Source organism: Serratia sp. TMDUHS_CL (assembly GCF_037137105.1).
In the GTDB taxonomy this organism is placed as follows: domain Bacteria; phylum Pseudomonadota; class Gammaproteobacteria; order Enterobacterales; family Enterobacteriaceae; genus Serratia; species Serratia nevei.
Genome location: NZ_JBBBDV010000014.1, coordinates 1 through 57,408 on the forward strand (window position 1 = coordinate 1; position 57,408 = coordinate 57,408).

General features: G+C 61.4%; 52 protein-coding genes and 1 tRNA gene (1 of these 53 only partly in view). 19 read left to right on the top strand and 34 right to left on the bottom strand.

Annotated features, from left to right (window positions below; translation table 11 throughout):
• The 7 genes from WCL58_RS21220 to WCL58_RS21250 all read right to left on the bottom strand — a co-directional run.
• Positions 1–1,270, bottom strand: a 1,270-nt coding sequence (locus WCL58_RS21220; protein ID WP_336851569.1) for a two-partner secretion domain-containing protein, incomplete at its 3' end; no start/stop codon positions are given.
• Positions 1,271–1,338: 68 nt separating this feature from the next.
• Complete coding sequence (locus tag WCL58_RS21225; protein ID WP_336851570.1) at positions 1,339–3,069, bottom strand: ShlB/FhaC/HecB family hemolysin secretion/activation protein; 1,731 nt, start codon at positions 3,067–3,069, stop codon at positions 1,339–1,341.
• 628 nt (positions 3,070–3,697) lie between these two features.
• Positions 3,698–6,379, bottom strand: a complete 2,682-nt coding sequence (locus WCL58_RS21230; protein WP_336851571.1) for a DUF927 domain-containing protein — start codon at positions 6,377–6,379, stop codon at positions 3,698–3,700.
• 9 nt (positions 6,380–6,388) lie between these two features.
• The gene (locus WCL58_RS21235; protein WP_336851572.1) at positions 6,389–6,739 is read right to left on the bottom strand and encodes a DUF5375 family protein; all 351 of its coding nucleotides are present in this window, start codon (positions 6,737–6,739) and stop codon (positions 6,389–6,391) included.
• Entirely contained in the window at positions 6,736–7,017 is a 282-nt protein-coding gene (locus WCL58_RS21240) for a hypothetical protein (protein ID WP_164053483.1), read from the bottom strand. The genes WCL58_RS21235 and WCL58_RS21240 overlap by 4 nt, the downstream gene beginning before the upstream one ends.
• 44 nt (positions 7,018–7,061) lie before the next feature.
• Positions 7,062–7,415 carry a hypothetical protein gene (locus WCL58_RS21245; RefSeq protein WP_336851573.1) on the bottom strand — a complete coding sequence of 118 codons (354 nt, stop codon included), beginning with the start codon at positions 7,413–7,415 and terminating at the stop codon, positions 7,062–7,064.
• Positions 7,408–7,584 (bottom strand): host cell division inhibitor Icd-like protein, encoded by a 177-nt coding sequence (locus tag WCL58_RS21250; protein WP_336851574.1) that lies wholly within the window; start codon positions 7,582–7,584, stop codon positions 7,408–7,410. Before WCL58_RS21250 ends, WCL58_RS21245 begins: the two co-directional genes overlap by 8 nt.
• A gap of 135 nt (positions 7,585–7,719) precedes the next feature.
• On the opposite strand from WCL58_RS21250, the gene WCL58_RS21255 reads away from it, so the two are divergent.
• Positions 7,720–7,911, top strand: a complete 192-nt coding sequence (locus tag WCL58_RS21255) for a toxin-antitoxin system HicB family antitoxin (protein WP_336851575.1) — start codon at positions 7,720–7,722, stop codon at positions 7,909–7,911.
• Positions 7,912–7,953: 42 nt separating this feature from the next.
• On the opposite strand, the gene WCL58_RS21260 is transcribed toward WCL58_RS21255, so the two are convergent.
• The 6 genes from WCL58_RS21260 to WCL58_RS21285 form a co-directional block, all read right to left on the bottom strand.
• Positions 7,954–8,229, bottom strand: a complete 276-nt coding sequence (locus tag WCL58_RS21260) for a helix-turn-helix transcriptional regulator (protein WP_089181507.1) — start codon at positions 8,227–8,229, stop codon at positions 7,954–7,956.
• A gap of 120 nt (positions 8,230–8,349) precedes the next feature.
• A complete protein-coding gene (locus tag WCL58_RS21265) occupies positions 8,350–9,180 on the bottom strand; it encodes a hypothetical protein (protein ID WP_336851576.1) in 831 nt (276 codons plus the stop codon).
• Positions 9,181–10,362, bottom strand: coding sequence for a tyrosine-type recombinase/integrase (locus WCL58_RS21270; protein WP_336851577.1), 1,182 nt, complete (start codon positions 10,360–10,362; stop codon positions 9,181–9,183).
• Between the two features lie 175 nt (positions 10,363–10,537).
• Positions 10,538–10,632, bottom strand: a tRNA-Sec gene (locus WCL58_RS21275).
• Positions 10,633–10,732: 100 nt separating this feature from the next.
• The gene (locus tag WCL58_RS21280; RefSeq protein WP_336851578.1) at positions 10,733–12,076 is read right to left on the bottom strand and encodes an esterase-like activity of phytase family protein; all 1,344 of its coding nucleotides are present in this window, start codon (positions 12,074–12,076) and stop codon (positions 10,733–10,735) included.
• A 75-nt stretch (positions 12,077–12,151) separates the two neighbouring features.
• Positions 12,152–13,267: a cyanate transporter gene (locus tag WCL58_RS21285; RefSeq protein WP_336851595.1), complete on the bottom strand. Its 1,116-nt coding sequence runs from the start codon at positions 13,265–13,267 to the stop codon at positions 12,152–12,154.
• Between the two features lie 210 nt (positions 13,268–13,477).
• On the opposite strand from WCL58_RS21285, the gene WCL58_RS21290 reads away from it, so the two are divergent.
• From WCL58_RS21290 to WCL58_RS21305, 4 genes are all read left to right on the top strand, one after another.
• Positions 13,478–14,332 (top strand): LysR family transcriptional regulator, encoded by an 855-nt coding sequence (locus WCL58_RS21290; RefSeq protein WP_041037265.1) that lies wholly within the window; start codon positions 13,478–13,480, stop codon positions 14,330–14,332.
• Between the two features lie 127 nt (positions 14,333–14,459).
• Positions 14,460–15,848 carry an amidohydrolase family protein gene (locus WCL58_RS21295; RefSeq protein ID WP_336851579.1) on the top strand — a complete coding sequence of 463 codons (1,389 nt, stop codon included), beginning with the start codon at positions 14,460–14,462 and terminating at the stop codon, positions 15,846–15,848.
• Positions 15,849–15,948: 100 nt separating this feature from the next.
• Positions 15,949–16,500, top strand: a complete 552-nt coding sequence (locus WCL58_RS21300) for an isochorismatase family protein (protein WP_197769445.1) — start codon at positions 15,949–15,951, stop codon at positions 16,498–16,500.
• Between the two features lie 2 nt (positions 16,501–16,502).
• Entirely contained in the window at positions 16,503–17,426 is a 924-nt protein-coding gene (locus tag WCL58_RS21305) for a GlxA family transcriptional regulator (protein ID WP_336851580.1), read from the top strand.
• On the opposite strand, the gene WCL58_RS21310 is transcribed toward WCL58_RS21305, so the two are convergent.
• Positions 17,421–18,413: an acyltransferase gene (locus WCL58_RS21310; protein ID WP_336851581.1), complete on the bottom strand. Its 993-nt coding sequence runs from the start codon at positions 18,411–18,413 to the stop codon at positions 17,421–17,423. The genes WCL58_RS21305 and WCL58_RS21310 overlap by 6 nt on opposite strands.
• Before the next feature lie 217 nt (positions 18,414–18,630).
• Here WCL58_RS21310 and WCL58_RS21315 point away from each other — a divergent pair, with 217 nt between their 5' ends.
• Positions 18,631–19,878, top strand: a complete 1,248-nt coding sequence (locus tag WCL58_RS21315) for an MFS transporter (RefSeq protein WP_038875940.1) — start codon at positions 18,631–18,633, stop codon at positions 19,876–19,878.
• Between the two features lie 53 nt (positions 19,879–19,931).
• On the opposite strand, the gene WCL58_RS21320 is transcribed toward WCL58_RS21315, so the two are convergent.
• Positions 19,932–20,558 carry a LysE family translocator gene (locus WCL58_RS21320; RefSeq protein WP_336851582.1) on the bottom strand — a complete coding sequence of 209 codons (627 nt, stop codon included), beginning with the start codon at positions 20,556–20,558 and terminating at the stop codon, positions 19,932–19,934.
• 121 nt (positions 20,559–20,679) lie between these two features.
• On the opposite strand from WCL58_RS21320, the gene WCL58_RS21325 reads away from it, so the two are divergent.
• Positions 20,680–21,591: a LysR family transcriptional regulator gene (locus tag WCL58_RS21325; RefSeq protein ID WP_180547965.1), complete on the top strand. Its 912-nt coding sequence runs from the start codon at positions 20,680–20,682 to the stop codon at positions 21,589–21,591.
• Positions 21,592–21,602: 11 nt separating this feature from the next.
• Here WCL58_RS21325 and WCL58_RS21330 read toward each other — a convergent pair whose 3' ends face one another.
• From WCL58_RS21330 to fdnG, 10 genes are all read right to left on the bottom strand, one after another.
• Positions 21,603–21,878, bottom strand: coding sequence for a type II toxin-antitoxin system RelE/ParE family toxin (locus WCL58_RS21330; protein WP_336851583.1), 276 nt, complete (start codon positions 21,876–21,878; stop codon positions 21,603–21,605).
• Complete coding sequence (locus tag WCL58_RS21335; protein ID WP_041037283.1) at positions 21,878–22,138, bottom strand: CopG family ribbon-helix-helix protein; 261 nt, start codon at positions 22,136–22,138, stop codon at positions 21,878–21,880. The genes WCL58_RS21330 and WCL58_RS21335 overlap by 1 nt, the downstream gene beginning before the upstream one ends.
• Before the next feature lie 82 nt (positions 22,139–22,220).
• Positions 22,221–24,062, bottom strand: coding sequence for a selenocysteine-specific translation elongation factor (gene selB / locus WCL58_RS21340; RefSeq protein ID WP_336851584.1), 1,842 nt, complete (start codon positions 24,060–24,062; stop codon positions 22,221–22,223).
• Positions 24,059–25,453 carry an L-seryl-tRNA(Sec) selenium transferase gene (gene selA, locus WCL58_RS21345; protein ID WP_336851585.1) on the bottom strand — a complete coding sequence of 465 codons (1,395 nt, stop codon included), beginning with the start codon at positions 25,451–25,453 and terminating at the stop codon, positions 24,059–24,061. Before selA ends, selB begins: the two co-directional genes overlap by 4 nt.
• Before the next feature lie 69 nt (positions 25,454–25,522).
• A complete protein-coding gene (locus WCL58_RS21350) occupies positions 25,523–26,128 on the bottom strand; it encodes a glutathione S-transferase (protein WP_336851586.1) in 606 nt (201 codons plus the stop codon).
• A 40-nt stretch (positions 26,129–26,168) separates the two neighbouring features.
• Positions 26,169–26,819, bottom strand: a complete 651-nt coding sequence (locus WCL58_RS21355; RefSeq protein WP_213873442.1) for a DcrB-related protein — start codon at positions 26,817–26,819, stop codon at positions 26,169–26,171.
• A gap of 114 nt (positions 26,820–26,933) precedes the next feature.
• Positions 26,934–27,863 carry a formate dehydrogenase accessory protein FdhE gene (gene fdhE, locus WCL58_RS21360; RefSeq protein WP_038875958.1) on the bottom strand — a complete coding sequence of 310 codons (930 nt, stop codon included), beginning with the start codon at positions 27,861–27,863 and terminating at the stop codon, positions 26,934–26,936.
• Positions 27,863–28,498 (bottom strand): formate dehydrogenase cytochrome b556 subunit, encoded by a 636-nt coding sequence (gene fdoI / locus WCL58_RS21365; RefSeq protein ID WP_004934017.1) that lies wholly within the window; start codon positions 28,496–28,498, stop codon positions 27,863–27,865. The genes fdhE and fdoI overlap by 1 nt, the downstream gene beginning before the upstream one ends.
• The gene (gene fdxH, locus WCL58_RS21370; RefSeq protein WP_033649532.1) at positions 28,495–29,397 is read right to left on the bottom strand and encodes a formate dehydrogenase subunit beta; all 903 of its coding nucleotides are present in this window, start codon (positions 29,395–29,397) and stop codon (positions 28,495–28,497) included. Before fdxH ends, fdoI begins: the two co-directional genes overlap by 4 nt.
• A gap of 12 nt (positions 29,398–29,409) precedes the next feature.
• Positions 29,410–32,457, bottom strand: a complete 3,048-nt coding sequence (gene fdnG / locus WCL58_RS21375) for a formate dehydrogenase-N subunit alpha (protein WP_336851587.1) — start codon at positions 32,455–32,457, stop codon at positions 29,410–29,412.
• Between the two features lie 418 nt (positions 32,458–32,875).
• Between fdnG and sodA the strand changes: the two genes are divergently transcribed.
• From sodA to WCL58_RS21395, 4 genes are all read left to right on the top strand, one after another.
• On the top strand, positions 32,876–33,496 hold the full coding sequence (sodA, locus tag WCL58_RS21380; RefSeq protein WP_004934003.1) for a superoxide dismutase [Mn]: 621 nt from the start codon (positions 32,876–32,878) through the stop codon (positions 33,494–33,496).
• Between the two features lie 125 nt (positions 33,497–33,621).
• Positions 33,622–35,550 carry a methyl-accepting chemotaxis protein gene (locus WCL58_RS21385; RefSeq protein ID WP_060424318.1) on the top strand — a complete coding sequence of 643 codons (1,929 nt, stop codon included), beginning with the start codon at positions 33,622–33,624 and terminating at the stop codon, positions 35,548–35,550.
• Positions 35,551–35,649: 99 nt separating this feature from the next.
• Positions 35,650–36,321: a 6-hydroxyaminopurine reductase gene (gene yiiM, locus WCL58_RS21390; RefSeq protein WP_060424321.1), complete on the top strand. Its 672-nt coding sequence runs from the start codon at positions 35,650–35,652 to the stop codon at positions 36,319–36,321.
• Positions 36,322–36,423: 102 nt separating this feature from the next.
• Positions 36,424–37,203 (top strand): class I SAM-dependent methyltransferase, encoded by a 780-nt coding sequence (locus WCL58_RS21395; protein ID WP_060424323.1) that lies wholly within the window; start codon positions 36,424–36,426, stop codon positions 37,201–37,203.
• An 11-nt stretch (positions 37,204–37,214) separates the two neighbouring features.
• Here WCL58_RS21395 and WCL58_RS21400 read toward each other — a convergent pair whose 3' ends face one another.
• Entirely contained in the window at positions 37,215–37,577 is a 363-nt protein-coding gene (locus WCL58_RS21400; RefSeq protein ID WP_004933989.1) for a YibL family ribosome-associated protein, read from the bottom strand.
• Positions 37,578–37,650: 73 nt separating this feature from the next.
• Positions 37,651–39,117 carry an aminotransferase-like domain-containing protein gene (locus WCL58_RS21405; protein ID WP_038875970.1) on the bottom strand — a complete coding sequence of 489 codons (1,467 nt, stop codon included), beginning with the start codon at positions 39,115–39,117 and terminating at the stop codon, positions 37,651–37,653.
• Positions 39,118–39,259: 142 nt separating this feature from the next.
• On the opposite strand from WCL58_RS21405, the gene WCL58_RS21410 reads away from it, so the two are divergent.
• The gene (locus WCL58_RS21410; RefSeq protein ID WP_025304783.1) at positions 39,260–39,868 is read left to right on the top strand and encodes a LysE family translocator; all 609 of its coding nucleotides are present in this window, start codon (positions 39,260–39,262) and stop codon (positions 39,866–39,868) included.
• On the opposite strand, the gene WCL58_RS21415 is transcribed toward WCL58_RS21410, so the two are convergent.
• The 7 genes from WCL58_RS21415 to WCL58_RS21445 form a co-directional block, all read right to left on the bottom strand.
• Complete coding sequence (locus tag WCL58_RS21415; protein ID WP_016929575.1) at positions 39,865–40,416, bottom strand: MltR family transcriptional regulator; 552 nt, start codon at positions 40,414–40,416, stop codon at positions 39,865–39,867. The genes WCL58_RS21410 and WCL58_RS21415 overlap by 4 nt on opposite strands.
• A gap of 94 nt (positions 40,417–40,510) precedes the next feature.
• A complete protein-coding gene (locus WCL58_RS21420) occupies positions 40,511–41,656 on the bottom strand; it encodes a mannitol-1-phosphate 5-dehydrogenase (RefSeq protein WP_060424325.1) in 1,146 nt (381 codons plus the stop codon).
• A 58-nt stretch (positions 41,657–41,714) separates the two neighbouring features.
• The gene (locus tag WCL58_RS21425; protein WP_049200647.1) at positions 41,715–43,634 is read right to left on the bottom strand and encodes a PTS mannitol transporter subunit IICBA; all 1,920 of its coding nucleotides are present in this window, start codon (positions 43,632–43,634) and stop codon (positions 41,715–41,717) included.
• 540 nt (positions 43,635–44,174) lie between these two features.
• Positions 44,175–44,894, bottom strand: a complete 720-nt coding sequence (locus WCL58_RS21430) for a DUF3053 domain-containing protein (protein ID WP_016929578.1) — start codon at positions 44,892–44,894, stop codon at positions 44,175–44,177.
• 368 nt (positions 44,895–45,262) lie between these two features.
• On the bottom strand, positions 45,263–47,332 hold the full coding sequence (gene glyS / locus WCL58_RS21435; RefSeq protein ID WP_038875981.1) for a glycine--tRNA ligase subunit beta: 2,070 nt from the start codon (positions 47,330–47,332) through the stop codon (positions 45,263–45,265).
• 9 nt (positions 47,333–47,341) lie between these two features.
• Positions 47,342–48,259, bottom strand: a complete 918-nt coding sequence (glyQ, locus tag WCL58_RS21440; RefSeq protein ID WP_004933966.1) for a glycine--tRNA ligase subunit alpha — start codon at positions 48,257–48,259, stop codon at positions 47,342–47,344.
• A 745-nt stretch (positions 48,260–49,004) separates the two neighbouring features.
• Positions 49,005–50,993, bottom strand: a complete 1,989-nt coding sequence (locus WCL58_RS21445; protein ID WP_089186628.1) for an autotransporter outer membrane beta-barrel domain-containing protein — start codon at positions 50,991–50,993, stop codon at positions 49,005–49,007.
• A gap of 196 nt (positions 50,994–51,189) precedes the next feature.
• Between WCL58_RS21445 and WCL58_RS21450 the strand changes: the two genes are divergently transcribed.
• From WCL58_RS21450 to WCL58_RS21480, 7 genes are all read left to right on the top strand, one after another.
• Entirely contained in the window at positions 51,190–51,756 is a 567-nt protein-coding gene (locus WCL58_RS21450; protein WP_038875986.1) for a DNA-3-methyladenine glycosylase I, read from the top strand.
• On the top strand, positions 51,753–52,199 hold the full coding sequence (locus WCL58_RS21455; RefSeq protein WP_049200599.1) for an N-acetyltransferase: 447 nt from the start codon (positions 51,753–51,755) through the stop codon (positions 52,197–52,199). Before WCL58_RS21450 ends, WCL58_RS21455 begins: the two co-directional genes overlap by 4 nt.
• Positions 52,200–52,453: 254 nt before the next feature.
• Positions 52,454–53,116: an OmpA family lipoprotein gene (locus WCL58_RS21460; protein ID WP_016929583.1), complete on the top strand. Its 663-nt coding sequence runs from the start codon at positions 52,454–52,456 to the stop codon at positions 53,114–53,116.
• A gap of 126 nt (positions 53,117–53,242) precedes the next feature.
• The gene (locus WCL58_RS21465; RefSeq protein WP_038875990.1) at positions 53,243–54,277 is read left to right on the top strand and encodes a LacI family DNA-binding transcriptional regulator; all 1,035 of its coding nucleotides are present in this window, start codon (positions 53,243–53,245) and stop codon (positions 54,275–54,277) included.
• A gap of 166 nt (positions 54,278–54,443) precedes the next feature.
• Complete coding sequence (locus WCL58_RS21470) at positions 54,444–55,196, top strand: sugar phosphate isomerase/epimerase family protein (protein WP_060424332.1); 753 nt, start codon at positions 54,444–54,446, stop codon at positions 55,194–55,196.
• 7 nt (positions 55,197–55,203) lie between these two features.
• Complete coding sequence (locus WCL58_RS21475; RefSeq protein ID WP_060424404.1) at positions 55,204–56,169, top strand: sugar kinase; 966 nt, start codon at positions 55,204–55,206, stop codon at positions 56,167–56,169.
• A 140-nt stretch (positions 56,170–56,309) separates the two neighbouring features.
• Positions 56,310–57,408: the 5' portion of an MFS transporter gene (locus tag WCL58_RS21480; RefSeq protein ID WP_060424334.1), read on the top strand. Its footprint extends 170 nt past the window's final position; only the first 1,099 of its 1,269 coding nucleotides appear in the window; it begins with the start codon at positions 56,310–56,312; its stop codon lies beyond the right edge, outside the window.

Genomic DNA, 57,408 nt, shown 5'->3' on the forward strand with positions numbered 1-57,408 from the left:
GGTTGGCATCCTGGACCAGCGTGCTGTCGGCATTACTGCCCGCCAGCAGGTGGCCGCTGCTCTGGATGCCACGCGCGGCGTTCAGGTGCACATCCCCGGCCGCCGCCAGCGTTCCGGACTGCGTTAACATCCCCTCGCGACTCTGCACGGCCAGTTGGCCACCGCTATACACTTTCCCGTGCGTCTCAATGTCACCTTTTGCCGCCAGTTGGATATCGCCGCCGGCCTGCGTGGCCGCATCCGGCGTATCAGACCGCCAGCTGAGCTTGCCTTCGCTGCTCACGGTGAGCGTTTTGCCCGCCCGGACCTGTCCGCCCTGATTACGTACGCCGACGCCGGCCTCGGTGCCAATCATGCGGATACTGCCGCTGTACATGCCGCCCATCTGTCCCATGTCGATGGCAAGCTTTGGTCTGGTACTGCCGTCGTCCGAAAGCGGTGTCGCGGTTTTACCGTCCGCACTCACGCGGTTACGACCGGCCACCACCGACACGCCTTCTTTAGCCCAGACGCCGGCGTTGACTTCCACCGCGCGCGCCAGAATGTCGACGTACTCGGTATCATGACGGGCATCGCCGTTGAGTCCACCACCCTCGATGCGCACCACGCCGCGCTCAACCTGGTAGCCCGCCAGGCTGCCGTCGGCGTTCAGTTGCGGCTTGCCAGTGGTCAGGGTCATGCGCCCGGCGTTGATGGTGCCGCAGCCGTTGCAGACAATGCCGGCGGGGTTGGCCACAATCACCTGCGCCTTGCCGCCGGCCACTTCCATAAAACCGCGCAGCTGGCTGGGATTGTTGCTGTTGACTTCGTTGAGGATGACGCGCGCCGGCGCGGAATTGGGATTGAGGTTAGGGTTACCCTGGATCATCCCGGCCATCTGGGTCGAGGTCATCACCGCCGAGTTGTTGAGGATGGCGCCTTTGGCGTCGACATCGAACTGCTGATACTGGTTATGTGAGACCCCAGCCTGGTTGGGGGCGGTGATGTTGACCTGCGGCAAGCCGTTCTGGGTATTGATGACCTCCGGCCGCTGGGAAGGATTGGCACCGCCGTCCGCGACAATGCCGTCTGCCATGACGGGGCCGGCGAACATGAGCAGCCCCAGCAGCCACACTGACCGACGCACGGTGACCCACAGACGACTCCCAGCCGTTATTCCTGAACCGATGCGCTGCCCCGGTTCGCTGCTGCAGCTGCGAGCCAGTTCGGACACCACCCGCAGCTCCCCGTGGGTGCGGCTGAAGATAAGGCGATAGCAATGTTTGTTCATGGGTCACATCCGTGAGAAAAGTCAGTCCGTTTAGATCGGTGTCAGCAATGCTGCCGGTATCGCGATGTTCAGATTTCCAGATTTACGCTAAAACCCGCGGTCGCGCCGGAGGTATGGAACCCCGCGGGCTTGTACAGCGGCACGCCGGCAAACAGGTCGTAGCTGAATCGCCCCCACAGCGCACCGCGCACACCGAGCGCACTGCCCGCCAACTGATGACCCACCAGGTAGCGGGTGCCCGGGCCGTCCACCCGGCCGTAGTCGGCAGCCAGGTACAGTTCGTGCCCGCGAGAAAACATATTCCAGGCGATTTCGTTGCGCCACAGCAGCCCTTTTTCGCCGGACAGCATCTGCTCGCCGTCAAAGCCGCGCACCGTGTAACGCCCGCCAATGGCCATCCGCTCCTGCGGCGTCAACGCATTCGGGCTCCACTGGCCCCGCACGCTGGTGTATACCCGCCAGGGCTGCTCGCCCCAGGTGAAAGGCAGGTTGATACCCAGGTCGCCGAGCAACATGCCGGTACGCGCACTGCCTTCGTGACGCGATTCTTCCGGCGCAGGCAGGGCATTGAATGCGCCGGTGCCGCGGCGCCAGCTGATATTGGCGTCCAGCGTAGTGGTGCCGAAATAGCTGCGCTGATTCAGCCCCAGCTCCCAGCCGGCGGTCCGACGTTTTTGCGACGCAATATCAACGTCGTCCACGGCGTTAGTGGAATGTTTGCGGTAGCCGCGCAGGTTGAGCGTGGTCTTGTGCGACTGGTCGCGGTAGAGCAATCGGGAGACGGTCAACTGAATGTTGTCGCTCTTGCCGCTATAGCGCAGCACCTCGTTGGCGTTGGGGATGTTCTGATGGTAGGTGTAGTCGTTGTAGTTGGCCGAGAAGGCCCAATACCCCACCGGGAAGAGGTAATTCAGCGTATGTGAACGATTGCCGAACGGCCCGTGCTGAAACACATCCTTGCCGATGTTGGCGTAGAAAAGATCGTTTTGCGCAAACGGCGCATCGAGTGCCAGGGTGGCCGAACCGAGATAGCGCCCGGTACTTTTGGAGCCGCTGTCGTCCAGCCCCAGACTGAGCCGCACCGGCCGCCCCTCGTGCCAGTTGACCTGCAGGTCACTGGTGGCCTCCTGGGCACCGGGCACGATTTTAATGTCGGCATTGGCGCTGGGCACTCGTCTGAAGTTCTCCAGCCCCTGTTCGATATCACGCAGGTTGAGGATATCGCCGCGCGAGGCCGGAATAGCGTTCCACAGCCGCCCACGCCAGGAGACCGGCTCCTCAAAGCGGATGTCACCAATACGCCCCGGCTGCAACGTCAGCGTCAACACGCCGCTGGTCAGGTCCTGCTCCTGCGCCATCACCCGCGTGGTGACATAGCCTTTGGCCAGTATGGCATTCTGTACTTTATTGATGGCAAGCATAATGCCCTGGCTACCCAGACAGCGGCCTTTGGCATCTGCTGCGGCGTCCAGCGCCCACTGAAAGCGGTCGGCCGCTTCCCCGACCAGGGTGAGCCGGTTGATGGTGAAGCAGGGGGACTCATTAACCGGGTAATCCGGCAGCACAGCCTCGGGACGGGAAAGGCGCGCATCGGCCTGCGGGGCATTTTGCTGTTGCAGAGCGCGCTCACGCTCCTGCTGGCGCTGTTGCTCACGGACATCAATAGCGGAAGCGGCCTGCTCCGGGGCGTCGGAGGGCGTGGCGGCCATGCCCGGGAAAGTGCCGGTGAAAAGAACACCCGCGAGAACGTGGCTCAACGCCTTCGCTCTTGATTTGTGCGAAAGAAAAATCCTTTTCATGAAAATCCATTTCATAAAGTGTAAAGGTATGTAATTTGGCGCATTATCCGCCAGAAAGCTCGAAAAGCAAGCAAATTATGTTCGGGGGAGATGAAGTTCTCTATGTTGTCTGCTGGATCACATCAAACTTGCCCTACGGCCAGAAGAGAGAGCTTAATAATGTGTCTTTAGTGCGACGAGAATACGCCAAGTAAAATGGGTTGGGTTTCCAACAACGAGTTCAGAAAGAAGAGGGGAAGTGAAGGCGGTTATGTTTTCTTACGGTAACAGTTCAGTACCAGCCCCCTCCCATTCCAGTAAAAAATAATTTTCAATGCATTAGGTGAAATGTTACGGGAAAGAATAGCCCGCCAGAGAGGGGGCGTTTCGGTGAATCGGCCTATGCCTTTATCGATTCTCGGGGGTAACAGGGGTTACATAGGTTACAGATATGATTTAAAAGGGAAAAATGTGTTACCCCGGCGAGAATGGTTGGGGTAACAACGGGTAACAGGATAAAACGACGCCGATATTGTTACCCCTGTTACCCCAAACCAAATAAAAAGGGTAACAGATTTTCTCCAGTGATTACAACGTTGTAACCCCTGTTACCTCTGTTACCCCTTAATAATAAGACTCGCGTAAACCCCTACCCTAAGACGTCACTGGTGAAGACATACAGCTTCTTGACGCCCATCTCTGGCGGGCGGGTGGCCGTTTGCATTTTGCCGTCCTTGGCCGGAACCAGAAAACCGGCTTCCGCACACAGCCTTGCCACCTTCCGCGCATCGTAGCCCTTGCAGATTTCCTTCCAGCCGGACGGCATCACATAGAACGTCGTCACCGCCTCCACCTGCCGGGCATGGTTGCCTTTCTCCACCTTGCGCCAGCCCACCATGTTGCCGGGGCGGTTCATCTCGTTATGCCAGTCGGCAAAGCGGCTGAACTGCCCGGCCGTGAAGAAGGTGCGCACCTGCTCCAGCGCGGCAATGTCTTCCTGATTGGCGCTGTGACCCCGGTCAGCCAGCCATGCGCGCATACAGGTCTGGGTTGCCCGCAGTGCTTCCCCCTCCGGCCAGCCGGTGATGCCGAGTCGCGTCGCCAGCTCCCCGGCCATGGCAACCAGCGCAAAGCGGTTGATGGCCCGTCCGACCTGATTACCGGCGTTATCCGGCATCAGTAGTTGGGTGTACTCCTTCATCAGCGCCTTGGCGCTGGCCGTCATGCCGTTCAGGTCGGCGGTGAGGGCTTTCAGCCAGGCGCGGAACGGCGTGCCGTACACCGTCGCGGTGGCAACTTCAAAATGTTCCGCCAGCGCCTTACCGCTGTCGAACCCATGCAGGCTTTCAAATACGCCGTATTTACCGGAGTCACTCGGTATCTGGAGCATCCGCACTTCCATCCCGGCAAACGTCCGTTCGCCGGCGCGGGCGGCGTGCTCGGTAAGCGACAGTTCCCCGGTAGAGAAGAACAACAGCCGCCACTGCTTGCGGGCGCGTAACTCGCCGTCGGTGCCTGCCCGCCCCTTGCCTTGGCCGTTCGCCAGCATATAGGCGATGTTTCCGGCCTCGCGGCCGTCCACCTCCCGGATTTCATCGAGCATCATCGCCGCGTCGTTACGGCGGCTGGCGGTGCCTTCCAGCGCATTACCGGTGGAGCGCCACGTGTGCCAGTAATCCGGGCCGCCGCACACTGAGGTGGCCGCCTTCATGGTGGTGGTCTTGCCATCGGTGGATTCGCCCTTGAGGTGATAACCGCCGCCGTCCATTCCCACCAGTCGCAGCAGCGGCGCGGCAAACGCCAGACTGACCGCAAAGGCCACGCGGGAGTTGCCGACACAGTACCGGCCAATCTGCTCCTGCCAGTCGTTCAGCGTCCCGGCCACGCGAAAATCTTTGCCCTGCACGCTGGCGGTTTGCAGAATCACCGCTTCCGCACCGTCGCCGATCACCTCGTCCTGCAACACATACACATCGCCGTGCCAGCCGGTTTTGTTCACGCAGGTGACTTTGCGCTCCGGCTTGCACAGGGAGATGTACTCCATCAGCCGGGCGCGGGCCTCGCCAGTGGTGCTGATGTACGACAGGCCGTTGACCAGCAGGATACGGCGCAGCTCTTCGCCGCTGCCGCTCAGCATCTCCATTGGCATCGCCCATTTACGCGGCTGACCGTAGGTGTCCTCCCATTCCAGCAAACGGCCAAAGTTGCCGCCGTCGGCATCGCAGGTGATGGCCGTCACCCGCAACGGGTTGCTGATTTTGATGTTGCGGATTTCGGTGTCGCCGTCCGACTTCTGCACCTGCTTGTCGAACCACAGGTATTCCTGCGTCAGCCGAAAGCCCTGCGGCAGTTTCACCGCCGACTTACCCAGTTGCACCAGTTCTTCGTTAAATGCCTCCTTGGCGCGTGCCGGGCCGTTCTCCTGCATAAAGTCGTTCCAGTCCGCCTTATGGCGGGTTGGTGGCAGCGTGACGCAGCCGTTGACGGCCTTGGCGGCTTTCTCCGCCCAGACCTTGCCGGTGTTCTCTTTGCCGTCGTAGAAGTCATTGTCTGCGGCGATGACTATACGGGCCTGCGGCCAGCGGGCGTGCACCGCCTGCGCCACGTTCGGCAGATTGCTGGCCGAGATGGCGGCCACCACCCAGCCTGTGGCGAGCTGGGCGGCCGTCAGCGCGGTGGCGTAACCTTCGGTGATAATCACCTGCGTCGGCGGCGCGTCGCTCTGTGGGGGCGCACTGAGGGCGATAAACGCCCCCTTTTGCACCGTCCCCGGCAACAGTCGCTTATCACCCAGCGGAGAAATCAACTGCGCACCCGTCACGGCGCCGTCGATGTCCGTCAGCGACAGCAGCAACGACCCCGGCGGAAAGTCCACGCCGCCGCTCTTGCGGGCCGTGGTGGTCAGCGGCTGCGGCAGGCTGGCAAACCCCTTGCCGGTAAGATACTCGCTTTGCCCCGTCGTGCAGGCGGCCAGCCACTGCGCTACCGTGTCGGCCACCGCCGGTGCCGGTTTGGCGGCTTCTCTTCTGGCGGGCTTGGGTGGCTGTTGCTGCACCTGACTCAGTTGCAGCACGTCGGCCACTTCGTTGACGGCCTGACCGAGGCTGAGGCCGTTGACCTTCGCCACCAGGTCCAGTCCGTCGCCGTGTGTGCAGTGCGTGCAAATCCAGCGGCCGTCGCCGTTCTTGTCGTCCATGCGAAACGGCTTGGTGCCGCCGCACGACGGGCAGGGGCCGTGCTGACCGTGAGGGGGTACCGTGACCCCCAGCAGCGGAAAAATAACGTCCCAGCGGCCGCGGGCGGCCTGTTTGGTCTGTTCTAACTTGGTCATTGCGCCCCCTTAATGCAGCGTCGGTGCCGGATGGCCGGATGTGACCGCCACGCCGCACAGCTCCCCCATGATGTTGCAGCCTTGCGCCGTGAGCTGCGGTGCCGCCAGCAGAATGTCCGGGGCCACCATATCGCCCAGCAACGAGCAGGCAATCGCCATGCCTTCGTCAACGCCGTGCAGCTTCACAAACAGCGCTTCGATGTCGCTGGCAATCAGCATCTGCAGGCTGTCCAGCGTGTGGGGAAGCGTCATGCCCTGCGCCGCACAGGCGGCGAGATAGGCCTCGGCCACCGCGCGACGAAACAGCGCGGTGCGCACTTCCAGTGGAATGCAGGAGGCAGAACCGTTATCCAGCGTCATGCGACCACCTCCCCGTTAATTGCGGCGCACTGTGCCTGAACGAAGGCCAAATCCTCCGACAGATAAGCCACCATAGCGGCCATTTCCTGCGTGGTGATACCGGTCGGGAACGGCGCTGATGCGGCCTGCCCGGCGAACAACATATCCAGCAGCGAACACGCCTGCTTGGCGCGATTAAGTTTTTCAAAGGCGTCTTCGGTCATGCCGTAAGACAGGTAGCGGCAGGATGGCGGCAACAGCGTGCCCTGAGCTGATGATTGCCCATGTGATGAAGTCATGATTTTTGTCCGTCAGAATCGAAAATGAAGCGTGATAAACCGCGTTACAAGAAGCGGGAATAATGGGTGTCGTCGTGCTCCGATGTCGGCCGTCGCGTCTCCCACTGGCGGCTGTAGACCACCTTTACAGACGGGTGCAGCCGGAGCGGCGACTGACCGGCGGCAGACCGGGGAGCAAGGTTGCGCGGCGCATCAGCGATTTTGCTGTACACCTCGGTGAACCACGGTAGCGGCATGGAGGTCATGTTGCCGGACAGGTCATACTCAAATACCACTTCATAGGCGAACTCCGGGTTGTTACGGGCCGTTGTCTCATCGGCGCGATACAGGCTCAGGATACGCACCGTTCTGCCTTCCTGATGGCGATAGCGCTCGCCGCGCTGGGGAAACTCACGCATGGCAGTCTCCCTGTGGCAGGCGACCGGCGAACAGGAGTACGTAGTCACCGGCCAACTGGCGGCGGGCGCTGCGTTCGTCACCGGCGGTAATGCGCAACATCACCGGGCGGATTTTGCGCTGGGTGCGGTTGATTGCGGCAAAGATGTAGGTACACTTTGATGTAGCCATAGCGTTGCTCTCAATTTACGTGAATGGTGAGGCTCTGGCAGTGTTGCCGCACTGTTCAGAGCCGTTGTGTTTAATACGCACGCCGTGATAGTGTACGTACATAACAGTGATGATACTAAGAGGTTATGTACGTACATGTCAACTGCAAAACGAGACAAAAGTCCTAAAGGCGAAGGTTTTTCTCCGACTTTTCAAATTAGAATCCCGGCAGACCTAAGAGAACAGCTAAACACTGAAGCAGCCAAAGACGAGATGAGCCTCGGAAACTGGTTCAAAGAATTAGCCAGAAACGAATTAAAACGCCGTGGTATTGAGCCGAAAGGTTAAATAGTTAAATAGGCGGCGAGCTTGTCGCTTATTTTATTTCATTCAATGCAGTCCTTTTCTTATCTCTTTTGCTCTTACTCTTCCTTTTTCATATTCCTGTCGTGAATTTTTTTCCTGCTCGTCACGCCAATCGTAATAGTCAGCAGCCCGCCAGCGTGACATTCTCCCTAACTTAATAGGACGAGGAAAACGTTCTTGAGAAATAAGACGGTAGATCCATTTATCGCTTAGAAGACAATCGGCTGTTATGAACTTCATATCAATCAATGCATCCAAAGGCGGGCGCTGTACATTCACATATTCTGATGCAAAAGCCATCTGTAATTCTCCGTATATTCAAGTCAACTAACCTCAACACGGAGAATTTAATCATATTATTTAAGCACGAAAAACATGACTAAAGGATCTATCGAAAATCGCCTTTAGTCACCACATTTGTTACTGAAATGTTAACCCATCTTTTCTCATGCTTTTCCGTAAAAGATTAACGATCGTGTCATAACTCAATGGCGGCATCCCCTTCTCTGGCCAGAAATCCCTCGCGTGAAGAAAAAGATAGTCCGCTATTGCGGTAGGGCTTTCTCTTCTTAAATTCATATCTCGGTGATACAAAGCAACGATGGCCATGAGGACTTCAACTCGAGGTACTGCATGTTTCTGTTTCTGAGCCTCCGATTGAGCTTGATAATTCTTCTCAGACTTCTGAGGTTTCTGTTGCTTTGCAACTTCTCTTAAGAAAAAACCTATTTGTTTTTTTGTAATCCATAATGTATCCAACAAATAGTAATTTTCTCTCTCATCATAGTTAACAAATAATCTTACAGGAAAATCAAGATTGGAATTGCCAGATGGGAAAAAATACTCCGGCCATTCATCTGGCTGACCTTCATGCTTAACTAGATGTTCTTTATACTCATCATTGATGGCAAAAAATCCTTTTATATAACAAGTCAAAAAACCATTTTCATCATACTTGTCCTGTTCAGGATGAAGCCTTAATGTACAACTCTCAGATAAAACATAATAACCACCCTCATCTTTATTTAATGATTTAATCTCAGTAAGCAATTGCTCATTTTCAATGTCTGAATCAAGTCCATTAGATACCTCAAGTTCATCATCATAGAACTCCATACAAAGTTCTATCCCTTTTTTAAACGAAAACCAAAGTATATCTTTTACATCACAACCGATAATCTCAGCAGCTTCCGTTAATTGATAAGAATCACGCAAAAGATAATCTGTATTCTTTATTTTAAAAGGAGTCATTTAAAAATCTACATCCATCCCAGATAAATAATCAGCATACCACTGCATCATTTTCCTACGTCCATCTAGATATTGCGCGTGGTTATAAGCTCCCCGAATTGCATTCTTATCTACATGTGCCAGTTGCATTTCAATCCAAGTGGAGTCGTAACCTTGCTCATGCAGGATAGTGCTCATAGTATGTCTAAAACCATGACCGGTAAGCCTACCTTTATACCCCAGAAGTTCAATAACCTGATTAATACTTTCCTTGCTAATCGGTTTACGTGGATCGTTCCTACCAACAAATACAAGTGGATAATGGCCGGTGATTGGCTTGAGTTGCTTTAGCAAGGATATGGCCTGCCTAGATAAGGGCACTTTATGAGGGCGACGCATTTTCATATGTTCGGCCGGAACTTCCCACATTGCTTTATCAAGATCAATATCTTCCCAACGAGCAAAACGCAACTCCTGAGTCCTGACTCCAGTATACATTATTAAATAGGTGGCGCTCTTAGTGATGATGCTACCTGTATACCCTGCTAAATCTTTCATAAACTCAGGCAGCTCTTGCGCTGTCAAGAATGGGAGATGTTGTTTCTTATGCACGGCTAAAGCACCAGCTAAATCAGGGGCAGGATTATACTCTGCACGACCAGTAATAATCGCATAGCGAAATACTTCACCACAACGTTGACGCACTTTGCGCATTTTCTCCAGTGCACCACGCTTTTCCATTCGTTTGAGAGTTTCCAACAACTCTAGTGGTTTAATTTCTGCAATAGGTCGTAACCCGATATAGGGGAAAATGTCCTTTTCGAAGGTATCAATGATTTCATCGCGGTAACGCAGTGACCAACGATCAGCTTTAGCTTTGTGCCACTCACGAGCGATCGATTCAAAGGTGTTTTCCGCCGCTATTTTTTTCGCCTGCTTTTCCGCCTTTTTTACCGCACTGGGATCATTCCCCTCAGCAAGAACTTTCCTTGCTTCATCTCTTTTCTGGCGCGCCACTGCTAGGGATATATCAGGGTAGACTCCTATCGATAACAGCTTTTCTCGCCCCATAACGCGGTACTTCAAGCGCCAGTAACGAGAGCCATTAGTATTAACCAATAGGTATAGACCGCCACCATCAGCGAGCTTGTAGGGTTTATCTTGGGGTTTGGCTGTACGCACCTTTACGTCAGTCAAAGGCATTACGTCTCCTTCTGGGGGTATCAATTTTCAGGGGTACTTTTCAACCCCCAAAAACACCCCTAAACGGGGGTAGATTTGAGTAGACATAGGTTGACACCAGAAGAGATAAACTTCAAGTTAACCATTGGTTTTAAATGAAAAATATAGACTTTAATTGACCTAAAGAGATGTGTTTTGGCGGAAGATCACAGGAGTCGAACCTGCCCAGGACCGCTGGCGGCCCCAACCGGATTTGAAGTCCGGCCGCCCCACCGGGGACGAGGATCTTCCTTGGGGAAGAGAGGAAGCAAGGCGCTGATTATAGCGCAGTTTGTGCGCTGCGCTAAGCGGGAAATCGTGCGGCCGCCGGCGATTCGGCGGCCGGGGAGCGCTACTTCAGGAAATCCTTCACGTCCAGCAGGATGAACTCGTTGTCATCCGCCATATTGGGCTGGCGGCTGGAGGAGAACGGGAAGTTGTTGTCGTTGCCGATGATGATGTGGTTGGCGTCCACCACGTCCACGTTCTCGATGGTGAAGAACGGGAAAGTCAGCACGCCGTCGTTCAGCGGCTTGCGCGCCAGCTTGTTCGGATCCTGAATGTTCATCAGGTCGATATAGCCCAGTTTCTCGACCGGTTTGCCGACGTTGGCGTCCGAGAAAGCGATTTTATACACCCGCTTGAACTTGGCCACCTGGCTGAAGCAGTTGTCGGTCGGCGCACCGGCGGCGCAGGCTTTATCCGGCGTGCCTTCGCCGTTGTCGCGCTCGATCACCAACCCGTGGGTGGCGTCGATCATGTTGAAGTCGCCGATGGCATTCTGGTTGTCTTCCAGCACGTACTGCCAGCTGCGACCGGTCCAGGCCTGCTGTTTCACGTCGAACTCCAGCACCCGCAGATAGCGTTTGCCGCCGACGTTCTCGAACTGCTCGCCGTCCCACAGCGCCCCTTCCAGCAGCGGGTACAGCTTGCTGCCGTCCGGCGAGGCGGCCATGCCTTCAAAGCCTTTGGAGCGTGCCACCTGGAAGTTCTGCTTGCCGTCCGGCGCGCCCGGCAGGGTCAGCGTCGGGTTGTCCGGCGATTTCACTACCTTGCCGTCCACCAGGGTGTCGAACACCGCCAGCACTTTGCCGTTCAGGTCGGCCTTGATCAGGTAAGGGCCGAATTCTTCGCCGATCCATAAGGCATCGTCGGCAAACTGGAAGCTTTCCGGGTCGAAATCGCTGCCGGTCAGATAGCGCTGCTCGGTGCTTTCGTTGATGATGTGGAACGGCACTTTTTTATCCGGATCGTGCAGGAACACCGTCTTCAGCGGCGCGACCGTGCCGTCTTTGAAATCGATCTTGTAGTGGTTGAGATACAGCGTGGCGTCCGGCGAGTTGGCCTTACTGCCGAAGCCGTTGTCGGTCAGCACCCAGTAGGTGCCGTCGGGCATGTGTTTGATGCCGGAGTGGCCCTGCAGCGGCTGGCCGTCGATCGGCAGGCCGAGGCCGGTCAGGCGATCAGCGGATTTGCCCGCCACGCTGCCCAGCTCGGTGACACGTTTACCGCTGGTGTACTTGCCGCTCTGCTGCAGATCGCTCGGCGCGTCCTTCGGTGTGGATACGGCGGATTTCACCGGCAGCAGCGCATGCCCGGCCAGCGTCGCTTGCACCGGCTGCGCGTCGGCCCACAGGTTGGCGCTCAGCGCCATGCAGCCGACCAGCAGCGCCAGCCGGGTTTTGGTGTTGTGCATGTCATTGTCCCTTTTCGTTGTTATCGCCCAGAAGTAAAAGCAACGTCACTATAGGGAGCGGCAATGACAGAAATATTATTCCGCGAACGCCCGCCGGTAGCTGTGCGGATGGAAGCGCCAGGTGATGGCGATCAGCACCACCACCAGCAGCGCGTGGATCTGCCAGTCCAGCACGAAGCCGCCGCTGTAGTCGCGCAGCAGGCCGGAAAGGTAGGGCGTGACGCCCGCCAGCAGGAAGCCGACGCCCTGCATAAAGGCCACCAATCGCCCTGCCGCCGCCGGCTGGTGCAGGTGATCGAGCGCCAGCACCAGGCACAGCGGGAACGCGCCGCCCAGCCCCAGCCCGGAGAGCAACACCCACAGCCACGGCAGCGTCTGCGGCAGGTAAATCAGGCCGATAAAGCCGATCAGTTGCATCATCAGCGCCAGCAGCAGCAGCGGCCGCCGGTCATTATTGCGCGCCAGCGCCGGCAGCAGCAGCGCGCCCACCACCTGGCCGAAGGTCATCAGCGCCAGCAGCGAACCGCTGGCCTGCGGCTGCCAACCGAGCTGCATGTAATACGGCGGCAGCCACGCAATCAGGCTGGTATAGCCGCCGTTGATCAGGCCGAAATAGGCGCCGAGCAGCCAGGCGCGCCGGTTGCGCAGCAGGCCTGGCCCGCGGTTTTCACCCGCCGCGCTCAGGCGAGACAACCCGCGGCTGACCGGCCACCAGGCCAGCAGCGCCACCAGCGCCGGCAATGCCCACCAGGCCAGCGCGCTGTGCCAGTCGTGCCCCGCACTCATCAACCACGGGGTGATCGCCGCGCCCAGCCCGCCGCCGCCCATCAGCGCCGCCGACCACAGCCCGGCCACCAGCGCCATGCTTTTGAGGAAATGATGCTTGATGATGCCGGGCATCACCGCCTGGATCACCCCGATGCCGAGCCCGCCCAGCACCGCGCTCATCAGCAGCTGCACGCTGCCGGGGGCCAGCTCGCGCCAAAGCGCGCCCAGCCCGATCGCCAGCAGGCTCAATGCTACGGCACCGCGTTCGCTGAACAGCCGGTTGATGGCGCCACCCGCCAACGCCATCAGGCCCATCATCAGCACCGGCAGCGTGGTCAGCAGCGCCGCGCCGCCAAAGCTCAGCCCGGTGGCCTGGCGCAGCGTCGGCAGCAACGGGCCAATCGAGGTCAACAGCGGCCGCATGTTCAGGCCGATCAACACCAGCGCCAGCAGCAGGGCATTGAACCAGCGGCGCGAAGAGGATGAATTAACAGAATGATTTAACACGGTATATTCCTGGTACTGCAAAATGAAGAGTGCGGTGTCACAGCGCGATCGCCGCAGCGTTGCGTTACTGTAGGCAACGCCGCTAGTATTGGGAAATTAAATAATAAAATAGCCAACAGTGGGAAAATGAATCGCTACCCGATGTTCAATCCGCAGCTGCTGCTCAGCTTCGTCGCCGTATGCGACAGCAACAGCTTCACCCGTGCCGCAGAGCGGGTGTTTTTGTCGCAGTCCACCGTCAGCCAGCAGGTGCGCCGGCTGGAAGAGATGCTGGGCAAGCCGCTGTTTGAGCGCTCCTCGCATCAGGTGCTGCTGACCGAAGAAGGCGTGAAGCTGTTGAGCTACGCACGCCGCATCATCGCGCTGAATGAAGAAGCCCACGACGCGCTGACCGGCATCTGGCGCGACGGCGTGCTGCGGATCGGCATGCCGGAAGATTTCGCCGTGCCCACCACCGAGCTGCTGGCCGACTTCAGCCGTGAGCACCCGCACCTGCGGCTGGACGTCGCCAGCGGCCTGAGCGCCGATCTGCACAGCGCCTACGCGCGTGAAGAGCTGGATCTGATCCTGGTGAAGCAGCGCCGCCGGCAACCGCCGCGCGCCGCGCGGCCGGAACCGCTGCTGTGGCTGGACAGCCTGGCCTTCCCGGCCATTGAGCAATCGCCGGTGCCGCTGGCGGTATTTCCGCTCAGCGGCCTGTACCGCGACGAGCTGTGCCAGGCGCTGGACAACCTCGGCAAACGCTGGCGCATCGGCTACAGCAGCGCCAGCCTGGCGGCGCTGACCGCCGCTTCCGCCGCCGGGCTGGGCGTTACCCTGCTGCCGGCCGGCTGCCGTCTGCCCACGCATCGGGTGTTGGGCGAAGCCGAAGGATTACCGCCGATAGACAGCTTCGAACTGGCGCTCTACTACCGCGACGGCGCTCCCGCCGCCACGCTGGCGCTGGCCCAGCGGCTGGCGGTGTTTTGCGGGTTGAAATAAACGCCGGCAGACGCCGATCATTACCAAATCGAATAGTCACCAGTGGCAAATGTCGCTGCCAACCGGCCGGTTCCTCTCCTAAATTGGGGGATGTTTCACCCCTCACCTCTGGATTAAGGAACCGAACGTGGAAAACCCTCAACAACCGGGCCGCAGAGCCTTCCTCAGCCAAACCGGCAAACTCACCACCGCCTGCGCGGTGATCGGCCTGACGGGCGGCATGGCGCAGGCCGCGTCACCGGGCGACGGGCAGTGCGCACCGGCACCGATGACCCTGACCGATCGCCACTACTGCCTGAGTGAGGTGCGGCTGGAAGACGGTTTTGAATACGACGGCGAAACGGTGATCGGCACCCGCACCGCGCTGTACACACTGGAGATCAAAGACGGCAAAATCGCCGCCATTCACGCCGCCAACGCCTCCCTGCCCGCCGGCGTGCCCCGCTATCAGGCGCAGGGCCAGCTGCTGCTGCCGGCGTTCCGCGACATGCACATCCACCTGGACAAAACCTTCTACAGCGGCCCGTGGCAGGCGCCGCGCCCGCGTCAGGGCAAGACCATCATGGACATGATCGCGCTGGAGCAGACGCTGATACCGAAACTGCTGCCCACCTCGCAGCAGCGGGCGGAAAACCTGATCGCCCTGCTGCAGTCCAAGGGCAGCACCGTGGCGCGCAGCCACTGCAATATCGATCCGGTCAGCGGCCTGAAAAGCCTGGAGCACCTGCAGCGCGCGCTGGAAAACCACCGGGCGGATTTCAGCTGTGAAATCGTCGCCTTCCCGCAGCACGGCCTGCTGCACTCCAGGGTCGATGCGCTGATGCGCGAAGCGATGCAGATGGGCGTGCAGTACGTCGGCGGGCTCGATCCGACCAACGTCGACGGCGCGATGGAGAAATCGCTGGACGCCATGTTCCAGATCGCCCTTGATACCGGAAAAGGCGTAGATATCCACCTGCATGAAACCAGCCCGGCCGGGGTCGCCGCCATCAACTACATGATCGCCACCGTGGAGCAAAACCCGGCGCTGCGCGGCAAGGTCACCATCAGCCACGCTTTCGCCCTGACCACGCTGACGCCGGGCGAACTGGCGGAAACCGCCACCCGGCTGGCGGCGCAGCAGATCACCATCGCCTCCACGGTGCCGATCGGCGGCCTGATGATGCCGCTGCCACAGCTCAGTGAGAAAGGGGTGTTCGTGATGACCGGCACCGACAGCGTAATCGACCACTGGTCGCCGTTCGGCACCGGCGACATCCTGGAGAAGGCTAACCTGTATGCCCAGCTGTACCGCGGTTCCGACGAGTATCACCTGTCGCGCGCCATGGCCATCTCCACCGGCGGCGTGCTGCCGCTGGACGATAAGGGGCAGCGCACCTGGCCGAAAGCCGGCGATGCCGCCGAGTTCGTGCTGGTCAACGCCAGCTGCTCTGCCGAGGCGGTCGCCCGTCTGCCGGCGCGCAACGCCACCTTCCATCAGGGGCGTCTGGTGGCCGGCCAGGTGAGCAAAACCTAAGGTCGGTCCGCCGTTGTCATCATGATGGCCGTTTTTGGCCTTCTGCCAGAGTCAGTAGCGGCGCAAGATGGTCGCTACACACACTGGCGGAGGGCCGAAAATGTCACAGAGCGCGTTATTAATCATCGATGTCCAGCAATCATTCCAGCACCGTCCATTCTGGCAGGAGGACGATCTGCCGGCGTTTCAACAGGCGCTGACCCGCCTGATCGCGGGCTGCCAACAACGCGGCGCAGCGCTGGTCGACGTGCTGCACGTTTCGCCGCAGGGGCCTTTCTCGCTGGCTTCAGGCCATGTGCAGCGCCTGCCGTTCCTCACCCACCAGGCGGATATCACCGTGCACAAGCATGTGCACAATGCGCTGACCGAATCCGGCCTCGACGCCTGGCTGCGCGCGCGGGATATCAACCATCTGATCGTCTCCGGCATCCGCACCGAGCAGTGCTGCGAGACCACCACCCGGATGGCGTCCGATCTCGGTTATCGGGTGACTTTCGTCACCGAGGCGACGCTGACCTTCCCGATGCGCCATCCCGACGGCGAAGTCTTTACCCCCGCGCAGTTGAAACGGCATACTGAAACCGTACTGGTCGATCGTTTTGCCCGCATCGCCAGCGTGGATGAGGCGCTGGCGCAACTCGCACAGGAGTAACCATGTCGCAGGCCGTCTATTTTCTGCTGTTGCCCAACGTGTTGTCGCTGGACGTCAGCGGCCCGGCGGAAACCCTGCGCCTCGCCGGGCAGTTCACCCTGCGTTATCTCAGCCCGGCGCCGCAGATCGTCTGCTCCATCGGCATGACGCTGAGCGGCCTGCAGTCGTTGCCCGAGCGCCTGGAAGACGGCGCCATCCTGGTGCTGCCGGGCGTCGGCGATTCGCAGCGCTATTTCGCCGGGGAAGAGGCCGAGCAGGCGCGCCGCTGGCTGGCGACGCTGCGGCCCGACCTGCAGCGGCAGCGCATCACCCTGGTGTGCATCTGTTCCGGCGCGCTGCTGGCGGCGCAGGCCGGGCTGCTCGACGGCTATCAGTGCACTACCCACCACGACGTCATCGAACGTATCCGCCGGCAGGCGCCGGCGGCGCAGGTGAAAGAGAACCGTATCTTCGTCGAAGATCGCGGCGTCTACACCAGCGCGGGCATCACCACCGGCATCGATTTGGCGCTGCACCTGGTCCACCGCCACTACGGTTCCGGCCGGGCGCGCGACGTCGCCCGCGATATGGTGGTCTATTTCCGCCGCGCCGGGGACGATCCGCAGCTGTCGCCCTGGCTGCGCTACCGCAACCACCTGCACCCGGCGGTGCACCGCGCGCAGGACGTGATGGCCGCCGAGCCGGAGGCCGACTGGTCGGTGCCGCAGATAGCGGAGAAGGCGCACGTCAGCAGCCGCCACCTGGCGCGGCTGTTTCGCAGCCACGTCGGCATCAGCGTGCGGGAATATCATGAGCAGCTGCGGCTGGCGGTGGCGCAACAGCGCCTGCAGCAAGGGTATGGCTTGGAGAAGGCCGCGCTGGCGGCCGGTTTTTCTTCCGGGCGGCAGCTGCGCCGCGCCCAGCAGCGCCAGCACTCGCCGCTATGACACCAGCCGGCGGGTATCCAGCCGCTGCAGGCCGACAGACAGCAGCAGGCTGAGCCCCAGCGCCACGCCGAACACCCAGAAGATATCCAGCAGCGGGTGGCCGGTGAAGTCCAGGTGCCGGCTGCGCATCACGTTGACGATCAGGGCGTGAAAACCGTAGGTCGCCAGCGAATGGCGGGAGAACGCGCTCAGCCAGCCGATCGGCTGCGGCAAACAGTGTTTCACCCATACCAGCAGCGCCACCGCCGCCATAAACACCAGCGGGCCACTGTAGATGTAGTAGGTATCGGCGAAGTTGCCGTTGATGAACAATTGGTGTTTGGTGCCGCGAGCGATCAGCGCCACGCACAGCGCAAATCCCAATGCCGCCAGCCAGCCCACGGCGCGCCCGCGCGCCTCCATCATGCCAATCGCCCGCCCGGCCAGCGCATACAGCAGGTAGTAGAAGGTATCGCCGTAGATATACAGGTTAACCGGCAGCAGGTGCGCGTTGCCGAAGGTCAGCTTGTCGGTATTCGGGTTGGCGATCACCGCCAACACCACCAGCGCGGCGGCCAGGGCGTAGCGCGACACCGGTTTGACGCTGATCAGCGGAGACAGCAGGTAAATCACCGCGATGGCGTAGAAAAACCACAGATGATAGAACACCGGCTTTTGCAACATGCCGCGCAGCGATGGCCAGAAACCGATCTTGGTAAAGGCCGCGATATAGATCAGCGCGATGGCGCTGTAGAACAGAATGCAGCAGATGATGCGGGTGAAATGCCGGCGGCCGGCGCTCTTTTCGCCGAAGAACAGGTAGCCGGAAATCATAAAGAACAGCGGCACCGATACGCGCGACAGCGAGTTCAGCACGTTGGCGATATCCCAGTTGTGCAGCCCTATCGCCGCGCCGTTGGTGACGTAATAGGTGGTGGCGTGGATCATCACCACCATCATGCACGCCATCGCCCGCAGGTTGTCTATCCAGCCGATTTTCTCGCTCAAACGCTCGCCCGATCTTGTGTCATATTGATATGTTAAGAAGAGGTTATCGGGCACGGCGTTCGGCGACAACCCAAAAGCGAAATATCAGAATGCACTTAAACAACACCTTATGATTGCGAAGGTGAACAATTGGCGGCAAAATAGCCGCCATAACTCGCTCAGTTTGCGCTTCCCGCCCTGGCAGTTCCTTTTTCTCTTTTACTATCAGTACAATAATATGAAAACGACATTACCACCTGCGGCACGTTTGGGCCGACAGGCGCTTTTATTCCCTCTTTGTCTGGTGCTGTTCGAGTTCGCCACCTATATCGGCAACGATATGATTCAGCCGGGCATGCTGGCCGTCGTGGCGGATTTCAACGCCGGCGAAGAGTGGGTGCCTACCTCGATGACCGCCTATCTGGCCGGCGGCATCTTCCTGCAGTGGCTACTCGGGCCGCTGTCGGATCGCCGCGGCCGTCGCCCGGTGATGCTGGCCGGGGTGGCGTTCTTTATCGTCGCCTGCCTGGCGATCCTGCTGGTCACCACCATCGAACAGTTCATCGCCATGCGTTTCCTGCAGGGCATAGGCCTGTGCTTTATCGGCGCCGTCGGCTACGCCACCATTCAGGAGTCGTTTGAAGAATCGGTGTGCATCAAAATCACCGCGCTGATGGCCAACGTGGCGCTGATCGCCCCGCTGCTCGGGCCGCTGGCCGGCGCGGCGCTGATCCACGTCGCGCCGTGGCAGAGCATGTTCGTGCTGTTCGCCGCGCTGGCGGCCATCGCCTTCTACGGCCTGTGGAAAGCGATGCCGGAAACCGCCACGCTGCAGGGCGAGGCGTTTTCCGCCGCCAACCTGTGGCGCGACTACCGCCAGGTGCTGGGCAACCGCCGCTTCCTGTGCGGCGCGCTGGCGATCGGTTTCGCCAGCCTGCCGCTGCTGGCCTGGATCGCCCAGTCGCCGGTGATCCTGATCAGCGGTGAGTCGCTGTCGACGCTGGACTACGGCCTGCTGCAAATCCCGGTGTTCGGCGCGCTGATCCTCGGCAACCTGACGCTGGCGCGCCTGACCGGCAAAAACAGCGTAGAGCGTTTGATTAAGCTGGGCGCAGGCCCAATGCTGTTGGGGCTGCTGATCGCCGCGCTGGCGACCCAGTTCTCCAGCCACGCCTACCTGTGGATGACCGCCGGCCTGAGCCTGTACGCCTTCGGCATTGGCCTCGCCAACGCCGGGCTGTATCGCCTGACGCTGTTCTCCAGCAACGTCAGCAAGGGCACGGTGTCAGCCACCATGGGCATGCTGAGCATGATGGTGTTCACCGTCGGCATCGAACTGGCCAAGGTCGCCTACGTCTGGGGCGGCAGCGGGCTGTTCAACCTGTTCAACCTCATCAGCGGCCTGTGCTGGCTGACGCTGGTGGCGCTGTTCCTCGGCAAACGCCGCAACGGCGACCCCACGCCGCAGCCGACCGGCGCGGCTTAAATGCCACGATAAAACGCCGGTCCGGTTTCCCGACCGGCGTTTTTTATGCGGCTTCAGCCGAGCAGCCCCCACAGCGCATACCCCGCTCCCACTACCGCCACCCCCAACAGCAGCGACGCCGACAGGACAGAGATCGCCCGCCGCGCGTGCTGCAGCGCCATTCCCGACAGCAGGGTGATATAGATCAGCAAGATGGCGAAGTCCGCCAGCACCCACAGCGCGGTCAGCAGCGTCAGGCTGGCGCCGATCGAGGGGGTGACGGCGATGAACTGCGGGAAAAAGGCGACGAAGAAGACAATGTCTTTGGGGTTGGCGATGCCCACCAGAAAACCGTTCAGGATCGCCGAGCGTTTTTGCGGCGGCGCAACGGGCTGCGCATCGGGGGTTCGCGCGGATAAATCCTCATACAGCGAGACGATCGCCATACGGCCGATAAACAGGCAACCCAGCAGACCTACCCACTGCAGCATGCGCATATCCACGGCGAACAGCCCGGTGATAATCAGCGCGGCGATGCCGATCAGCAACAAGGAGGCCCCGTTGCTGCCCAGCGCGGTCAACAGCGCACGCCGGGCGCCAAAGCGCGCGGCGGTGTTGGCCACCATCGCCACCACCGGCCCCGGCGTGGCGATCAGCAACAAAATGGCGGCGAAATACGCCGCCAGTAACGACAGGTTCATCTTTATTTCACTCACATTCAGTCAGTTGGCGTCGCGCCATTATCATGCCGCCGCCCCCGCCTTGAAAAAGGAGTAATCCTGTCGTTTACTGTGAATCAGACTCATTATTAGAGACGCCGCGATGGCCAGTTCCCTTCCGCCGCTTTACGCCCTGCGCGCCTTCGAAAGCGCCGCCCGCACCGGCTCGTTCACGCTGGCCGCCGAGGAGCTGCATCTCACCCCGAGCGCGGTCAGCAAGCACATCAAAACGCTGGAGCAGCACTTCGGCTGCCGGCTGTTCCAGCGCAACGGCCCGCGTATCGAGGTCACGCCGCAGGGGAAAATCTTCGCCGCCGAGCTGCAGCAAGGGTTTGGCCGCATCGAGCAAGCCTGCGAGCTGTTCAGAAGCCACCGCGATCTGCTGCGGCTGAAGGCGCCTTCCACCCTGACCATGCGCTGGCTGCTGGACTGCCTGAGCCGGTTCCGGCAAACGGCGCAGGCGTTCGACGTGCAGGCAGCCAGCGTCTGGATGGACATCGACAGCGTGGATTTTTTCAGCGAACCCTACGACTGCGCCATCCTGCTCGGCAACGGCCATTTCGGCGCCAATACCGCCGCCGCCAAGCTGTTCGACGAATGGCTAATCCCGATTTGCGCCCCCGCGCTGCTCGCCGACGGGCAGCGCGATCTCGCCGCCTGCCCGCTGATCCACCCTTCGCCCGATCGGCGCGACTGGCGGCGCTGGCTGCAAAAAAGCGGCATAGCGGCCCCGTTCGATCTTGCACGCGGCCAGGTATTTGATTCGCTGGAACAGGGCAACGCCGCAGCCATCGCCGGGCACGGTGTCTCGATCGGCGATCTGGCGCTGAGCCTGCGAACCATTGAGGAGGGGTTATTGGCGCTGCCTTGTGACACCGCCGTGCGCACCGGCGACGGTTACTATCTGGTTTGGCCGGCGGAGTCGGCGAAACGGCCGCTGATCGAACGCTTACAGGCGTTTCTCACCGCCCAAACGCCCGACGTCAGCCGGGCCGCCGTCAGGTTTATCGGCTAGGGGAATTCGGCCTATCGCTCTTCGCGGGTATGCCAAATACGCAGAACATAAATCGCTGCCGGCTGCACCTGGTAACGTATCTCATAGCGGTCGACCAGAATACGCCTCACTTCCTGCGGTAAAAACTCGTCCAACCTTTCACCCAAGCGAGGATTATCAAGCAACGCTTTAGGCGCGGCGACCAAAGCCTTCACCGAATTCGCTGCCGCAGTACGGTTAGCCAAGGCAAGAAACTCAAACAAACGCGCCAAATCCGATAGCGCCTTACTCGTCCATTTTAACTCCATCAGCGCGGTACCGGCAGCGGATCGTCACTGTCCAGGCTGGCAGCCCAGGCTTCTACCGACTCATGATCGATAACGTTTTGCTGTTCGACATCGGCCAGCGCCGCCAGCGTTAATCGACGACGCTCTTCCTCTTGCTCAAGCCAGGCGGCGAGGGCTTGCTTCACTATCCATCCCCGTGAGCGGTCAAGTTTGGCGGCCATTTCATCCACCTTTTCAGCCAAAGGCAGCGGCACATGAGCGGTGATGACTTTCGTATTCATCGTCTTGCTCCTCAATACAATCGACATCAATCAAAGTGATTAAAGCTGATTATACCGCCATCAGAGAACAAAAAACACGCAATCAGTTGCCGAACAACCCGCCGTCGCGCAGCAGATGCTCGTTACCCTTGCGGCGGGTAAAACCGCTGCGATCGAAGAACTCCAGCACCTGGATCGCCAGCTTGCGCCCGACGCCGAGCCGATCGCGGAAGTCGGCGGCGTTGGCGCCGCCACGCTCCGCATCCAGCTCGCGGATCAGCGCCGCGAACTGATCGATGCGTCGGCTGAGGTAGTAGCGGTCCACCACCACCGCCGTCACATGGCCCAGCTGAGCCGCCTTGCGCAGCAGCGCCCGTACCCGGCTCTCTTCCTCGCCCAACTCGCTCGCCAGATCGCGCACCCACCACGGCTCGTCGCCGAACAGCGGTTCGATGCGCGCCCACAGCGGCGCCTCTTCGGCGCTGAATGCCAGACCGTGTTCCGGCAGATACAGCCAGCCGCGCGTATTGCGCAGCGCACCGGCCTTCAACAGCCGATCGATCATCATAAACACCAACGCTTCCGGCTGCTGAGGCAGCGCCATGCGCCGCAGGCGGGCGCGCCCTAACCCCAGCTGGTCGGCGTGCTGTTGGTGGTACTCCGCCAGCACCTGCAGCAGCCGGCTCTCCGCCTGTTGCACCTGATCCTGCGCGAGCGCCCGGTCACCGACGATCAGCAGATCGCGATCCGCCAGCAGTGCCGCCAGACCGTCGTCGGTCAACTGACGCGCCCAGGCGAACGCCGCCAGCGACAGCGCGCCCTGCGGCAGCTCAAGCGCCAGCACCTGCGCATCGTCTTGCGCCTGCGCCAGAGCCTGCAGCCATGCCAGGTAGTCCGGCTGGCGCTTGCCGCGCTTGGGCGCGCTCAGCCTGAGCACCCGGGCCGCGCCCAGCGTTTGCCGTGCGCCGATGTCGCGCAGCACCAGCCGATCGTTTTCCGCCAGCCACAGCGGGCGATCGAGGATCAGTTCCGCCAACCCGTCGTTCAGCAGCGAAATGCGCCCGGTGATGTGGCTGGCGGCATGGTGCAGATGCAGCGGCTGCCAATGGCGGATCGGCCGATCCGCTTCCAGCGCCACCAGAATGCGTTCCGCCGCCTCCGGCGGACGCTGCGCCAGCAGCCAGTCGCCGCGCGCGATCCGGTCTTTATCGACATCGCCGCTGATGTTCAACGCAATGCGTTGCCCGGCCTGCGCCTGCTCCACGGTCTGATTTTGGGCGTGCAGGCCACGCACCCGCACCGGCGCGTCGGCGCCGGTCAGCCACAGCGAATCCCCCACCTGCACCCGGCCACCGAGCGCGGTGCCGGTCACCACCAGCCCCGCCCCTTTGACGCTGAACGCACGGTCTACCGCCAGGCGAAAACGGCGCGTCAGCGCGTGCTCGCCGGAGGGCAGCGCCAGCAAATGCGCGCGCAGCGCCTCGATGCCTTCCCCCGCCGCCGCCGCGGTAACAAACAGCGGCGCATCGGGCCAGCCCTGGCGCACCAGTTCGTCGCGCACCTGACGGCGTACCTCGTCGACACGCGCCGCGTCCACCCGGTCGGCCTTGGTCAACGCCACCGTCAGCGCCGGGCGCCCGCTCAGGCGCAGGATCGCCAAATGCTCGCGGGTTTGCGCCATCACGCCGTCGTCGCAGGCCACCACCAGCAATGCATGGTCGATACCGCCGACGCCCGCCAGCATATTGGCGAGGAATTTCTCGTGGCCGGGCACGTCGATAAAGCCCAGCACCCGGCCGTCCGGCTGCGGCCAGTAGGCGTACCCCAGATCGATGGTCATGCCGCGGCGCTTTTCTTCCGGCAGGCGATCCGCGTTGATCCCCGAGATCGCCTGCAGCAGGGTGGTTTTGCCATGATCGACATGGCCGGCGGTGGCGATGATCATGAGGCGCTCAGCGCTTCGATCAGCGCCCCTTCCTGTTCCAGACAGCGCAGATCCAGCCACAGCCGGCCGTCGCCGAGGCGGCCGATCACCGGCTGCGGCAGGCGGCGCCAGCGTTCAGCCAACGCCTCCAGCGTGGCGCCGCGGCCGTCGCGCGGGGTGAAGGTCAGCGCATAGCTGGGCAGGCGATCCACCGGCAGTGAACCGCTGCCAATCTGCGACCAGCACGGTTCGGCACGCAGCTCGAAATCGGCGGTGAACCGTGGCGTCAGCGCCGCCAGCATCCGCTCGGCCGCCTGTTGCATCTCCTGCTGCGGGCGGGTCAGCAGCCGCAGCGTCGGCAGCTGCTCAGCCAGTTTTTCCGGCTGCAGATAGAGCCGCAGCGTGGCCTCCAGGGCCGCCAGCGTCAGCTTGCCGACGCGCAGCGCGCGTTTGAGCGGATGCTGCTGCAGGCGAGCGATCAGCGCCTTTTTGCCGACGATGATGCCGGCCTGCGGGCCGCCCAGCAGCTTATCGCCGGAGAACGTCACCAGATCGACGCCGGCGGCCAGCAGCCGCTGCGGCATCGGTTCGGCAGGCAGGCCGTACTGCGCCATGTCGATCAGCGAGCCGCTGCCCAGATCGGTGGCGGTCGGCACGCCCTGTTCGGCCCCGAGCTGCGCCAGTTCGGCCTCGCCGACCGCCGCGGTAAAGCCCTGAATGCTGTAGTTGCTGGTGTGCACCTTCATCAACAGGCCGGTCTGCTCGTTGATGGCCTGGCGGTAATCTTTCAGATGGGTGCGGTTGGTGGTGCCGACCTCCACCAGTTGGCAGCCCGCCTGGCGCATCACGTCGGGTATGCGGAACGCGCCGCCGATCTCCACCAGCTCGCCGCGCGACACCACCACCTCTTTGCCGGGGGCGATCGCCGCCAGCATCAGCAGCACCGCCGCCGCGTTGTTATTGACGATGCAGGCGTCCTCCGCACCGGTCAGCCGGCACAGCAGACTCGCCACCGCCCGATCGCGATGGCCGCGCCCGGCACCGTCCAGATCGTACTCCAGCGTCACCGCCTCCCCCATCACCGCGCTTACCGCGTCCTTCACCGGCTGCGCCAGCAGGGCGCGCCCGAGGTTGGTGTGCAGCACGGTGCCGCTGAGGTTGAACACCGGCAGCAAAGCCGGGCGTTGCTGCCGGGCCAGCTCCGCCCGCAGCGCCTGCGGCCAGTCGCCGCACCAGTCCGGTAAACGTTGCTGTTGCTTGATAGCGTCGCGCGCCTGGGCCTGCAGCCGGCGCAGCAATTCGCCGATCAGCGTCGGGCCATGCTGCGCCACCAGCGGTTCAATCGCGGGTTCACGCAGCAGACGGTCGATGGCGGGCAGTTGGCTGTAAAGAAGGTGGGATTCTGTGCTCATGGTCGCTCGGTTTTCAGTTTAGACGTATCGGCATAGCAAAACCCCGCCGCGGCGGGGAGAAAAGGAAGTTTAGGGCGGCGCAGTGCGGGCGAAGCTTTCGCGGGCGAACAGGCGTTCGGCCAGCTTGACCAGCGCCGGGCGCTCGACGCACCAGTTGGGCAGGATGCGGCGGAAATTGAGGTAGCCCAGCGCGCAGCCGGTGGCGATATCCGCCAGCGTCAGCCGCTCGGCATTGAGCCACGTTTTTTCCCGCGCCAGCGCCTCCAGCGCATCCAACCCCTGCGTCAGTTTGTCACGCTGGCGCAGCATCCAGTTTTCGTCCTGTTTTTCCGGCGCGCGCCGGCTTTCGCGAAACAGGGTCGCTGCCGCTTCGGTCACGCCGTCCGCCAGCGCCGCCACCTGGCGGACGCGCAACGCGGCGGCGCGATCGGCCGGCAAGAACGCCGGTTCCACCGCCAGCAGCTCAAGGTATTCGGCCACCACCGGCGAGTCGTAAAACACCTCGCCGTCATCGGCGATCAGCACCGGCACCTTGGCGAGCGGGTTCAGCTCCTTCACCCGGCTGCCGGGCTCATACGGCGGATCGTTGACGAATTCGAACGCGATCCCCTTCTCCAGCAGCATCACGGAAATCTTGCGCACAAAGGGACTGGTGTAACTGCCGATAAGCTTCATCCGTTCTCCTCCGCTTCGTCCTGGCCGCGGCGCGGCGCCCTTACTTCACCGCCAGGGTATCGATAATCCTCTGCACCAGCGCCTGGTGCACTTCCGGCGTTTTGGCCGGCGACAGCATTTGCAGCGTCACCACCCGCTTGTTGAACACCGTCAGCATCAGCGTGGACACCACCTTCTGCCCGTTGACGGTCTGCTCGGTATCCACCCGGCGAAACTTCTGTTTGCCGACGGTGAAGTTCTCTTCTTTGGTGGTCTGGATATTCTGATAGCGCTCGGCCAGCACCGTGATGGCGCTCTGCGCCAGCTCTTTCAGCATTTTGTCGCTGGCGTTGAGCTTCATGTCGTCCGGCGGGATCACCTCGGACGAAACCGCGCTCTGGCGCGACTTGCCGTCGAGGAAGCGCTGAATGGTGGAGGTGCTGTCGTTGATGATGCCGCTGTTCAGCGTCTGATCGCTAAAGCCAGGCGGCAGCTCGAAGGTGATTTTGCCCTTCTGCAGCGACACGCTCAGCCCCGGTGGCGCGGGCGGGGTTTCTGCCGGCGCAGGCGGCGGCGGTGGCGCGGGCTGCGTCACGGTCGGCTTGGTGTCCGGTGGCGGCACCGCCGGTTTGGTGTCGTCTTTGTTGTCGCAGGCCGCCAGTCCCATCGCCAGCACGGCGACCGCGGTCAATTTTGCCAGGGTGTTTAACATCGTGGTTCCTTTCGCTTGGCGCGTTATGGCCTAAACGTAGCAACTCGCCCGGGCGAATGCCAGAAGCCCGTTCTGAAATTGCTGGTCCGGCCCCGCGCGAACGGGGCCGGGCGGTTACTCCGCCGGGAACAGGAACGGATTGATGCTGCTGCGGCCGAAGCCTTCTTCTTCCATGCGGGCGTCCAGCACCAGCGAAGCCAGATCGTCGGCCACCGCTTCGACCTGCGGGTCTTTTTCCTGATAGAGGATCTTCAGGTAAGTGCCGCAGTCGCCGCAGCTCTCCGCCTTCACCGCCGCCTGCTCGCTGTCCAGCGACCAGTAGTTGAGATCGCGGGTCTGCTCGCAGTTGCTACACTTCACCCGCACCACGTGCCATTCGCTTTCGCACAGGTTGCAGTGCAGGTAGCGCAGGCCGTTGACGGTGCCGATGTGCACCATGCTGGAGACCGGGATGCTGCCGCACACCGGGCAGAATTGGCGCTGCTCGCCGTATTCGGCGCGCGCCTTGCCGGGGATCAGGCTGGCCATCTGCGCCCAATAGAGCGACAGCGCGGCCCAGAGGAACGGCGCCTTCTCGCTGCCCACCTTGCCGAACTCGCGGTTGAGCAAGGCGTCGGCCATCAGCTCCAACTCGTGCGCCGAGGCTTTCTCCAGGTTGTCCAGCACCGCCAGGATATGCTCCGGCGCCTGCGGGCGCAGCTCGGCGATCAGCGACGTCAGCAGCTTGCGCCAGTGCTCGCTACGCGGGAACACGCTCAGATCGAGCGGCGGTTTGCCGCTGGCGGCGCCCTGCGCCAGCGCTTCGCTCAGATCGAGCTCCAGCGGGTTATCGTGCAGCGCATGCTGCTGCGCCTGCGCCAGCTCGGCGGCGAAGTTCAGGTAGTCGCCCAGCGGATTGTCGACCGCCAGCTGACGCAGACGATCGGCGCGGCGGCTGTACAGGCTTTTCAGGTTGGCGAAAAGTAACGGCGGGATGTTCTCCGCCGTTGTGGACTTCTCACGCTGTGCCCCTAACTGCTCTTTAGGAACGATGCGGATACTCATCAGGGTTTATCTTCCTGTCGTTTCTCGCGGACCTCACGGTACCAGCGCGGATGATGTTTCTTGGCCCAGGCCGCCGGTACCCAGCCTTCCACCATCGCGGTAATGGTGCCTTTTACCCACAATGCGGCGTAAATGTGCACCATAATCACGATAATCAGGCCGACCGCGGCCAGCGAATGCACCAGCAGCGCGATGCGGATCAGCGGGATGGAGAACGACGGCGCAAAATACGGCCGCCAGATCACCACGCCGCTGGCCAGCAACAGCACCAGGCTGATAATCGCCGCCCAGAACACGCACTTCTGGCCGAAATTATAGCGCCCGGTGTCACCCACTTCCTCGTTCATGGCGATTTTGTGGATGTTCTTGGCCCAGACGATATCTTCCCGGTTGATCAGGTTATGCTTCCAGTAGCGCAGGAACATCAGCAGGAACGCGGCAAACATGATCACCCCGACAAACGGGTGCAGAATGCGCGCCAGCTGCGGCGTCCCGAAGATGTTCATCAGCCAGTTGAAGGAGGGGAAGAAGAACCCCAGCCCGCTGATGGCGGCGAACACGAAGCAGAACGCCACGATCCAGTGGTTGATGCGCTCCGGTGCGCTGTAACGCTGAATGGGCTTTTCCTTTCTCATTTGCGCGTCTCCTCGTCATGCGACTCGTCGTGCTCGTCCTCATCGTCGACGCGGTTAGGCCCGACGCCGACATAGTGGAACACGCTGGCCGCGAAGGTGGCGGCAAAGCCGATGGCCGCCAGGGGTTTCCACACGCCCTTCCAGAAGGTCACCGCCGGGCTGATGCTCGGGTTGTCCGGCAAACCGTGGTACAGCTGCGGTTTGTCGGCGTGGTGCAGCACGTACATCACGTGCGTGCCGCCCACCCCCGCCGGATCGTACAGACCGGCGTTCTGGTAGCCGCGGGTGTTCAGCTCGCTGACGCGATCTGCCGCCACCTGCTTCATCGCTTCCTTGGTGCCGAAGTGAATGGCGCCGGTCGGGCAGGTTTTCACGCAGGCCGGTTCCTGGCCGACGTCCACGCGGTCGACGCACAGGGTGCACTTGTACACCCGGTTGTCGTCCTTGTTCATGCGCGGTACGTCGAACGGGCAGCCGGCGATGCAGTAGCCGCAGCCGATGCAGTGCTCGGACTGGAAGTCGACGATGCCGTTGGCGTACTGAATGATCGCGCCTTCCGACGGGCAGGCCTTCAGGCAGCCCGGATCGGCGCAGTGCATGCAGCCATCCTTGCGGATCAGCCATTCCAGCTTGCCGTTTTCCTCCACCTCGGAGAAGCGCATCACCGTCCACGACTTGGCGGTCAGATCGGCGGGGTTATCGTACACCCCAACGTTGTGCCCCACCTCGTCGCGGATGTCGTTCCATTCGGAACAGGCCACCTGACAGGCCTTGCAGCCGATACAGGTGGTGACATCGATCAGTTTGGCCACTTCTTCCTGGTGGTCACGGGCGCGCGGCGCCGGCGTGAAACCATTGGTGGCGGATTTACGAATGATGTCTTGAGATTGCATGGCCATAATTCGTCTCCGTTACACCTTTTCCACGTTGACCAGGAACGCCTTGAACTCCGGCGTTTGCGTATTGGCGTCGCCGACGAACGGCGTCAGCGTGTTGGCGATAAAGCCTTTCTTCGCCACCCCTTCGTAACCCCAGTGGATCGGGATACCGATGGTGTCGACTTCCTGGCCGTGCACCTGCAGCGTGCGAATACGCTTGGTCACCACCGCCTTGGCCTTGATGTAGCCGCGGTTGGAGCTGACCTTCACGGTGTCGCCCTGCTTGATGCCTTTCTTCTCTGCCAGCTTCTCACCGATCTCCACGAACTGCTCCGGCTGCGCGATGGCGTTCAGCCGCGCGTGCTTGGTCCAGTAGTGGAAGTGCTCGGTCAAACGATAGGTGGTGCCGACGTAAGGGAACTTGTCGGATTTGCCCATCGCCGCCAGATCGTCCTTGAACACGCGCGCCGCCGGGTTGGACACCACGTTCGGGTGCAGCGGGTTGGTGCCGAGCGGCGTTTCGAACGGCTCGTAGTGTTCAGGGAACGGCCCTTCCGCCATCTTGTCGGTGGCGAACAGGCGGCCCATGCCCTCCGGCTGCATGATGAACGGCCCGACGTCGCTGCCCGGCGCGGCGGTGCTGTAGTCCGGGATATCGGCCCCGACCCACTTGGCGCCGTCCCACTCCAGCAGCTGGCGTTTCGGATCCCACGGTTTACCCTGCGGGTCCGCCGAGGCGCGGTTGTACAGGATGCGGCGGTTGAGCGGCCATGCCCAGGCCCAGCCCAGCGTATTGCCGAGGCCGGACGGATCGGCGTTGTCGCGCCGCGCCATCTGGTTGCCGGCCGGCGTCCAGCTGCCGGCGAAGATCCAGCAACCGCTGGCGGTGGTGCCGTCGTCGCGCAGCTGCGCGAACGAGCTGAGCAGCTCGCCTTTTTTCACCAGCACTTTGCCGTCGGCATCCAGCAGATCCGCCAGCGCCTTACCGTTATTCTCCTGCGCCACCTCTTCCGGCGACGGGTTGTCCGGCGTCAGGTAGTCCCAGCGCATGTTCAGCACCTGTTCCGGCACCGCACCGCCGTCGCGCGCATACATCTCGCGCAGGCGGCTGAAGATGCCTGCCAGGATCTCGCCGTCGTTCAGCGCTTCGCCCGGGGCATCTGCGCCTTTCCAGTGCCACTGCAGCCAGCGGCCGGAGTTGACGATCGAGCCGTTTTCTTCGGCGAAGCAGGTAGACGGCAGGCGGAACACTTCGGTCTGGATCTGCGAAGGATCCACCTCGTTGAACTCGCCGTGGTTCTGCCAGAAGTTGGAGGTCTCGGTGTTCAACGGATCGATGGTCACCAGGAACTTCAGCTTGGACAGCGAAGCCACTACCTTGTTTTTGTTCGGGAACGACGCCACCGGGTTAAAGCCCTGGCAGAAGTAGCCGTTGACCTTGCCCTGCGCCATCATTTCGAAGTACTGCAGCACGTCGTAGCCTTTGTCCCACTTCGGCAACCAGTCAAAGCCCCAGCTGTTGTCCTTCTGCGCTTTGTCGCCGTAGAAGGTCTTCATCATGCTGACGAAGAATTTCGGGTAGTTGCCCCAGTAGTTCACCTGGCCCGGCAGCAGCGCCTTCGGCGTGTTGGCCTTCAGGTAGGTGTCGAGATCGGTCTGTTTCTCCGACGGCAGCGTCATGTAGCCCGGCAGGCTCTGCGACAGCAGGCCGAGATCGGTCAGACCCTGGATGTTGGAGTGGCCGCGCAGCGCGTTGACGCCGCCGCCCGCCATGCCCATGTTGCCGAGCAGCAGCTGGATCATCGCCATGGTACGGATGTTCTGCGCGCCGACCGAGTGCTGAGTCCAGCCCAGGGCGTACAGGAACGAAGCGGTTTTATCCGCGACGCAGGTTTCGGCGATGTATTCGCACACCTTGAGGAAATCGTCCTTCGGCGTGCCGCAGATGTTGGTCACCACGTCAGGCGTGTAGCGGCTCACGTGCTGTTTCAGCATGTTCCACACGCAGCGCGGATCCTGCAGCGTGACGTCGCGCTTGGCGAAGCCGTTCTCGTCGAACTGGTAGTTCCAGGTGGTTTTGTCGTACTTGCGATTTTCCGCGTCGTAGCCGCTGAACAAGCCGTCTTCGAAGGCAAAGTCTTCCCGCACCAGCAGGCTGGCGTTGGTGTAGGCCTCGACGTATTCGCGGTTGAACTTGTTGTTGGTCATCAGATACAGCAACACGCCCGACAGGAAAGCGATGTCGGTCCCGGAGCGGATCGGCGTGTAAAAGTCCGCCACCGATGCGGTTCGGGTAAAGCGCGGATCGATCACGATCAGCTTGGCATTGTTGTGTATTTTGGCTTCCATCGCCCAGCGGAACCCCACCGGATGCGCTTCCGCCGCATTACCGCCCATGACGATAATCAAATTCGCGTTCTTGATATCAACCCAGTGGTTGGTCATCGCACCGCGACCAAATGTTGGAGCAAGACTTGCTACCGTTGGTCCGTGTCAGACACGCGCCTGGTTGTCTACGGCAAGCATGCCGAGAGCGCGACTAAATTTTTGCGACAGAAAACCGGTTTCGTTGCTGGCGGCCGAGGCGCACAGCATGCCGGTGGTCAGCCAACGGTTGACGGTAACGCCCTGGTCGTTGGTTTTGATGAAGTTGGCGTCACGGTCTTCTTTCACCAGCTTGGCGATGCGGGTAAAGGCGTCGTCCCAGCTGATGCGTTGCCATTTGTCCGACCCTGGCGCCCGGTATTCCGGGTACTTGAGGCGGCTTTCGCTGCGGATGAAGTCAACCAGGCCGGCGCCTTTCGGGCAAAGCGCGCCGCGGTTTACCGGATGATCCGGATCCCCTTCGATATGGAAAATGCTTTCTTTGGCGTTCTTGGCGCCATCACCAAGGCTGTACATCAACAGCCCACAGCCGACGGAACAATACGTACAGGTATTACGGGTCTCGCGGGCGCGCAGCAGTTTGTACTGCCGGGTTTCCGCCAACGCCACTTCGGGGGCAAAGCCCAGCGCGGCCACCGTCGTTCCTGCCATACCGCCAGCGCAGATCTTAAAGAACTGCCTTCTGCTGACCTGCATGGGGGTCTCCTTTCACTCTCGATTGTCACATTGTTCAAATGCGCCTGCCCCGCTAGCGCGGCAAACGCGAATGTCACTGTTGTTATGCTTGCTACGAACGCCGGCCATATTACCACAGCGTGCTTGTGGTTGTTACACACTCGTGCTCATTCAGTGAACGCATTGGCACATTTCGATACATTTCGGCGTGGGTGCACCCTACAGTATAGAGAGTAACCCACGCGCCGGATCGACGGCTTGAGGCGGCCATCCGCCGCCCTCTTCTATCAGTATGTTAGCGCAGCGATTTGCTCATTAACCACACAGCTCACAGGGCATTGATAATCATTTTCAATATCATTTAATTAACTATAATGATCCGACTGCTTACGCGGTGCTCGCCCTTTGCGCCGCCCATACACCACTGGAGATGATGATTATGAGTTATTCACTGCCATCCCTGCCGTACGCTTACGACGCACTGGAACCGCATTTCGACAAGCAGACGATGGAAATCCATCACACCAAACACCACCAGACCTACGTCAACAACGCCAACACCGTGCTGGAAGCCTACCCAGAGCTGGCCAAATACAGCGTTGAAGAGCTGATCCAGGATCTGGATAAAGTGCCTGCCGACAAACGCACCTTCATGCGCAATAACGCCGGCGGCCACGCCAACCACAGCTTCTTCTGGAAAAACCTGAAAACCGGCACCACGCTGGGCGGCGATCTGAAAGCGGCCATCGAGCGCGATTTCGGCAGCGTTGAGAAATTCCAGGAAGAGTTCGAGAAAGCCGCAGCCACCCGCTTCGGTTCCGGTTGGGCCTGGCTGGTGCTGAAAGACGGCAAACTGGCCGTGGTGTCTACCGCTAACCAGGACAGCCCGCTGATGGGCGAAGCCGTCGCCGGCGCTTCCGGTTTCCCAATCATCGGTCTGGACGTGTGGGAACACGCTTACTACCTGAAATATCAGAACAAACGCCCTGACTACATCAAGGCGTTCTGGAACGTGGTCAACTGGGATGAAGCCGCCGCACGCTTCGCCGCGAAGAAGTAATTCGCCCCCGTTGATGAAGATGCCCGCCACCGGCGGGTATTTTTTTGCCTGAAATCCGCTAAAGTTTGACCACTTCTTGCCGATGGTTTGTTCAATTGACGTTCGCCCGGAGAAGGAAAAACGCTATGGCGGCATTGCAAGCATTGGCAGGAAAGTTCACTCATCTCACCGTAGGTAAAAAGCTCGGTCTCGGCTTCGCGCTGTTGCTGCTGTTGGCGGTCGTCATCGCCGGCACCGGGGCGCAATATCTGCACATCATCGAATCCCGCGCCGATCGCATCGACTTCAGCAACCGGCTGAACGAGGAGATCAACCAGGCCAAATACAATCGCGCCATGTACGGCCAGACCTACCGGCCGGAGTACATTCAGAACAACCGCGCCAATATTGAGAACGCCGTCAAACTGATAGACCAGGGGCAGGCGCTGGACTGGGACGCCCAAAGCCGCAAGGATCTGCAGCGTCTGGTGACGCTGATCGGGGAATATCAACAGCAGCAAAAAGTCTTTGAGCAGGCGGTCACGGCGAAAGACGCGGTGCGCCAGAGCTGGAACATGTCGGAAGTGCAGGCCAGCCTGAGCCAGGTGGAACGCCAGCTGACCAACGGCGATCTGCAGCTGGCCTTCATCCAGCTGAACCAGAAGCTGACCCAGGTGCGCTACGGCGCGCGCGGCCTGCTGCTGAGCCTGAACAAGGAAACCGAAGCCCCGCTGATGGCGGCCATCGACGACGCGCGCGACGCGGCCAACGCCCTGAGCCGCAGGGTGAGCGACGCGCAGCGCCCGCAGCTGCAGCCGCTGCTGGCCGCCCTGGACGATTACAAAAACCGCATCGCGGCTTACCTGCCGGCCTATGAGCACGAGCAGCAGATCAGCCGGCAGCTCGGCGAACGCGCGCAAGCGATCGGCATGCTGGTCAACGCCTTTATGCAGGACGAGCTGGTGCAGACACGCAACAACATCAATCTGGCGCAGCTGCAAATGGGCATCACCACCCTGATCGCCATCATCGCCGGGGTGCTTATTGCCTGGCGCATCACGCTGCAGATCACCCGTCCGCTGCACAGTACGCTGGCGATGGCGGAACGCATCGCCGGCGGTGACCTGCGCCAGGCGCAGACCAGCACCCGCCGCGACGAGCTGGGGCAGTTGCTGAACGCGGTGGCGGCCATGAGCCAAAACCTGCGCACCATGATTGAGAAGATCCAGATGGGGGTCAGCCAGGTTTCTACCGCCTCTGCGGAAATCGCCGCCGGCAACACCGATCTCTCTTCCCGCACCGAGCAGCAGGCGGCGGCGGTCGAGGAAACCGCCGCCAGCATGGAACAGCTGACCGCCACGGTGAAACAGAACGCCGACAACGCCCATCACGCCAATCAGCTGGCCACCGATGCCTCGCAGACCGCGCAGCAGGGCGGCAAGCTGGTGGAAAACGTGGTCAGCACCATGCGCGATATCTCCAGCAGTTCGCAGCGTATCGCCGAAATTACCACCCTGATCAACGGCATTGCCTTCCAGACCAACATCCTGGCGCTCAACGCCGCGGTAGAAGCGGCGCGCGCCGGCGAACAGGGTCGGGGCTTCTCGGTGGTTGCCAGCGAAGTGCGCAGCCTGGCGAGCCGCAGCGCCCAGGCGGCCAAGGAGATCGAAGGGCTGATCGCCGAATCGGTCAGCCGGGTGAAAACCGGCACCGAACTGGTGGAAAGCACCGGCAACACCATGGAACAGATCGTCCGCTCGGTCACCCACGTGCGCGACATCATGGCCGAGATCGCCGCCGCCTCCGATGAGCAGACGCGCGGCATCGCCCAGATTGGCCAGGCGATCGTCGAGATGGACCACACCACCCAGCAGAACGCCGCGCTGGTGGAAGAGTCCGCCGCCGCCGCCGATTCGCTGGAAGAACAGGCCGACATGCTGCTGCAGAGCGTCTCGGTGTTCCGTTTGGCGGAGCAGACCGAACCCGCCGCCGTGAAAGCCGCCGCGCCGAAAGCGCCGGCGGTAAAACCCGCGGCCGCCAACGCCGCAGCGGAAGAGAACTGGACCACCTTCTGATGCCCCGCCGCCCGCCCGAGGATTTTCGGGCGGGTTGTTATGTCCCCCCGGCACAACTCAGGCTATGCTGAGCCCTCGACGCGAGACACGGAGGCGCACATGCATCACCCAGACGTTTACATCGGCAATATTCAACCCTACGAAGGCGGGCGCCCCAGCGCCATCGCCAAACGCCAGGTGGATGGCGCCATCCGGCTCACGCCGCTCGGCCTGGAAGGCGACGAACAGGCGGAAAAAAGCTACCACGGCGGGCCGGATCGCGCGCTGTGCCACTACCCGCGCGAGCATTACGTCCACTGGCGCGAGCAGTTTCCGGCGCAGGCAGAGCAGTTTTGCGCCCCGGCCTTCGGCGAGAATATCTCCACCGAAGGGCTGACCGAACACAATGTGTTTATGGGCGACATCTTCCGCTGGGGCGAAGCGCTGATCCAGGTCACCCAGCCGCGCTCACCGTGCTTCAAGCTCAATTATCACTTCGCCATCGAGGACATTTCGGTGCTGATGCAGCAAAGCGGCCGCTGCGGCTGGCTGTATCGGGTGGTGTCGCCGGGCGCGGTCAGCGGCGATCGTCCGCTGGAGCTGGCGGCGCGCAACAGCGACGTGTCGGTCGCCGAAGCCATCGCCATCGCCTGGCACATGCCGTTCGACGCGGAACAGTATCGCCGCCTGTTGGCGGTGGCCGGCCTCTCCGCCAGCTGGAGCAAGACCATGCTCACGCGGCTTGCCGAAGGGCGCCTCGAGGACTTCAACCGCCGCCTGCTCGGCCGTTGAAATCGCGGGCGGAAAAGATGAAAAACGTGCGCCGAATGCCGCGTTAACCCTATTCTTCCGCCTATACTGTAGCCGCACGTTTTTTCAGCCAGGAGCCAGGTAATGACCACCCCGATCCATTCGATTCATCACGCCGCCGCCGAAGGCTATCAGGCCAACGCCGATCGCTATGTGAAAGGCCGGCCGGATTACCCGCCGGAAATCGCCGTCTGGCTGCGTGAAACTATCGGCCTGCACGCCGGCATGACGGTCATCGATCTCGGCGCCGGTACCGGCAAGTTTACCCCGCGCCTGCTGGAAACCGGCGCGCAGGTGATCGCCGTCGAACCGGTGCCGCAAATGCTGGAAAAACTGTCGGCGGCGCTGCCGCAGGTGAAAACGCTGGCGGGCACCGCCGAGGCGATCCCGTTGCCGGACGAGTCCGTCGATGCGGTGGTCTGCGCCCAATCCTTCCACTGGTTCGCCACGCCGCAGGCGCTGGCGGAAATCCAGCGCATCCTCAAGCCCGGCGGCAAACTCGGTCTGGTGTGGAACATGCGCGATGCGCGCGTCGGTTGGGTGCGTAAATTGAATCAGATCGTCGATAGCCACGAAGGCGATGCGCCGCGTTTCTATACCGGCGAATGGCGCAAATTCTTCCCGTTCAAAGGCTTTGAACCGCTGCAGGAGCAGGTGTTTATGCTGGGTCACCGCGGCGCGGTGGAGGACGTGATCTACAACCGGGTGCGTTCAACCAGCTTTATCGCCGCGCTGCCGCAGCCGCAACAGGAGCAGGTTATCGAGCAGTTGCGCCAGCTGGTGGCGGAAGAAGAGGAACTGCGGGGCCAGGACACGGTCACCGTGCCCTATCAGACCAAGGCGTATTTCACCACCAAGGTCTGATGCCCGGGGGTTCAGAACGCTTTCTTGGCGTAACCGGTGACCGCTTTCAGGCCCATCTCGCGGCCCAGCGCGGTCATCGGGTGCACCACGATCAGCCCGCGCGCGCTTTTCTTCAGCGCACCCATATCGGCCTGCTCTTTCTTGGTGATCTCGCGGCTGAACGGCAGCTTGCTCAGCTTCTGCGCTTCGGCGCTCAGCTTCTCGCCGCGCACGTTTTTCAGGCGTTCGATCTCCGTGGCCAGTTTCTCTTTCTCTTTGGTGTGCTGCGCGATCAACTCAGGGTTGCCCTGTTGGATCACGGTGGCGTCTTTGTGGTTCAAGGCGTCCAGCAGGTCGCTCAGGCGCTTGATCTCTGCCTTTTCTTTCTCTTTCATGGTCTCTGGCCCGTTGTGCCCAAAATGGCACGCTAATCAATGATACCGGCATTGTAGCAAAAGGCGCGCGCCGTTACCCGTCCTGCGCAATGCCGGGCGGCAGGCCGCTCATCTCGCAGGCCCTGGCGCCGAGCCGGGCCAACGCCTGGGTGTAGCGCGCGTTGAACGGGTAGCAGCAGGAGAGCCGCAGCGCGTTGCGGTAGCGCCCGCTCGGGGAATACAGGGTGCCCGGCGTCAAACAAATCTGCTCCTCCAACAGCTGATGGAACAGTGCCACGCTGTCCACGCCGGGGGGAAATTCGACCCAAAACACGAATCCGCCCGCCGGCTGCGTGGCCAGCGTGCCGCGCGGGAAATGCCGGGCGATCAGCGCCCGCGCCTCGTCCACCTGCGCCGCATAACGCTTGCGCAGGTTGCGCAAATGATGATCGTAGCCGCCGCTCTCCAGGAAGGTCGCCAGCGTTTCCGACAGCAGCTGCGACTCGGACATCGATGACACCGCCTTCAGCTTGCGCAACGCCTCGTGGAAACGGCCGCCGCAGATCCAGCCGACGCGAAAGTCCGGCGCCAGCGTTTTGGTAAAACTGGAGCAAAACAGCACCCAGCCGTCGCGATCGAACGCCTTCACCGCCGGCGACAGCGCGCCGCCGAACTGGATCTCGGCATACAGCCCGTCTTCAATCAACGGCACCTGATGATCGTTCATCAGCCGCGCCAGCCGCTTTTTCGCCGCCAGCGGCATAGTGCAGCCCAGCGGGTTTTGCACCGTCGGCATGGCGATCACCGCGTTCAGCCGTTTCTCGTTCAATAGCAGTTCCAGCGCGTCCAGCGACAGCCCCAGCTGCGGATCGGTGGGGATTTCCAGCGCTTTCAGCCCCAGGCTGGCCAGCAGCGGCAGCAGATAGAAATAGGTTGGCGACTCCAGCCCGACGCAGTCACCCGGTTTGGTGGTGACGCGCAGCGCCAGCTGCAGCGCTTCCATGCAGCCGTGGGTCAGCACCACGTCGCCCGGCTCCAGCAGCATGCCCAGCGTCATCGAGCGGCGGGCGATCTGCTGACGCAGCCGCAGGCTGCCGGGCGGCAACGGGTACTGCCCGATCAGATCCGGCTGACGGCGCAGCTGAGAGGACAACATGCGCCCCAGCTTGCCGCCGGGATAAAAATCGCTGGTCTGCGGGCAGGCCAGCGCAATGTTGGTGAAAGCCGGGTTTTGCTGGGCGGCAAACACGGTGTCGATCAGCGCCAGCACGTCGTCCGCCGGCGGTTCAATGCGCCCGCTGGGCGCCGAGGCCATCTTCAGCGCCGGCAGCGTGCTGCGAACATAAAACCCCGACTGCGGCCGCGCTTCGATCAGCCCGCGATCCTCCAGCGTGCGGTAAGCCGACACTACCGTATTGATGCTGACGCGATGGGTTTGCGCACAGCGCCGTACCGACGGCAGGCGGTCGCCGGGCCGCAGCGTGCCGCGGCGAATGGCCTCGGCCAGCGTATCCGCCAGCTGCAGGTAACGGGTATCCGGGGTTTCATCGAGCAGGGTCACAGTTTCTCTCCAGGCAATGGGTACAGTTTACATTTTGCACAACTGTAACCATGACAATATCCGATTTGTGGTTCTGTCACCATCCCATCGCAGCGATTATGCTGATCCTCTCGTGATTACCGCCATTTTCAAGGAACCTGTCATGCTGGACTCCGCCTTTGTCAGCTACGTCACCGTCATGTCGATTACCCCCGGCCCCAACAACCTGCTGCTGGCCTCGTCGGGCGTCAACTTCGGCCTGCGCCGCACCCTGCCGATGCTGTTCGGCATCTGCGTCGGCTGTGCGGTGCAGCTGGCGATCATTATCCCGCTGCTGGCACTGGCACTGAGCTGGGCCGGCGTCATCCGCCTCCCGCTGGCGGTGATCGGCTGCGCCTACCTGCTGTGGCTGTCGTGGAAACTGTTCCAGGCGGCCTCGCCGGACGCCAAAGAGCAGGCGCAGCCGATGAGCCTGCTCAATGGCGCGCTGTTTCAGGCGGTCAACCCCAAGGCCTGGCTGATGGTGATCAACGTGGCGATCCTGTTCACCCCGCGCGAAGGCGCCACCTTTGTCCATACGCTGTCGGTCATCGCCGGCTTCGCGCTGCTGAACCTGCCGTGCGTGCTGCTGTGGGCGGTGCTGGGCGACCGGTTGCGCAACGCGCTGCGGGTCACCTGGAAACTGCGCGCCTTCAACGGCGTGATGTCCGGCCTGATGGCCGCCACCGCGCTGTGGTTGTTGTTCGACGAGTGGCGCGCGGCCTTTGCTTAGCCGCGGCCGAGAGGAGAGAGTCGGGAAGGTTGTTTGGCGCCGATGCCGGCGATCAGATCGGTAATGGACAGCACCATGGTGGAGCGCACCATCTGCTGATAGCGCTGGCGCTGCATGGCGATCAGCGCTTCATCCGCTTCGCCCGGCTGCAGGAAGGTCGGCACCGGCGGCAGCGCGGCCACGCAGTGCAGCTCGCCGAAGGGCCCGAGGATTTCGTCGTCGACGAAGCGGTATTCCGAGCCGTCGTGGTTCAGCTCTTCGCGCATCGCCATCAGCAGCTCGGCGTCTTCATATTCGTGGCGGGAGATCACCCCCAGCCCGTACATCAGCTTCAGGCGCACCGACAGCTCCCCGAGCGGGCCGCTGCCGGACAATAGCGGTTCGACGGCATATTTCACCGCGTAGTCATCCTTGCGGAATACCTGCACCACCAGCACGTTGAGCGCTTCCGCCAGCAGCTCTACCGCCGCGATCAGGAAGCTGCGCACCGTTTTGCCCGCGTTCAGCTTTTCCAGAACCTGGTTTTCAAATGCCTGTGCTTCTTCCATCGTCGCTTTTCGAAAGGCGTGGGGAGGGCCGTCGATGCCGAACTCGGGTTGCAGGAGCGCAGCAAGCTGCGCTCGGGTGTTCATCATCACGATTCTACTTGTGCATGGCGTTATACACAGCAACGGCCTCTTCTACAACCTCGCTTTCCGCCGGCAGGCCGGAAATTTGCGCCAGCGCGGCTTTCGGCCCGAGCGTGTTCAGCAATTCCGCCAACTCCAGCGCCTGCGGATCCTGTTCGCTGCGGTAGCTCATGGCGGCGGCGATGCCCTGGATCAGGTTGGCGTGCGGCAGGCCGTATTCCAGCGTGCCCAGCAGCGGTTTGATCAGGCGATCGCCGGCGCTCAGTTTGCGCAGCGGCTGGCGGCCCACGCGCTCGACGTCGTCGTGCAGATACGGGTTTTCGAAGCGGCCGAGGATTTTGTTGATGTAGGCGGCGTGCTTGTCGGCGTCGAAGCCGTAGCGCTTGATCAGCACCGCGCCGCTCTCTTCCATCGCCCCTTTCACCACGCGGCGGATCGCCGGGTCGAGAATGGCGTCACGAATGGTTTGCAGCCCGGCCTGTTGGCCGAGGTAGGCGGTGATGGCGTGACCGGTATTGAGGGTGAACAGCTTGCGCTCGACGAACGCCATCAGGTTGTCGGTCAGCTCCATGCCGGCGATCGCCGGAGGTTGGCCTTTGAACTGGGTCTGATCGACGATCCATTCGCTGAAGGTTTCCACCGTCACTTCCAGCGGATCGCTGCTGTCCGCCGGCGGCACGATGCGGTCGACCGCCGAATCGACGAAGCCGACGTGCTGCTCAACCCATGCCTGCTCGTCCTGCGGCAGCGCGGCGAACACATGCTGTTTCAGCTGGCTGGTGCCGCGCACCATGTTCTCGCAGGCGATGATGTTCAGCGGCTGCACATTGCCCTGCTGATGACGCAGCACCAGCCCTTTAGCGATCGTGCCGGCGATTTTACCGAGAATTTGCGGGCCAACGGCGGTGGTCACCAGATCCGCCTCAGCGATCAGCGCCACCGCCGCCTCGCTGCCGCTGTTGACGGCGCTGACGTTGTTGACGTTCTCCACGCGTTCTTGCTCGCCCACCACGTGCACCGCGTAGCTTTTACGGCTGTTCAGCAAATCCAGCACCGTTTGATTGACGTCGGCGAAGGTCAGCTCAACCCCTGCGTCCGCCAGCAGCTTGCCGATAAAACCGCGGCCGATGTTCCCTGCGCCAAAATGTAATGCTTTCATAACTCTACCTTCTTAATGTCGAAGGGTGCAGCAAGCTGCACCCTTTAAAATGATTCTGTTATCCGGCTTTTTTGCCGCCGAGCAGGTCCAGCACTTCCTGCACGCTGGTGGTATTCGCCAGCCGCTCGATCACGCTCTCGTCATCCAGCGCGTTGGTCAGGCTGGTGATCACCTGGATATGCTCGTTGTTGCGCGCGGCGATGCCGATCACCAGGCGGGCCACTTCATCCTCTTCCTCGCCGAAGCGCACGCCCTGCGGGTACTGGCAGAACACCACGCCGGTGCGCAGCACCCGGTCTTTGGCCTCGATGGTGCCGTGCGGCACGGCGATCGACTCGCCCAGGTAGGTGGAGGTGAGTTTCTCGCGCTCCAGCATCGCCGGCACGTACTCCGCCTCGACGTAGCCGCCTTTCACCAGCTGCTCGCCGGCGAAGCGGATCGCCTGCTCTTTGTCGCTGGCCTGCAGGTTGAGGAACACGTTGCTCTCGCTCAGCTTGAACAGGTTCGGCTCACCGGCTTCGAAGCTGTCGTCCAGCGCGCCCAGCACCTTCTGCTGGTTGTCGCTGGTTTTGTTGACCGCCACCAAGCGATCGACCAGATCGCTGTACAGCTTGCTGTCGAGGAAGTTGGTCAGCGAGATGTGCTGGGCCTGCGGCGCGTGGCGCATCGCGCGCTCGGTCAGATCGCGGTGGGTGATCACCAGATCCACGTCGTCCGGCAGGCTGTTGATGGCGCTGTTGGTCACCGAGATGTTCTTCAGCCCGGCGTCGGCCACTTTCTTGCGCAGCACCCCGGCGCCCATGGCGCTGGAGCCCATGCCCGCATCGCAGGCAACGATGATTTTGCGCACGGTGCTCAGATCGCCGTCGACCGATGCCGGCGCCGCTGCGCCGCCTTTGGACTGCGATTTCATCTCTTGCATGCGACGGGTTGCGGCTTCCAGATCGTCATCCTCTTTCACCTTGGAGGTTTTCAGCAGGAAAGCGGACACCACGAAGGAGACGGCAAAGGCTGCGCACACCGCCGCAATGTTGGCGAAGTAGGCGCCTTTCGGCGTCATCGCCAGCACCGCCAGGATCGAACCCGGAGAAGCCGGAGAAACCAGGCCGCCGTTCAGCATCGTCAGGGTGAAGACGCCGGTCATGCCGCCCAGGATCACCGCCAGCAGCAGGCGCGGGTTCATCAGCACGTAAGGGAAGTAGATTTCGTGGATGCCGCCCAGGAAGTGAATGATTGCCGCACCGCCGGCGGATTGCTTGGCGCTGCCGCGGCCGAAGAACATGTAGGCCATCAGTACGCCCATGCCCGGGCCTGGGTTGGCTTCAATCAGGAAGAACACCGACTTACCGGCTTCCGTAGCCTGCTGGATACCCAGCGGCGAGAAGATGCCGTGGTTGATGGCGTTATTCAGGAACAGGATTTTCGCCGGTTCAACGAAGATGGACGCCAATGGCAGCAGGTTGTTCGTCACCATGACGTGTACGCCCGCCGCCAGCAGCTTGGAGAGCACCTCCACCAGCGGCCCGATGCCGAGGAAGGCCAGGATCGCCAGCAGCATGCCGATGATGCCGGCGGAGAAGTTATTCACCAGCATTTCAAAGCCGCTTTTGATCTTGCCGTCCACCCAGCGGTCAAAGTGCTTGATAGCCCAGCCGCCCAGCGGGCCGGCGATCATCGCGCCGAGGAACATCGGCATGTCGGCGCCAACGATGACGCCCATGGTGGTGATGGCGCCGACGACGCCGCCGCGATCGCCGCCCACCAGCCGCCCGCCGGTATAACCGATCAGCAGCGGCAGCAGGTAGGTGATCATCGGGCCGACCAGCTTGGCTAAGGTTTCATTCGGCAGCCAGCCGGTTGGAATGAATAGCGCGGTGATAATCCCCCAGGCGATAAAGGCGCCGATGTTGGGCATCACCATGTTGCTCAGGAAGCGGCCAAAGTTTTGTACTTTGACCTTGATGTCTGGTGAAAACATAAAACACACCCCTATTGTTACGCGCTGACAATAGAGCGCGTGATTATTGTTGTGACGATCCAGCCGTGTTGCCGCTGTATGCGAAACGGACTCTATCACGCTGTTTTTGTCACGCGAACTTCACGGATTTTTTGTGATACAAATCACATACAACACCCCAACAAACCACCCTTTATAGTGACAAAGATCACATTTATGGCGTGTAAAAAAAGCACAGTGAGAAAAAAACCGCCTTGAAACCCATAATAATGTGATATTTGTCACATTTTTAAATTGATGGTTTGTTTTTAAATTGTGATAAACATCACAATTTATTTTTGGCTGCAGCGCCCGATCGCGACGCTCTGTTTGATCTTCCCTGTGAGCACTCATCCCGCCGGGAACTAGCGAAGTGATGAATGAAAGAAAACTACATTGCCGAATGAATGGATTAATTGAAGTGTAGTACAGAAGCCTGCGCAATAAACCAGCAAGCTATTGGAAACGCTGAGGGGAAATAAAACAGGCCGGCAATGCCGGCCTGCTGCGTGCGTGGAGGCTTTATTGCGTCACGCTTTGAATGGCTTTCTGCGCGTTTACCAGGTTCTGCTGTTTGGCCACCAGATTCGACATCATGGTGTTGTACTGCGCCACCTGCTGCGCGGTACGGAACTGCACGCCGTTGTTGTTGAAGCTGACCTGATTGCCCTGGCTCTGCAGGAAATCGCCAACCTGCACCAGATCCTGCACGAAGCTGGCGGTGGTCGGGATCGCCGGCATCAGGGCGTTGGCCGGTGCGGTGACGATTTTGTCATAGGCCTGGTTGTATACCGCCTTCAGATCGTCGGGCTGCTTCAGCGCCGCACGGGCGGTATCCGCCTGTGATTTGGCGGACTGGATCTGCTGGCCCAGCAGGTTCAACGCCCCGACCGATTGCTGCAGCGCATCGCGTTTGTTCAGATAGTCCTGCGCGGTGCGGATCTGGTTAATCTGATCCAGCGCCGGGGTCAGGCTGGCGCCGACCGACTTGGACAACTGCTGCGAGAAGCCGACCAAAATCGCGTAATCGCCGGCATAGTTGCCGAACTTCTGCTTCTGATCTTCGCTCAGCGTGGGGATGTTCGCCCCGCTGCGCATCACGGTATTCTGTAAGTAATCGATAAATGCTTTGCGCTGTTCCGGCTCTTTATCGCCGCAGGCGGTCAATTGCATGACCACCAACAATGCCAATACCGGTGCCAACCAACGCGCGAAACCTCTGCTCTGGATCCCTACCGCCATGTGACATAACTCCTGTTATAAACCTGCTTTTTCATTGGACTCCGCCCCTTTTTCCGCACTCCGTGCGCCTATAAGAATAGATCAACTGGCGGCGTTCCGATACGCGATTCCGCCTGCGGTGAGCATTACCCCGGCCGGATGCGGTTGAAAATCGTGCGCAAAACGCACTGAGGTTCATTGCCGTCGGCGACCGGACGCTTCAATTTCCCCAAGTCGCCCCCCAAGTCGCCCCCCAAGTCGCCCCCCAAGTCGCCCCCCAAGTCGCCCCCCAAGTCGCCCCCCAAGTCGCCAGGCGACCTTGCCTTCGCGCCCAGGAAACGGAAATAAAAAAAGGCGCCCGCAGGCGCCTTTTCACGGCAGAGAATCGCTTACTGCAGCACGGAGATGTCCGCCACCTGCAGGAACAGTTCACGCAGCTTGCTCAGCAGCGTCAGGCGGTTCACGCGCACTTCCGCATCGTCCGCCATCACCATCACGTTATCGAAGAACGCATCCACCGGCTCGCGCAGCGCGGCCAGCTCCACCAGCGCTTCCTGGTAGTTGCCCGCCGCGAAGTACGGCTGCAGCTTGTCGCGCAGCACCACCAGGTGAGTCGCCAGCTGGATCTCCGCCGCGTCCTTCAGCACCGAGGCACGCACGCTGTCGTTCAGCGTTTCGGTGGACTTGGCCAGAATGTTGGAGACGCGTTTGTTGGCCGCTGCCAGCGCCGCCGCCGCTTCCAGCGTGCGGAAGTGAGACACCGCCTTGACGCGTGCGTCGAAGTCGGCCGGCTTGGTCGGACGGCGCGCCAGCACCGCCTGAATGGTATCGACCGCGTGGCCTTCTTCCTGATACCAGGCGCGGAAGCGGCCCAGCATGAATTCCACCACCTCGTCGACCACCTTGGCGTTGGTCAGCTTGCTGCCGTACAGGCGCACGGCCTCTTCGGTCAGGGTCTGCAGATCCAGCGGCAGGTTTTTCTCGACGATGATGCGCAACACGCCCAGTGCGGCGCGGCGCAGCGCGAACGGGTCTTTATCGCCTTTCGGATGCTGCCCGATGCCGAAGATGCCGGCCAGGGTGTCCATCTTGTCGGCGATCGCCAGGGAACAGGCCACCAGCGACTGCGGCAGCGCATCGCCGGCGTAGCGCGGCTGATACTGCTCGTTCAGCGCAACGGCGACGTCTTCCGCCTCACCGTCGTGGCGCGCGTAGTGCATGCCCATCACGCCCTGGGTGTCGGTGAATTCGAACACCATGTTGGTCATCAGGTCGCACTTCGACAGCAGACCCGCGCGGGTGGCGTGGTTGACGTCGGCGCCAATCTGGCCGGCAACCCAGCCCGCCAGCGCCTGAATGCGGTCGGTTTTGTCGCGCAGGGTGCCCAGCTGCTGTTGGAACAGCACGGTTTCCAGGCGCGGCAGGTTATCTTCCAGGCGTTTCTTGCGGTCGGTGTTGAAGAAGAACTCGGCGTCGGCCAGGCGCGGACGCACCACCTTCTCGTTACCGGAGATGATCTGTTGCGGGTCTTTCGACTCGATGTTGGCCACGAAGATAAAGTTCGGCAGCAGTTTGCCCGCGGCGTCATACACCGGGAAATACTTCTGGTCGCCCTTCATGGTGTACACCAGCGCTTCCGCCGGCACCGCCAGGAATTTCTCTTCGAATTTAGCGGTCAGCACCACCGGCCATTCCACCAGCGAGGCCACTTCTTCCAGCAGGCTGTCGCTCAGATCGGCCTTGCCGCCAATCTTCTGCGCCGCCAGCTCGGCATCGCGCTTGATGAGGGCTTTACGCGCTTCATAGTCGGCGACCACTTTGCCGCGCTCCAGCAGGATCTGCGGGTATTGGTCGGCGTTGTCGAGGGTGAACTCGGCTTCGCCCATGAAGCGGTGGCCGCGCACGGTGCGCGCAGAGTCGATGCCCAGCACGGTGCCTGGGATCAGATCGGCGCCCAGCAGCATCGTGACGGTATGTACCGGACGCACGAACTGCACGTCGGAGTCGCCCCAACGCATCAGTTTCGGGATCGGCAGTTTAGCCAGCGCGGTGCTGACCATGCCGGCCAGCAGTTGCTGCGCCGACTGGCCTTTGACGTGGGCGCGGTACATCAACCACTCGCCCTTGTCGGTCACCAGGCGTTCAGCCTGATCGACGGTGATGCCGCAGCCGCGCGCCCAGCCTTCGGCCGCTTTGCTCGGTTTGCCTTCGGCGTCGAACGCCTGGGCGATCGCCGGGCCGCGTTTTTCAATTTCGCGATCGGCCTGCGCCGCGCTCAGGTTGGCCACTTTCAGCGCCAGGCGGCGCGGTGCGGCGAACCAGCTCACGTCACCGTGTTCCAGGCCGGCGTTGTCCAGCTCGGCGGTGAAGTTGGCGGCGAAAGATTCCGCCAGGGAACGAAGCGCCTTCGGCGGCAGCTCTTCCGTGCCGATTTCCACCAGGAAAGTCTGTTGAGTCATGGCTGCCTCTTAGTTCTCGTTCTTCTTGTTGCACATCGGGAAGCCCAGCGCTTCGCGGGAAGCGTAGTAGGCTTCGGCAACGGCTTTGGTCAGCGTGCGGATGCGCAGAATGTAGCGTTGACGCTCGGTCACCGAAATCGCCTTGCGCGCGTCCAGCAGGTTGAAGGTATGGCCCGCCTTCAGGATGCGTTCGTAGGCCGGCAGCGGCAGCGGTTTTTCCAGCGCCAGCAGCGATTGGGCTTCTTTCTCGTACTGCTCGAAGCAGGAGAACAGGAAGTCGACGTCGGCATATTCGAAGTTGTAGGTGGACTGCTCCACTTCGTTCTGGTGGAACACGTCGCCGTAGGTGGTAACACCCAGCGGGCCGTTGCTCCACACCAGATCGTACACGCTGTCCACGCCCTGGATGTACATCGCCAGGCGCTCCAGGCCGTAGGTGATCTCGCCGGTCACCGGCTTGCACTCCAGGCCGCCGACCTGCTGGAAGTAGGTGAACTGCGTCACTTCCATGCCGTTCAGCCACACTTCCCAACCCAGGCCCCAGGCGCCGAGCGTCGGGTTTTCCCAGTTGTCTTCCACGAAGCGAATGTCGTGGATGGTCGGATCCAGACCCAGCTCTTTCAGCGAGCCCAGGTAGAGTTCCTGAATGTTGTCCGGCGACGGCTTAATCACCACCTGGAACTGGTAGTAGTGCTGGAGACGGTTCGGGTTTTCGCCGTAGCGGCCGTCGGTCGGGCGGCGGGATGGCTGCACATAGGCGGCGGCCATCGGCTCCGGCCCCAGTGCGCGCAGGCACGTCATCGGGTGTGAGGTTCCCGCGCCGACTTCCATGTCCAATGGTTGAACGATGGTGCAGCCCTGGCGCGCCCAATAATCCTGCAGTGTCAGGATCAGGCCCTGGAAGGTCTTGGTATCAAACTTTTGCATGTTGAATTCGCACGCGATACAAGTGGATTTAGATGGAATGGGCCAGTATACCCTTTGACCGTAAGATATACAGCCAGAATCCGGCAACAAGTGCGAATCGGGGCGAGAAGCGCTGGATTTTCACACGTCGGCCGCAGCGTGAAGACACAGCGCTCCGGCCGGCCCCCTCGCCATCCACGAGCCGGCCTGAAAGGCGTGACGCCGCCAAATCCATTAGATGAGCTTAACAAAAATATCACTCACCGCCGTTTAAATAAGCAATTAGCTGAACGCGATATCTCCCCTCGCCGGCCAAATTCAGGCTGATTTGCGTACGCATATCCTTATATTTGCCACAAGATAAAGTTGCGCCAATGTTATTTTTGTTAATTTTATCAACTAAAAAACTCCCCTCACCGAGAGATAATGTGATCAAGTGCCAGATTATTTCTTATGAACGTGAAAAATAAGGCGATAGCGCACGGCGGACCGAGGCTCTGGGTATGAAGGGAAGGTCAGGGATGAAATACGGCGCAAACGGGCCACAGAAACAAATTGACAGTTAATCTTTGGTTATACAATAATAAATAAAATTTTCCCTGGTGTTGGCCAAGTGGCTACCTGATCCTTTCATAGGATCAGTTTTTTTTTGTATTTCCGCCAACGTCATTGCGGCCCGCATAATTCACGCCAGGCCGCCCCCCGCTTAAATCCCTTATCAGCCCTTATGGCTTCTCCTGCGCCGTTGAGCGCGCCGATGGCCAATTCAAAAACGCGCGCTGACGCCGACGTTATACATAAACTGCTCGCCGCTGCTCAGCCCGCCGGTTTGCGACACGGTGGCGAAGGCCGATACCCTGTCCGTCAACGGCATGTTGGCCCCCAGCGTGACATCCACCCAGTTTTTGTCCTGGCCCGCACTGTCGCGGGTGAACGAGGTTTGCGTCGATTTCAGGCCACCGCCGGCGCGGTAGACGTCGTCGCCGAACTGATGCTGATAACTCACTTCCGCATAAGGGTTAAACACGCCGAATTGCGTATCCAGCCGCCAACCCAGCGCGCCGATCTGCGAGTGATAAGTTTGATCGTTGAAGCGCATGGCGGTGCTGTCATCGCCATCTTCACCGTAGCCGGAAACGCGGCTGTAATCCCAGGCGAACTGCGCGACCGGCCCGGTGGTCAGGTAAGAAGTAATCGGGAAGTCATAGCCGGCGGTCACGCGCGCGCCCCACTGCTTGCCGGTGGTCGAACCGGTTTCGGTGCGCGTCAGCGGCCCCAGCCGCATGCTGCGGCGGATGTCGTCATAATCCATCGTCGCATAGTGCAGATCGGCGTTGACCCAGCCATGCTCGAATAGCGCCAGCGAACTGAAGGCCGACAGCAGCAGCCCGCGCGACTTGTAATCAAAGCGGCTGGAAGGATGCTGATCGTCGTTGGAACCGGCGATCAACGCGCCGATTAACCAACCGTCGGTCAGCTGATAGTCCACGCCGACGGTCAGGTTGTGGGTAGTGGCGTTGCCGTCCCCCGCCGCCCGGTTATCGGCATAGTCGTAGTGCTGGCCGGCGTAACCGCCGAACACGCCCAGCGATCCCTGCGGGTTGTCGCCGTTGCGCAGCTGCTGGAAGCGACTGTCGAGCGTGGCGCGGCTGTCGCGCGCCATCGCCGCGGTCGCCTGATTCAGCGCCACCACCTGCGCCGGGCCATCCAACACCGCCTGGATATAATCCGCAATCAGCAGGTGCGCCTGCGGGCTGGGGTGGAAATGGTCGGAGAACAGATAGGACTGGCTGGCGTCGAAGCCGGGCATATCGGAACGGCAAACCGCCGAGGAAACGCCCGGCGGGCAAGCCATACCGGCGGTGTTGGCGAAGCCGAACTGCGCCGGATTGGCGATCGCTTCGGCGAACAGCTTGTTGACGTCCACCCGCACGATATTGCCGCCGCCCTGCGCCAGCAGACGGTCTTCACTTTGATTATAGAAATCGGTCAGCTGGGCGGCCTGCGCGCTCAGGCTGTCATACGCCGCGATAAGCTGCGCGGCGATCGCCTGCTGCACCTGAGGAATGGCGCTGCCCTGCTTCGCCGCGGCGGCCAACGCCGCGTGGATCGCCTGCGTGCGTGAAGCGTTGTCCGGCGTCGCCACCGAATTAAGCGTGGCATAGGCCGCCTGGATCGCCGCCCCCTGCACCGGCGACAGCGCCTGTTGAATGATCAATTCCATCAGCTGCGGCGTGGAGCCGATGTTCGGCACCGTTGGCACGATCACCGTGCCGGCGCCGGCGTTCAGCAGCGAATGCACCTGCGCAGCGGCGGCCGCAGCGCTGTTATAGGCCACGCCGGGCGCGGTAGCGGCATTCAGCGCCGCCGCCGCCAGATCGTTGCCGCCGATCCAATGAATATACAGCCCGTCGCCGTCGGCCTGGCCATTGACCCGGTTCAGATAGCGCTGCACCTGATCCTGGGTGTTGTCGACCGGGTTCAGGCCCGGCACCGCCACGGCGCCGCCGGCGGCGTAGTTTTCACCGCCGTTGTCCGAAGCCACCAGCGCCGCCCCGATGCGTTGCGCCAACGCTTCGTCGTACAGCAAGTGCTGGTTGCCGTCATAGGTGAACCGGCCGTTGTTGCCGGTATCGCTCAGGCTGTCGCCAAAGACGTACAGTTGATCGTACGCCTGAGCCGGTAGGGTCACACTGCAAAGTAGCGCCACTGCAAGCGCCGCCGGGCGGGGCATGCACGTTATTTTTAGAGGCATGAATCGACTCCTGAGAGCCTGCAAATGAAGGCAATGTCGTTTTTATCGTTGACCGGTTTTCCACCGGCCATGTAGTAACTATTGTCGGCTTTTTCGTCACGTCAAGCGGGCTGATGACAAAACAATCAGAGGCTTGCCAAGTTCGGCGCTACGAGCGATGATTACTGTTCATAAACACAGCATAAGGACAGTCAGGATGGCAGACGAACGTTGCGGTTGGGTGACGGCCGATCCGTTGTATCTCGAGTATCACGACAAGGAATGGGGCGCGCCCACCACCGACGCGCGCGAACTGTTTGAAATGCTGTGTCTGGAGGGGCAACAGGCCGGCCTTTCCTGGATCACCGTTCTGAAAAAGCGCGAGAATTACCGTCGCGCTTTCCACGGTTTCGATCCGCAGCGTGTCGCCGCCATGACCACAGAGGACGTGGAAAACCTGCTGCAGGACAGCGGCATCATCCGCCACCGCGGCAAGATAGAAGCCATCATCACCAACGCCAAAGCCTATCTGGCGATGGAAGCGGCCGGCGAAGATTTCGTCGCTTTCATTTGGGACTTCGTCGGCGGCCGGCCGCAGCTCAATCGCTGGCAGGCGCTGAACCAGGTGCCGGCCAAAACCGAACAGTCCGACGCCATGTCCAAAGCGCTGAAAAAGCGCGGCTTCAAGTTTATCGGCTCCACCATTTGTTACGCCTTCATGCAGGCCAGCGGGCTGGTGAACGATCATCTGACGGGGTGCATCTGCTACCCAAAGCCACGGTGATCCGCCCCTGTGGACCGGAGGATATCGAACGGCTGATGGCGCTGTGGCTGCCCAGCACCATCGCCGCCCATCCGTTCGTGGCGGAAAAGTACTGGCGTGAGAGCGCCGCGCTGGTGCGGGAAAACTACCTGCCGCGCGCGCAAAGCTGGGCCTGCTGGCATCACGACGAGATCGTCGGCTTTATCAGCGTGCTGGACGAGCAGTTCATCGGCGCGCTGTTTGTCGATCGGGCGTTTCACGGCCGCGGCGTCGCCCAGGCGCTGATGACGCACGTGCAGCAGCGCTACCGCCGGCTCAGCCTGGAGGTGTACCAGCAGAACCTGCGTGCCTGCGCGTTCTACCACAAGCACGGCTTTCAGGTGACGCAGCGCCTGTTCAATGAAGAAACCCAGGCCTATACGCTAATCATGAACTGGTCGGCAGTCGAAAATTCAACCCATTAGGCTTAAAAAAGGCGCATCCACACCCCGGATGCGCGCAATTAGGAATCCGCTGCATGGCGCCGCCCGGCGTTTTGTCGCATAACTCCCCCCAGCACTTCCCCGCGCTCATCATTTGTCACGTTTTTCTCCGGAACTGCCGGCGAGTCAACGCGTCATAGTAGCGCGGTGACGCGGGCCCCACCTGCGTCGCCTATTTTTTGCGCCCCCGTTTTGGGCAGGCGCGTACAGATTTTGATGCCATTAAGGACAAGAACATGAAAAAACGCATTGCAATTATTGCCGGCGCAGTGAGCGTAGCGCTCACGCTGTCGGCCTGTACCACTAACCCATACACCGGCGAATCCGAGGTCGGCAAATCCGGCATCGGCGCAGGCCTCGGGGCCGCACTGGGCGCCGGTGTCGGCGTGCTGTCCTCTTCCAAGAAAGATCGCGGCAAGGGCGCGCTGATCGGCGCGGCGGCCGGTGCGGCACTGGGCGGCGGCGCAGGTTATTACATGGACGTGCAGGAAGCCAAACTGCGCGACAAGATGAAAGGCACCGGTGTCAGCGTCACCCGCCAGGGCGACAACATCGTGCTGAACATGCCGAACAACGTGACCTTCGACAGCAGCAGCGCCACGCTGAAACCGGCGGGCGCCAACACCCTGACCGGCGTCGCCATGGTGCTGAAAGAGTACCCGAAAACCGCGGTCAACGTTGTCGGCTACACCGACAGCACCGGCTCCCGATCGCTCAACATGAACCTGTCGCAGCAGCGCGCCGACGGCGTAGCCAGCGCGCTGATCACCCAGGGCGTGGCGGCAAACCGTATCCGCACCACCGGTGCCGGCCCGGACAACCCGATCGCCTCCAACAGCACCGCGGAAGGCAAGGCGCAAAACCGCCGCGTCGAGATCACCCTCAGCCCGCTGCAGTAATCCCGTGCGGGGCGCGCAACCGGCGCCCCGCCGCCTCCCTGCGATTTTCTCCTTACCCTTCAATACTCCCGCCCGCACATCGGGTATGGTAGTCTCCTTGGCAATTAACCGCAGGAGGGATCGGCTGTGAGCACTGTCAAGGCAACGCGCGCCTCAGGGCGCGCCACCATCAGCGATGTGGCCAGCATCGCCAAAACCGGCAAGACCAGCGTGTCGCGCTATCTGAATGGTGAACAACACCTGCTTTCCGACGATCTCAAACAGCGCATCGAACAGGCGATCCGGCAGCTCGACTATCGGCCAAGCCAGATGGCGCGCAGCCTGAAAGGCGGCCAGACCCGCCTGATCGGCCTGATCCTCGCCGATATCACCAACCCCTATTCGGTGGACGTGATGCGCGGCATCGAGGCCGCCTGCCGCCAGCACGGCTTTACCCTGCTGGTGTGTAACACCAACAACGAAGTCAATCAGGAACAGCACTACCTGCAGCTGCTCAGCAGTTACCGGGTGGAAGGCATCGTGGTCAACGCGGTCGGCATGCGCGAGGAAGCGTTATCCACGCTGCAACAGTCGATGCTGCCGATGGTACTGATCGACCGCAAAATCCCCGACTTCGCCTGCGACGTGGTGGGCCTGAACAACCGCGAAGCCGCCACCGTCGCCACCGAACATCTGCTGCAACAAGGTTTCGAAGCAATCCTGTTCCTCAGCGAGCCGCTCGGTACGGTCAATACCCGTCTCGAACGCCTGCACGCTTTCAGACACACCATGGCGCAGCACCCCACGCTGTTGGCGGAGCAGGCCGAAACGCCGCTCAACGATCGGCAGAAGCTGGAGCAGGTGCTGAGCGATTTCAGCGGCCGCCATCGCGGCATGCGCAAGGCGGTGATCTCCGCTAACGGCGCCCTGACGCTGCAGGTGGCGCGCGCCATGCGCCGGCTCGGCATTCAGTGGGGCAACGACATCGGCCTGCTGGGCTTCGACGAGCTGGAGTGGGCGGAGCTGGCGGGCGTCGGCATCACCACGCTGAAACAGCCCACCTACCAAATGGGGCACGCGGCGCTGGAGCGGCTGGTGCAGCGCATTCAGGGCCTGGCTGCCCCCAGCGGCGAGCAGATGTTCTCCGGCGAGCTGATCGTCCGCGGCTCCACCACCCGCTAACCCGCCTTCTCCGGGGCCGTTGCCCGCCCCGCCCTCATCGGCTGTTTTTTGCTCAGCTTCGTGATTGCGATCATATTTTTACACTCTGTCGCTTTCCGCTGGAACCGGTTCCATTTAACGTACCGGTAACAGCAGCGGCGGCGACAATGCCGCCTCAGGAGTCAAAATGAAAACAGAAATCATCGTGGTCACCGGCGCCTACGGCACCGATACCGTCAAACAACACGGCGGCCAGCGCGCGCTGTTGCCCATCATCGCCGGCGCAGGCGCCGACGGGGTCGAGATCCGCCGCGAACTGTTCGCCGCCGGCGAACTGGACAGCCTGCCGGCCCTGGCGCAAGAGATCGATCGCCAGCAGCTGTTCGCCGTCTACTCCGCCCCTGAGGCGCTGTTCACCCCGCAACATACGCTGAACCCCAACCTGCCTGCGCTGCTGGCAGAAGCGCAGGCGCTGAACGCGCGCCGGTTGAAGCTGTCCCTCGGCCATTTCCGCCCCGGCTTCGATTTTACCGAGCTGAAAGTGGCGCTGGAGCAGCACCCGGTCAAACTGGTGGTCGAGAACGATCAGACGCCGGACTGCGGCATTTTGTCGATGCTGAACGCCTTTTTCCACGCCGCAGAAGATAGCCACCTGCCGGTCAGCATGACCTTCGATATGGCCAACTGGCTGTGGGTGGGGCAAGACGCCTTCGCCGCCGCCGAACGCCTGGCCCGCCACGTCGGTTACGTGCACGTCAAAGCCGCCACCCAAGGCCCGCGTGGCTGGCGCGCCGTCGCGCTGGACGATACCGACGGCAGCTGGCGCGATCTGCTGGCCCGCCTGCCGCACGATGCGCCGCGCGGCATCGAATTCCCGTTGCAGGGCGATGATCTGGAAGCCGTCACCCGCCATTACGTCAATATCTTGCGTGCGGAGTAACCCCATGATGACAACGTTAACGGCAACGACGGCGCAGCAGGCGCCCCTGGATGTGGTCACGCTGGGCGAAGCCATGGCGATGTTCGTGGCGGCGCAAACCGGCGATTTGGCGGAGGTGGAAACCTTCACCAAACGCATCGCCGGCGCCGAATTGAACGTGGCGATCGGCCTGGCGCGTCTGGGCATGAACGTCGGCTGGGTCAGCCGCGTCGGCAACGATTCGTTCGGCCGCTTCACCCTGCAGCAGCTGAAAAAAGAAGGCATCAACTACCGGCAGGTGACGGTCGACGGCCACTATCCCACCGGTTTTCAGGTGAAATCCAAAACCACCGATGGTACCGATCCCAGCGTGGAATACTTCCGCAAAGGCTCGGCGGCCAGCCACCTGTCGGTCGCCGATTTCGACCCTGAGTATTTCGGTTCCGCACGCCACCTGCACCTGAGCGGCGTTGCAGCGGCGCTGTCCAGCGAGTCGCTGGCCCTGTGCCACCATGCGGCGCGCGAAATGCGCGCCATGGGCAAAACCATTTCGTTCGACCCCAACCTGCGTCCGGTGCTGTGGCCTAGCCGCGAGGTGATGATCGAGCAGCTGAACCAGCTGGCATTCGCCGCCGACTGGGTGCTGCCGGGGCTGAAAGAGGGGCAGATCCTCACCGGCCAATCGACGCCGGAAGGCATCGCCGATTTCTATCTGGAACGCGGCGTGCAGGCGGTGATCATCAAAACCGGCCCGGACGGCGCCTGGTTTAAAACCGCCGCCGGTGACAAGGCGGCAGTGGCCGCAGTGAAGGTCGACAACGTGGTGGATACCGTCGGTGCCGGTGATGGCTTTGCCGTCGGCACCCTCAGCGCCCTGCTGGAAGGAAAAACGCTGATACAGGCGGTGCAGCGCGGCAACAAAATCGGTTCGCTGGCGATCCAGGCCATCGGCGACAGCGAAGGCCTGCCAACCCGCGCGGCGCTGGCCGAATAACAATAAAAAAAACGACTTCTCCGCATGACGTCAGCCTCTGGCCCTACAACCGGGACGCGTCGGGAGAGCATCTGCCCCTTTGTCTTGCATGCCCAGCGTGCCGGGCGAAGGGGATGCAACACCACTGAAGGATACTGAACATGAACAAAGCGACTGTCGCGGCCAAACGCTGGTGGTACATCATGCCCATCGTGTTTATCACCTACAGCCTGGCCTATCTCGATCGCGCCAACTTCAGCTTCGCCTCTGCCGCCGGCATCAATGAAGATCTCGGCATCACCAAAGGCATGGCCTCGCTGCTGGGTGCGCTGTTTTTCCTCGGTTATTTCTTCTTCCAAATTCCCGGCGCCATCTACGCCGAACGCCGCAGCGTCAAAAAATTGATCTTCTGGTGCCTGATCCTGTGGGGCGGTTGCGCCTCGCTGACCGGCGTGGTCAGCAATATCCCGATGTTGGCCGCCATCCGCTTTATCCTCGGCGTGGTGGAAGCGGCAGTGATGCCGGCGATGCTGATCTACATCAGTAACTGGTTCACTAAATCGGAACGGTCACGCGCCAATACTTTCCTGATCCTCGGCAATCCGGTGACGGTGCTGTGGATGTCGGTGGTGTCCGGTTATCTCATTCACGCTTTCGGCTGGCGCGAAATGTTCATCATCGAGGGCATTCCGGCGGTTATCTGGGCGTTCTGCTGGTGGGTGCTGGCGAAAGACAAACCGGCGCAGGCCGGCTGGCTGAGCGCCGAGGAGAAACTGGCGCTGCAACAGCAGCTGGACGAAGAGCAGAAAGGCATCAAGGCCGTGCGCAACTACGGCGAAGCCTTCCGTTCGCGCAACGTGATCCTGCTGTGCGTGCAGTACTTCGCCTGGAGCATCGGCGTGTACGGCTTCGTGCTGTGGCTGCCTTCCATCCTGCGCAGCGGCATGCAGATGGGCATGGTGGAAGCCGGCTGGCTGTCGGCGGTGCCTTACCTGGCGGCGACCATCGCCATGATCGTGGTCTCCTGGGCGTCGGACAAAATGCAAAACCGCAAGCTGTTCGTCTGGCCGCTGCTACTGATCGGCGCGCTGGCGTTCTTCGGCTCTTACGCCGTCGGCACCAACCACTTCTGGATCTCCTACGGCCTGCTGGTGGTCGCCGGCGCCGCGATGTACGCCCCCTACGGGCCGTTCTTCGCCATCATTCCGGAAATGCTGCCGAAAAACGTCGCCGGGGGCGCCATGGCGCTGATCAACAGCA

Bases quoted from the DNA above. Each gene is read 5' to 3' on its own strand.
- WCL58_RS21225 (WP_336851570.1), bottom strand. From the start codon at position 3,069: ATGAAAAGGATTTTTCTTTCGCACAAATCAAGAGCGAAGGCGTTGAGC.
- WCL58_RS21230 (WP_336851571.1), bottom strand. From the start codon at position 6,379: ATGACCAAGTTAGAACAGACCAAACAGGCCGCCCGCGGCCGCTGGGAC.
- WCL58_RS21235 (WP_336851572.1), bottom strand. From the start codon at position 6,739: ATGACGCTGGATAACGGTTCTGCCTCCTGCATTCCACTGGAAGTGCGC.
- WCL58_RS21240 (WP_164053483.1), bottom strand. From the start codon at position 7,017: ATGACTTCATCACATGGGCAATCATCAGCTCAGGGCACGCTGTTGCCG.
- WCL58_RS21245 (WP_336851573.1), bottom strand. From the start codon at position 7,415: ATGCGTGAGTTTCCCCAGCGCGGCGAGCGCTATCGCCATCAGGAAGGC.
- WCL58_RS21250 (WP_336851574.1), bottom strand. From the start codon at position 7,584: ATGGCTACATCAAAGTGTACCTACATCTTTGCCGCAATCAACCGCACC.
- WCL58_RS21255 (WP_336851575.1), top strand. From the start codon at position 7,720: ATGTCAACTGCAAAACGAGACAAAAGTCCTAAAGGCGAAGGTTTTTCT.
- WCL58_RS21260 (WP_089181507.1), bottom strand. From the start codon at position 8,229: ATGGCTTTTGCATCAGAATATGTGAATGTACAGCGCCCGCCTTTGGAT.
- WCL58_RS21265 (WP_336851576.1), bottom strand. From the start codon at position 9,180: ATGACTCCTTTTAAAATAAAGAATACAGATTATCTTTTGCGTGATTCT.
- WCL58_RS21270 (WP_336851577.1), bottom strand. From the start codon at position 10,362: ATGCCTTTGACTGACGTAAAGGTGCGTACAGCCAAACCCCAAGATAAA.
- WCL58_RS21280 (WP_336851578.1), bottom strand. From the start codon at position 12,076: ATGCACAACACCAAAACCCGGCTGGCGCTGCTGGTCGGCTGCATGGCG.
- WCL58_RS21285 (WP_336851595.1), bottom strand. From the start codon at position 13,267: ATGCGGCCGCTGTTGACCTCGATTGGCCCGTTGCTGCCGACGCTGCGC.
- WCL58_RS21290 (WP_041037265.1), top strand. From the start codon at position 13,478: ATGAATCGCTACCCGATGTTCAATCCGCAGCTGCTGCTCAGCTTCGTC.
- WCL58_RS21300 (WP_197769445.1), top strand. From the start codon at position 15,949: ATGTCACAGAGCGCGTTATTAATCATCGATGTCCAGCAATCATTCCAG.
- WCL58_RS21305 (WP_336851580.1), top strand. From the start codon at position 16,503: ATGTCGCAGGCCGTCTATTTTCTGCTGTTGCCCAACGTGTTGTCGCTG.
- WCL58_RS21315 (WP_038875940.1), top strand. From the start codon at position 18,631: ATGAAAACGACATTACCACCTGCGGCACGTTTGGGCCGACAGGCGCTT.
- WCL58_RS21320 (WP_336851582.1), bottom strand. From the start codon at position 20,558: ATGAACCTGTCGTTACTGGCGGCGTATTTCGCCGCCATTTTGTTGCTG.
- WCL58_RS21325 (WP_180547965.1), top strand. From the start codon at position 20,680: ATGGCCAGTTCCCTTCCGCCGCTTTACGCCCTGCGCGCCTTCGAAAGC.
- WCL58_RS21330 (WP_336851583.1), bottom strand. From the start codon at position 21,878: ATGGAGTTAAAATGGACGAGTAAGGCGCTATCGGATTTGGCGCGTTTG.
- WCL58_RS21335 (WP_041037283.1), bottom strand. From the start codon at position 22,138: ATGAATACGAAAGTCATCACCGCTCATGTGCCGCTGCCTTTGGCTGAA.
- selB (WP_336851584.1), bottom strand. From the start codon at position 24,062: ATGATCATCGCCACCGCCGGCCATGTCGATCATGGCAAAACCACCCTG.
- selA (WP_336851585.1), bottom strand. From the start codon at position 25,453: ATGAGCACAGAATCCCACCTTCTTTACAGCCAACTGCCCGCCATCGAC.
- WCL58_RS21350 (WP_336851586.1), bottom strand. From the start codon at position 26,128: ATGAAGCTTATCGGCAGTTACACCAGTCCCTTTGTGCGCAAGATTTCC.
- WCL58_RS21355 (WP_213873442.1), bottom strand. From the start codon at position 26,819: ATGTTAAACACCCTGGCAAAATTGACCGCGGTCGCCGTGCTGGCGATG.
- fdhE (WP_038875958.1), bottom strand. From the start codon at position 27,863: ATGAGTATCCGCATCGTTCCTAAAGAGCAGTTAGGGGCACAGCGTGAG.
- fdoI (WP_004934017.1), bottom strand. From the start codon at position 28,498: ATGAGAAAGGAAAAGCCCATTCAGCGTTACAGCGCACCGGAGCGCATC.
- fdxH (WP_033649532.1), bottom strand. From the start codon at position 29,397: ATGGCCATGCAATCTCAAGACATCATTCGTAAATCCGCCACCAATGGT.
- sodA (WP_004934003.1), top strand. From the start codon at position 32,876: ATGAGTTATTCACTGCCATCCCTGCCGTACGCTTACGACGCACTGGAA.
- WCL58_RS21385 (WP_060424318.1), top strand. From the start codon at position 33,622: ATGGCGGCATTGCAAGCATTGGCAGGAAAGTTCACTCATCTCACCGTA.
- yiiM (WP_060424321.1), top strand. From the start codon at position 35,650: ATGCATCACCCAGACGTTTACATCGGCAATATTCAACCCTACGAAGGC.
- WCL58_RS21395 (WP_060424323.1), top strand. From the start codon at position 36,424: ATGACCACCCCGATCCATTCGATTCATCACGCCGCCGCCGAAGGCTAT.
- WCL58_RS21400 (WP_004933989.1), bottom strand. From the start codon at position 37,577: ATGAAAGAGAAAGAAAAGGCAGAGATCAAGCGCCTGAGCGACCTGCTG.
- WCL58_RS21410 (WP_025304783.1), top strand. From the start codon at position 39,260: ATGCTGGACTCCGCCTTTGTCAGCTACGTCACCGTCATGTCGATTACC.
- WCL58_RS21415 (WP_016929575.1), bottom strand. From the start codon at position 40,416: ATGGAAGAAGCACAGGCATTTGAAAACCAGGTTCTGGAAAAGCTGAAC.
- WCL58_RS21420 (WP_060424325.1), bottom strand. From the start codon at position 41,656: ATGAAAGCATTACATTTTGGCGCAGGGAACATCGGCCGCGGTTTTATC.
- WCL58_RS21425 (WP_049200647.1), bottom strand. From the start codon at position 43,634: ATGTTTTCACCAGACATCAAGGTCAAAGTACAAAACTTTGGCCGCTTC.
- WCL58_RS21430 (WP_016929578.1), bottom strand. From the start codon at position 44,894: ATGGCGGTAGGGATCCAGAGCAGAGGTTTCGCGCGTTGGTTGGCACCG.
- glyS (WP_038875981.1), bottom strand. From the start codon at position 47,332: ATGACTCAACAGACTTTCCTGGTGGAAATCGGCACGGAAGAGCTGCCG.
- glyQ (WP_004933966.1), bottom strand. From the start codon at position 48,259: ATGCAAAAGTTTGATACCAAGACCTTCCAGGGCCTGATCCTGACACTG.
- WCL58_RS21445 (WP_089186628.1), bottom strand. From the start codon at position 50,993: ATGCCTCTAAAAATAACGTGCATGCCCCGCCCGGCGGCGCTTGCAGTG.
- WCL58_RS21450 (WP_038875986.1), top strand. From the start codon at position 51,190: ATGGCAGACGAACGTTGCGGTTGGGTGACGGCCGATCCGTTGTATCTC.
- WCL58_RS21460 (WP_016929583.1), top strand. From the start codon at position 52,454: ATGAAAAAACGCATTGCAATTATTGCCGGCGCAGTGAGCGTAGCGCTC.
- WCL58_RS21470 (WP_060424332.1), top strand. From the start codon at position 54,444: ATGAAAACAGAAATCATCGTGGTCACCGGCGCCTACGGCACCGATACC.
- WCL58_RS21475 (WP_060424404.1), top strand. From the start codon at position 55,204: ATGACAACGTTAACGGCAACGACGGCGCAGCAGGCGCCCCTGGATGTG.